Origin of the sequence: Staphylococcus equorum (assembly GCF_029531845.1) — a bacterium.
Taxonomy (GTDB): domain Bacteria; phylum Bacillota; class Bacilli; order Staphylococcales; family Staphylococcaceae; genus Staphylococcus; species Staphylococcus equorum_C.
Window position 1 is genome coordinate 1 of record NZ_JAMBPV010000006.1, and the last position, 57671, is coordinate 57671.

General features: G+C 32.8%; 52 protein-coding genes and 1 riboswitch (1 of these 53 running past the window's edge). Of the genes, 33 read left to right on the top strand and 19 right to left on the bottom strand.

The window, feature by feature from the left end:
- Window positions 1-41: 41 nt before the first annotated feature.
- The gene (locus M4L39_RS08655; protein WP_277581649.1) at window positions 42-1199 is read right to left on the bottom strand and encodes a glycosyltransferase family 4 protein; all 1158 of its coding nucleotides are present in this window, start codon (window positions 1197-1199) and stop codon (window positions 42-44) included.
- Between the two features lie 388 nt (window positions 1200-1587).
- On the opposite strand from M4L39_RS08655, the gene mqo reads away from it, so the two are divergent.
- The gene (mqo, locus tag M4L39_RS08660; protein ID WP_277581650.1) at window positions 1588-3066 is read left to right on the top strand and encodes a malate dehydrogenase (quinone); all 1479 of its coding nucleotides are present in this window, start codon (window positions 1588-1590) and stop codon (window positions 3064-3066) included.
- A gap of 89 nt (window positions 3067-3155) precedes the next feature.
- On the opposite strand, the gene M4L39_RS08665 is transcribed toward mqo, so the two are convergent.
- Window positions 3156-4523: a HAMP domain-containing sensor histidine kinase gene (locus M4L39_RS08665; protein ID WP_277581651.1), complete on the bottom strand. Its 1368-nt coding sequence runs from the start codon at window positions 4521-4523 to the stop codon at window positions 3156-3158.
- Window positions 4516-5190 (bottom strand): response regulator transcription factor, encoded by a 675-nt coding sequence (locus tag M4L39_RS08670; protein ID WP_277581652.1) that lies wholly within the window; start codon window positions 5188-5190, stop codon window positions 4516-4518. Before M4L39_RS08670 ends, M4L39_RS08665 begins: the two co-directional genes overlap by 8 nt.
- 154 nt (window positions 5191-5344) lie before the next feature.
- Between M4L39_RS08670 and M4L39_RS08675 the strand changes: the two genes are divergently transcribed.
- Entirely contained in the window at window positions 5345-6397 is a 1053-nt protein-coding gene (locus tag M4L39_RS08675; protein ID WP_277581653.1) for an ABC transporter permease, read from the top strand.
- On the top strand, window positions 6397-7065 hold the full coding sequence (locus M4L39_RS08680) for an ABC transporter ATP-binding protein (protein WP_277581654.1): 669 nt from the start codon (window positions 6397-6399) through the stop codon (window positions 7063-7065). Before M4L39_RS08675 ends, M4L39_RS08680 begins: the two co-directional genes overlap by 1 nt.
- Window positions 7066-7183: 118 nt before the next feature.
- Here M4L39_RS08680 and M4L39_RS08685 read toward each other — a convergent pair whose 3' ends face one another.
- On the bottom strand, window positions 7184-8155 hold the full coding sequence (locus M4L39_RS08685) for a YdcF family protein (RefSeq protein ID WP_277581655.1): 972 nt from the start codon (window positions 8153-8155) through the stop codon (window positions 7184-7186).
- A gap of 216 nt (window positions 8156-8371) precedes the next feature.
- Here M4L39_RS08685 and M4L39_RS08690 point away from each other — a divergent pair, with 216 nt between their 5' ends.
- From M4L39_RS08690 to M4L39_RS08700, 3 genes are all read left to right on the top strand, one after another.
- Window positions 8372-8836, top strand: coding sequence for a MarR family winged helix-turn-helix transcriptional regulator (locus M4L39_RS08690; protein ID WP_277581656.1), 465 nt, complete (start codon window positions 8372-8374; stop codon window positions 8834-8836).
- A gap of 371 nt (window positions 8837-9207) precedes the next feature.
- Window positions 9208-10599 carry a zinc ribbon domain-containing protein gene (locus M4L39_RS08695; protein ID WP_277581657.1) on the top strand — a complete coding sequence of 464 codons (1392 nt, stop codon included), beginning with the start codon at window positions 9208-9210 and terminating at the stop codon, window positions 10597-10599.
- A gap of 254 nt (window positions 10600-10853) precedes the next feature.
- A complete protein-coding gene (locus M4L39_RS08700; protein ID WP_277581658.1) occupies window positions 10854-12065 on the top strand; it encodes a multidrug effflux MFS transporter in 1212 nt (403 codons plus the stop codon).
- Window positions 12066-12181: 116 nt separating this feature from the next.
- On the opposite strand, the gene M4L39_RS08705 is transcribed toward M4L39_RS08700, so the two are convergent.
- Window positions 12182-12730: a TetR/AcrR family transcriptional regulator gene (locus M4L39_RS08705; RefSeq protein WP_277581659.1), complete on the bottom strand. Its 549-nt coding sequence runs from the start codon at window positions 12728-12730 to the stop codon at window positions 12182-12184.
- A 128-nt stretch (window positions 12731-12858) separates the two neighbouring features.
- Here M4L39_RS08705 and M4L39_RS08710 point away from each other — a divergent pair, with 128 nt between their 5' ends.
- Together M4L39_RS08710 and M4L39_RS08715 are read left to right on the top strand one after the other, a co-directional pair.
- On the top strand, window positions 12859-13506 hold the full coding sequence (locus tag M4L39_RS08710) for an HlyD family secretion protein (protein ID WP_277581660.1): 648 nt from the start codon (window positions 12859-12861) through the stop codon (window positions 13504-13506).
- 12 nt (window positions 13507-13518) lie between these two features.
- Window positions 13519-15420, top strand: coding sequence for a DHA2 family efflux MFS transporter permease subunit (locus M4L39_RS08715; RefSeq protein WP_277581661.1), 1902 nt, complete (start codon window positions 13519-13521; stop codon window positions 15418-15420).
- A 144-nt stretch (window positions 15421-15564) separates the two neighbouring features.
- On the opposite strand, the gene M4L39_RS08720 is transcribed toward M4L39_RS08715, so the two are convergent.
- Window positions 15565-16206 (bottom strand): hypothetical protein, encoded by a 642-nt coding sequence (locus M4L39_RS08720; RefSeq protein ID WP_277581662.1) that lies wholly within the window; start codon window positions 16204-16206, stop codon window positions 15565-15567.
- Between the two features lie 279 nt (window positions 16207-16485).
- Here M4L39_RS08720 and M4L39_RS08725 point away from each other — a divergent pair, with 279 nt between their 5' ends.
- Complete coding sequence (locus M4L39_RS08725) at window positions 16486-17385, top strand: alpha/beta hydrolase fold domain-containing protein (protein WP_277581663.1); 900 nt, start codon at window positions 16486-16488, stop codon at window positions 17383-17385.
- A gap of 114 nt (window positions 17386-17499) precedes the next feature.
- On the opposite strand, the gene M4L39_RS08730 is transcribed toward M4L39_RS08725, so the two are convergent.
- Both M4L39_RS08730 and M4L39_RS08735 read right to left on the bottom strand, forming a co-directional pair.
- Window positions 17500-17901, bottom strand: a complete 402-nt coding sequence (locus tag M4L39_RS08730) for a hypothetical protein (RefSeq protein ID WP_277581664.1) — start codon at window positions 17899-17901, stop codon at window positions 17500-17502.
- Between the two features lie 15 nt (window positions 17902-17916).
- Window positions 17917-18384, bottom strand: coding sequence for a thioesterase family protein (locus M4L39_RS08735; RefSeq protein ID WP_277581665.1), 468 nt, complete (start codon window positions 18382-18384; stop codon window positions 17917-17919).
- 151 nt (window positions 18385-18535) lie between these two features.
- Between M4L39_RS08735 and corA the strand changes: the two genes are divergently transcribed.
- Both corA and fni read left to right on the top strand, forming a co-directional pair.
- Window positions 18536-19483 (top strand): magnesium/cobalt transporter CorA, encoded by a 948-nt coding sequence (gene corA / locus M4L39_RS08740; RefSeq protein WP_277581666.1) that lies wholly within the window; start codon window positions 18536-18538, stop codon window positions 19481-19483.
- A gap of 74 nt (window positions 19484-19557) precedes the next feature.
- Entirely contained in the window at window positions 19558-20601 is a 1044-nt protein-coding gene (gene fni, locus M4L39_RS08745; RefSeq protein WP_277581667.1) for a type 2 isopentenyl-diphosphate Delta-isomerase, read from the top strand.
- 361 nt (window positions 20602-20962) lie between these two features.
- On the opposite strand, the gene gltS is transcribed toward fni, so the two are convergent.
- Entirely contained in the window at window positions 20963-22171 is a 1209-nt protein-coding gene (gltS, locus tag M4L39_RS08750; protein WP_277581668.1) for a sodium/glutamate symporter, read from the bottom strand.
- 383 nt (window positions 22172-22554) lie between these two features.
- Here gltS and M4L39_RS08755 point away from each other — a divergent pair, with 383 nt between their 5' ends.
- On the top strand, window positions 22555-23883 hold the full coding sequence (locus tag M4L39_RS08755) for a Na+/H+ antiporter NhaC family protein (RefSeq protein ID WP_277581669.1): 1329 nt from the start codon (window positions 22555-22557) through the stop codon (window positions 23881-23883).
- Between the two features lie 87 nt (window positions 23884-23970).
- On the opposite strand, the gene M4L39_RS08760 is transcribed toward M4L39_RS08755, so the two are convergent.
- Window positions 23971-24582: a DNA-3-methyladenine glycosylase gene (locus M4L39_RS08760; RefSeq protein WP_277581670.1), complete on the bottom strand. Its 612-nt coding sequence runs from the start codon at window positions 24580-24582 to the stop codon at window positions 23971-23973.
- A gap of 204 nt (window positions 24583-24786) precedes the next feature.
- Between M4L39_RS08760 and M4L39_RS08765 the strand changes: the two genes are divergently transcribed.
- From M4L39_RS08765 to M4L39_RS08780, 4 genes are all read left to right on the top strand, one after another.
- Window positions 24787-25425, top strand: a complete 639-nt coding sequence (locus M4L39_RS08765) for a DUF805 domain-containing protein (RefSeq protein ID WP_277581671.1) — start codon at window positions 24787-24789, stop codon at window positions 25423-25425.
- Between the two features lie 227 nt (window positions 25426-25652).
- Window positions 25653-26552: an ABC transporter ATP-binding protein gene (locus tag M4L39_RS08770; RefSeq protein ID WP_277581672.1), complete on the top strand. Its 900-nt coding sequence runs from the start codon at window positions 25653-25655 to the stop codon at window positions 26550-26552.
- The gene (locus M4L39_RS08775; RefSeq protein ID WP_277581673.1) at window positions 26545-27783 is read left to right on the top strand and encodes an ABC transporter permease; all 1239 of its coding nucleotides are present in this window, start codon (window positions 26545-26547) and stop codon (window positions 27781-27783) included. Before M4L39_RS08770 ends, M4L39_RS08775 begins: the two co-directional genes overlap by 8 nt.
- Window positions 27784-28456: 673 nt before the next feature.
- The gene (locus M4L39_RS08780) at window positions 28457-29473 is read left to right on the top strand and encodes an aldose epimerase family protein (protein WP_277581674.1); all 1017 of its coding nucleotides are present in this window, start codon (window positions 28457-28459) and stop codon (window positions 29471-29473) included.
- Between the two features lie 232 nt (window positions 29474-29705).
- On the opposite strand, the gene M4L39_RS08785 is transcribed toward M4L39_RS08780, so the two are convergent.
- Entirely contained in the window at window positions 29706-30374 is a 669-nt protein-coding gene (locus M4L39_RS08785; protein WP_277581675.1) for an MOSC domain-containing protein, read from the bottom strand.
- A gap of 160 nt (window positions 30375-30534) precedes the next feature.
- On the opposite strand from M4L39_RS08785, the gene M4L39_RS08790 reads away from it, so the two are divergent.
- Entirely contained in the window at window positions 30535-31227 is a 693-nt protein-coding gene (locus M4L39_RS08790; protein ID WP_277581778.1) for a ribose 5-phosphate isomerase A, read from the top strand.
- Window positions 31228-31680: 453 nt separating this feature from the next.
- On the opposite strand, the gene M4L39_RS08795 is transcribed toward M4L39_RS08790, so the two are convergent.
- Window positions 31681-33201 (bottom strand): CPBP family intramembrane glutamic endopeptidase, encoded by a 1521-nt coding sequence (locus M4L39_RS08795; protein WP_277581676.1) that lies wholly within the window; start codon window positions 33199-33201, stop codon window positions 31681-31683.
- 261 nt (window positions 33202-33462) lie between these two features.
- Between M4L39_RS08795 and hutG the strand changes: the two genes are divergently transcribed.
- Complete coding sequence (gene hutG, locus M4L39_RS08800; RefSeq protein WP_277581677.1) at window positions 33463-34392, top strand: formimidoylglutamase; 930 nt, start codon at window positions 33463-33465, stop codon at window positions 34390-34392.
- On the opposite strand, the gene M4L39_RS08805 is transcribed toward hutG, so the two are convergent.
- Entirely contained in the window at window positions 34382-35257 is an 876-nt protein-coding gene (locus M4L39_RS08805; protein WP_277581678.1) for a LysR family transcriptional regulator, read from the bottom strand. The genes hutG and M4L39_RS08805 overlap by 11 nt on opposite strands.
- Before the next feature lie 143 nt (window positions 35258-35400).
- On the opposite strand from M4L39_RS08805, the gene M4L39_RS08810 reads away from it, so the two are divergent.
- The 9 genes from M4L39_RS08810 to M4L39_RS08850 all read left to right on the top strand — a co-directional run bounded on the left by M4L39_RS08810 (window position 35401) and on the right by M4L39_RS08850 (window position 46208).
- Window positions 35401-36675: a YjiH family protein gene (locus M4L39_RS08810; protein WP_277581679.1), complete on the top strand. Its 1275-nt coding sequence runs from the start codon at window positions 35401-35403 to the stop codon at window positions 36673-36675.
- A gap of 48 nt (window positions 36676-36723) precedes the next feature.
- Window positions 36724-38388: a urocanate hydratase gene (gene hutU, locus M4L39_RS08815; RefSeq protein WP_277581680.1), complete on the top strand. Its 1665-nt coding sequence runs from the start codon at window positions 36724-36726 to the stop codon at window positions 38386-38388.
- Window positions 38385-39623 carry an imidazolonepropionase gene (gene hutI, locus M4L39_RS08820; protein ID WP_277581681.1) on the top strand — a complete coding sequence of 413 codons (1239 nt, stop codon included), beginning with the start codon at window positions 38385-38387 and terminating at the stop codon, window positions 39621-39623. Before hutU ends, hutI begins: the two co-directional genes overlap by 4 nt.
- 208 nt (window positions 39624-39831) lie before the next feature.
- Complete coding sequence (locus tag M4L39_RS08825) at window positions 39832-41004, top strand: SulP family inorganic anion transporter (RefSeq protein ID WP_277581682.1); 1173 nt, start codon at window positions 39832-39834, stop codon at window positions 41002-41004.
- Entirely contained in the window at window positions 41004-42128 is a 1125-nt protein-coding gene (locus M4L39_RS08830) for an amidohydrolase (protein ID WP_277581683.1), read from the top strand. Before M4L39_RS08825 ends, M4L39_RS08830 begins: the two co-directional genes overlap by 1 nt.
- An 85-nt stretch (window positions 42129-42213) precedes the next feature.
- Window positions 42214-43095 (top strand): SDR family oxidoreductase, encoded by an 882-nt coding sequence (locus M4L39_RS08835; protein ID WP_277581684.1) that lies wholly within the window; start codon window positions 42214-42216, stop codon window positions 43093-43095.
- A 71-nt stretch (window positions 43096-43166) separates the two neighbouring features.
- Window positions 43167-43778, top strand: coding sequence for a flavin reductase family protein (locus M4L39_RS08840; RefSeq protein WP_277581685.1), 612 nt, complete (start codon window positions 43167-43169; stop codon window positions 43776-43778).
- A gap of 128 nt (window positions 43779-43906) precedes the next feature.
- A riboswitch (SAM riboswitch) is annotated at window positions 43907-44008 on the top strand.
- A gap of 122 nt (window positions 44009-44130) precedes the next feature.
- Complete coding sequence (locus M4L39_RS08845; protein ID WP_277581686.1) at window positions 44131-45423, top strand: Na+/H+ antiporter NhaC family protein; 1293 nt, start codon at window positions 44131-44133, stop codon at window positions 45421-45423.
- A 278-nt stretch (window positions 45424-45701) separates the two neighbouring features.
- Complete coding sequence (locus M4L39_RS08850) at window positions 45702-46208, top strand: SRPBCC family protein (RefSeq protein ID WP_277581779.1); 507 nt, start codon at window positions 45702-45704, stop codon at window positions 46206-46208.
- 315 nt (window positions 46209-46523) lie between these two features.
- Here M4L39_RS08850 and M4L39_RS08855 read toward each other — a convergent pair whose 3' ends face one another.
- Window positions 46524-47291 carry a MurR/RpiR family transcriptional regulator gene (locus M4L39_RS08855; RefSeq protein ID WP_277581780.1) on the bottom strand — a complete coding sequence of 256 codons (768 nt, stop codon included), beginning with the start codon at window positions 47289-47291 and terminating at the stop codon, window positions 46524-46526.
- Window positions 47292-47511: 220 nt separating this feature from the next.
- On the opposite strand from M4L39_RS08855, the gene M4L39_RS08860 reads away from it, so the two are divergent.
- Entirely contained in the window at window positions 47512-49110 is a 1599-nt protein-coding gene (locus M4L39_RS08860; RefSeq protein WP_277581687.1) for an alpha-glucoside-specific PTS transporter subunit IIBC, read from the top strand.
- Window positions 49111-49180: 70 nt separating this feature from the next.
- Here the strand turns inward: M4L39_RS08860 and M4L39_RS08865 are convergent, their stop codons facing one another.
- Window positions 49181-49711 (bottom strand): hypothetical protein, encoded by a 531-nt coding sequence (locus M4L39_RS08865; RefSeq protein WP_277581688.1) that lies wholly within the window; start codon window positions 49709-49711, stop codon window positions 49181-49183.
- A gap of 267 nt (window positions 49712-49978) precedes the next feature.
- Here M4L39_RS08865 and M4L39_RS08870 point away from each other — a divergent pair, with 267 nt between their 5' ends.
- The 3 genes from M4L39_RS08870 (at window position 49979) to M4L39_RS08880 (ending at window position 51898) form a co-directional block, all read left to right on the top strand.
- Window positions 49979-50893, top strand: a complete 915-nt coding sequence (locus M4L39_RS08870) for a bile acid:sodium symporter family protein (RefSeq protein WP_277581689.1) — start codon at window positions 49979-49981, stop codon at window positions 50891-50893.
- 169 nt (window positions 50894-51062) lie between these two features.
- On the top strand, window positions 51063-51710 hold the full coding sequence (locus tag M4L39_RS08875; RefSeq protein WP_277581690.1) for an HAD family hydrolase: 648 nt from the start codon (window positions 51063-51065) through the stop codon (window positions 51708-51710).
- A complete protein-coding gene (locus tag M4L39_RS08880) occupies window positions 51707-51898 on the top strand; it encodes a hypothetical protein (protein ID WP_277581691.1) in 192 nt (63 codons plus the stop codon). The genes M4L39_RS08875 and M4L39_RS08880 overlap by 4 nt, the downstream gene beginning before the upstream one ends.
- A 128-nt stretch (window positions 51899-52026) precedes the next feature.
- Here the strand turns inward: M4L39_RS08880 and M4L39_RS08885 are convergent, their stop codons facing one another.
- The 3 genes from M4L39_RS08885 to M4L39_RS08895 all read right to left on the bottom strand — a co-directional run bounded on the left by M4L39_RS08885 (window position 52027) and on the right by M4L39_RS08895 (window position 53468).
- Complete coding sequence (locus M4L39_RS08885; protein ID WP_277581692.1) at window positions 52027-52209, bottom strand: LPXTG cell wall anchor domain-containing protein; 183 nt, start codon at window positions 52207-52209, stop codon at window positions 52027-52029.
- The gene (locus tag M4L39_RS08890) at window positions 52206-52565 is read right to left on the bottom strand and encodes a hypothetical protein (RefSeq protein ID WP_277581693.1); all 360 of its coding nucleotides are present in this window, start codon (window positions 52563-52565) and stop codon (window positions 52206-52208) included. The genes M4L39_RS08885 and M4L39_RS08890 overlap by 4 nt, the downstream gene beginning before the upstream one ends.
- A gap of 72 nt (window positions 52566-52637) precedes the next feature.
- The gene (locus M4L39_RS08895) at window positions 52638-53468 is read right to left on the bottom strand and encodes a formate/nitrite transporter family protein (protein ID WP_277581694.1); all 831 of its coding nucleotides are present in this window, start codon (window positions 53466-53468) and stop codon (window positions 52638-52640) included.
- A gap of 352 nt (window positions 53469-53820) precedes the next feature.
- On the opposite strand from M4L39_RS08895, the gene M4L39_RS08900 reads away from it, so the two are divergent.
- Both M4L39_RS08900 and M4L39_RS08905 read left to right on the top strand, forming a co-directional pair.
- Window positions 53821-55203, top strand: a complete 1383-nt coding sequence (locus M4L39_RS08900; RefSeq protein ID WP_277581695.1) for an amino acid permease — start codon at window positions 53821-53823, stop codon at window positions 55201-55203.
- A 217-nt stretch (window positions 55204-55420) separates the two neighbouring features.
- Window positions 55421-56851 carry an alkaline phosphatase gene (locus M4L39_RS08905; protein ID WP_277581696.1) on the top strand — a complete coding sequence of 477 codons (1431 nt, stop codon included), beginning with the start codon at window positions 55421-55423 and terminating at the stop codon, window positions 56849-56851.
- A gap of 161 nt (window positions 56852-57012) precedes the next feature.
- Here the strand turns inward: M4L39_RS08905 and M4L39_RS08910 are convergent, their stop codons facing one another.
- Window positions 57013-57671, bottom strand: the 3' portion of a protein-coding gene (locus tag M4L39_RS08910) for a MurR/RpiR family transcriptional regulator (protein ID WP_277581697.1). It continues 217 nt past the right edge of the window; only the last 659 of its 876 coding nucleotides appear in the window; the start codon falls outside the window, past its right edge; its stop codon occupies window positions 57013-57015.

The following is a 57671-nucleotide window of genomic DNA, read 5'->3' on the forward strand; positions in this document are numbered from 1 at the left end:
TCATAATTAACATTTGGTTTGTCTATGTTTGGAATTAAGCGTTATGATGTTTGTGAATTAAGCATATTTGAAAACTGTTGATAAACAGCTTCAGGAGCGTAAGCAGCTACAGTTTTGAAACCATTTTCTACAAGGACTTCTTCTTTGAATTCTTGATTAATCAGCCTACGCAGTTTATTCGACAATTCAGTCACATTCGTGTAATCAATTAAATAGCCATTTACGTTATTTTTAATAATAGAATCAGGACCAGCGTTTCCACTAAAGCTGACTACAATATTACTTTGATTCATCGCTTCTAAGATGACCATGCCGAAGCCTTCGTTACGAGAAGGAACGACTGTAATTTCACTAATTGCTAATTTTTCGTTTAATTGTTGCGTTGAGCCTTGTAGTAAAACAATATCTGATAAGTCATATCGATCAATAAGTTGTTGTAATGCATCTCTTTCTTGTCCTTCCCCAAAGATGTGTACTTTATAGCCAAATTTTCTGACGATATGCTGAATGGGATTAATACTATCAATCAGTAAGTCAAACCCTTTTTCATATTCTAAACGACCAGCAGCGGTAATCAGTTTTTCCTTTGCTGTATTAAGTCTAGGTTCATTTAAAATATTTGGCACTACATAAACAGGTGTTTGAATATAAGATTGATATTTAATTTTATCAACAGTAGTAAGTGTAGTAACTTTATCTAAATAGGTATATGCATCAATAATCTCTTGTTGAAATGCTTCAGGATGGGCTTCAAAGTTCATGTGCTCCATACCAATAGTTTCAATGTTGTTTCGTGCATATTTTGCAATCAGTATATTAAAACTAGCTCTAGTCCCGATTAGAACGTCTGTATCAATTTTACGGATGGATTTAATCATCTTTTTCTCTATATAACGTGAAAACTGGTTTAAACCTGGTTCATTTTTTGAAAGTACTTTAGGTTTAGAAACTGAAGTGTATTTATTAATACGGTTAAAAAGTAAATCTTTGAAATTTTTAGGGTGCAACTGATAATTGGTTAAAGGTTTTATAACGATAGAATCATGAAGTTCGAAATAAGGTTTTATATCACCTTTAAATATAGAAATGATTTCGACTTTATGACCTTTTTTAGCTAGTGTATTCGCTAATTGTGAAATAGATTTTACAGTACCTCCCATGGCATAGATATTATGCATGAAAAAAGTGATTGATTTCATCGGAAAACCTCCAAATGTTTCTTAACTTAAATTAGAATTCATTATATCATGAAATGTATGATGTGTTTTTATTGGTAGTATCAAACTTATTTCAGTATTTAAAAAGCACATTAACGTCTTTTTAGAAGATATAATAGATCTTTTAACTAACAGTTTGGTTAACACATATTAACAAAATTTGTGTAGAATTACTGAAAGCCCTTTTTTCATAGGGCAATTACGTATATAATTAGAGAAGTATAAAGATATATTTCGTTATTTTTACATTTTAATCAATTATAACGGCAAGGTTTTTTATTTTTTAGTTATAGAAAACGCTTCATCTCATTTTAAAAAGGATAAAGATAACGTTTCTATAAACATATATAAAAGGGGGACTGTGTTTGTTATGAGCACAAAACATAGCAAAACAGATGTCATCTTAATTGGTGGCGGTATCATGAGCGCAACATTAGGAACTATATTAAAAGAACTCGCACCAGAGAAAGAGATTAAGATGTATGAAAGGTTATCTACGCCAGCAGAAGAAAGTTCTAATGGGTGGAACAATGCAGGAACAGGTCATTCTGCATTATGTGAGTTGAATTATACAAAAGAAAATAAAGATGGTTCAATAGATATAAATAAGGCCGTAAAAATTAATGAACAATACCAAGTTACAAAACAATTTTGGAATTACTTAGTTAAACAAGGTCAACTTACGCAACCTGAGGCGTTTATTAAGCCTGTACCTCATATGAGTTTTGTACAAGGTGTCCGTAACGTAGATTACTTAAAAAGACGTGTAGACAGATTAAACAAAAACATTCTATTCAGTAACATGGAAATTACTGATAATAAAGATAAAATAGCTGATTGGGTACCATTGATGATGGAAGGTCGTAAATCTCATATACCAATGGCAATGAGTTATGATAAAACTGGCACAGATGTTAACTTCGGTGCGCTAACTAAAAAGTTATTTGAAAACTTAGAAGAAAAGCAAGTTGAATTAAATTATGAACATGAAGTACAAGATCTTAAACAGCGTGAAGACGGTGTTTGGGAGATGAAAGTTAAAGATTTACAAACAGACATCGTGACATTTGTTGAAAGTGATTTCGTATTCATCGGCGCCGGTGGGGCAAGTTTACAATTGCTACAAAAAACAGGTATTAAAGAATCTAAACATGTTGGTGGATTCCCTGTAAGTGGTTTGTTCTTAGTATGTAAAGATGAAGCTATTACAACACAACATCTTGCTAAAGTATATGGAAAAGCTTCAGTAGGAGCGCCACCAATGTCAGTACCGCATTTAGACACACGTTACATAGATGGCAAACGTACAATATTATTTGGTCCATTTGCTGGATTTTCACCTAAATTCATGAAAACTGGTTCAAATATGGATTTAATTAAGTCTGTGAAACCAAACAATTTAATTACAATGCTGTCTGCAGGAATTAAAGAAATGAGCTTAACAAAATATTTAATTTCACAACTTACGCTTTCTAATGAAGAACGTATGGAAGACTTACGTCAATTTGTTCCTAATGCTAAGAGTGAAGATTGGGAAATTGTTGTAGCTGGCCAACGTGTGCAAGTTATAAAAGATACAGAAAATGGTAAAGGGACATTGCAATTTGGCACAGAAGTTATAACTTCTGAAGACGGTTCATTGTCTGCATTGTTAGGGGCGTCGCCAGGGGCTTCTACAGCAGTAGATATTATGCTTGATATACTTAAACGCTGCTATGGTGAGGAATTTAAACAATGGGAAGATAAAGTGAAAACAATGGTTCCTTCATATGGCATGAAACTATCAGAAAATGAAGCACTTTATACGAAATTGAATAAAGAAATCACGAAAAATTTAAAAATAAATTAGTATCGTCTTAGTATTGATTTGAATACAAGCAATGAAAATAAGCGCACGGTTAACCTAGTATCATACTAGGTTAACCGTGCGCTTTTGTTTTAACTTTTACGTATTTCGATAGAGAATGTAGTACCCTTGTTTTTTTCACTTTCAATGGATATCGCGCCACCGTGAAGTTCAAAAATGGCTTTAGCGATAGCAAGTCCTAAACCATTACTATTGTCATGATTACTTGCTTTATAAAAACGCTCGAACAATCGAGATTGAGTTTCTTCAGTCATACCCTGACCATCGTCTGTAATCGTACATTTAATAGAATCAAAACCTTGTTTAAGTATAATATCTATCGTGCCACCTTGAATTGAATATTTAATGGCATTTGTAATGAGGTTTTGGAATGCTTGATGTAATAAGCGTTCGTTCCCAGTCATTTCAATATTTGCTAAATCTGACATGATGATTAAATCTTTTTTATTAGCTGAAAATTGTTCATGACGGATTATTTGTTTTAAAAGTTGATTAAGTTCAATGTGGTCTTTAAATTCAAGATGTGCGCCGTTATCAATTTCTGATAACAGTAAAAGTTCTTTTGTTAATTCGCTAAGTTGTGTAGTGATCTGGTAAATATCATCAATATAGCGCTCACGTTCTTGATTGCTTTTAGCGAATTTGAGTTGATCAAGTAGGTGATGAACATGTGTTAACGGTGTTTTGATCTCATGAGAAACGTTCTGAACGAAATGTTGTCTCATATCATCTAATTGTTTTAATGAAAGTCGCATCTTATCAAATCGATATTGTAATGTGCCTAATTCATCTTTACGGGTAATTTTAATTGCTGAGTCAAAGTTACCTTGCATAAGCCGTTCTGTCGCATTTTTCAATTGTTGAATTGGTTTAATTAATGTATAAGTTGAAGAAATAACTAGGATGATAGAAATAATAAGTAATAACGATATTAATATCGCTAAGAATATTCTGAATTCGCTAAATGTTTTACCAATATCAGGTCTCATGAAGACGGCATAGTTTTGACCCTTAGACTCAAAAGTAATACCTACTGTGTTTTGAGTAGTGTTTTCAAAAAAACCAGTAATAATAGGAGCGTATGGCAAATTTTTAATACCATGATAATCATTACCATTTAATACACTTTGAACATCTTGATGAGTTATATTATCTTTTCTGAATGCTTCACCATAGTATGTTCTTTTTCCATTTTCTGAAATAGTCATAATTTGATAGTTCATTTCACCTAAATGTTTGAAAAATGGTGAAGGACTATCAATTTTTGATTCCTTTTGATATTCCATCGAATCTTTTAAAGTGCGCATAATCTTAGCATCATTATTTTCTTTCAAAAAATTATGATAAATAATATTTGTACATAAAAAACTGACTATTGCACTGAAGAGCATAACAACAATAGTATATACTGCAATACGTGTATAGAGTGATTTAAACATGATCATCCACCTTATAACCCAATCCACGCACTGTATGAATCGTTACTGAAGCTTCCAGTTTTTCAAGCCTTTTTCTAAGGCGTTTAATATGAACATCGACAGTGCGTTCATCACCTTCATAATCAAATCCCCATATTTTTTCTATTAAATCATCACGATTAAAAACTTGTCTTGGATGAGAAGCAAGAATAAATAATAATTGGAATTCTTTATTAGGCAAATTCATTGTTTTAGAAGCTGTTTGTAGTTCTAAATACGCTTGATTAAGCGTAAGGTTGCCAATAGTAATTTCACTATTAGCATTAATGTTATAGCGCTTAAGCACAGCTTTAATTCTGAAAATGAGTTCTTTTACTTCGAAAGGTTTCGTGACATAGTCATCCGTGCCTGTTAAGTAAGCTTGTTCTTTATCACTTAAAGCATCACGCGCAGTTAACATGATAACTGGCATATCGTAATCTTCTTTTAAAATCTTACATAGCTCAAAACCGCTCATGCCACCCATCATAATATCTACAATAGCAATGTCTACTTGATTTGATTCTAGGTAGGACAATGCATCTTCAGCGCTTGATTGCGTAATTGTTTCTAATCCTTCACGACTAATATAATTAGAAACATACTCTAATATTTTTTTGTCATCATCGACTATTAGACAAGTTGTCATGGGCAATGTCTCCTTCTTCATTTTAATGTCATTATAAACGTTACTAAAAGACTTCACAAATCACAAAAGTTTTAAAAAAAGAACATGAGTTCATATTGAGTTCACATAAGAAGGATAAACTCTAGATATAAGTTTTAGAGAAGGAGTGGAAATGATGAAATTAGCATGGCAGGAGATAAAATATTATAAATTCCGTTATATTTTAATTATGTTAATCATTTTATTACTAGGTGTTATGGTTCTATTTATTAGTGGACTAGCGCAGGGATTAGCGAGAGAAAATATATCGATGTTAGACAACATGAAAACTGAAAAATATGTTTTACAGGACAATAAGCAACCACAAATTGAGAAATCAATTATCAAACCAGAACAACAAAAGAAAATTGAAGATATTACAAATCAAGAACCATTAAAATTAGCGTCACAAACATTAAAAATTAATAAAACCGAAGAAGATGTGGTGATGACTAATACGGTAGACAATGACAAGCCTGAATTAGCAGAAGGTAGTTATCCAACAAAAGATAATGAATTTGCAATCAACAGCAAGCTGACTGCCGAAGGTATAAACGTTGGTGATATGGTTGAAGTAAAAGATGGTAAAGAATTAAGAGTGTCAGGTGTTATCAACGATACGATGCATTCACATAGTTCAGTTGTGATGATGAATGATAGTGGATTCGACAACTTGAACCAACAAGTGAGCACAGTTTATCCTGTTAAAGACTTAACAGCTAAACAACAAGATGAAGTAAATAAAATTTCAGATGTCAAAGTATTTACAGAAGATGATATTACAAGTGAAATACCAAGTTATCAAGCAGAACAAGCGCCATTAAATATGATGATTGTAAGTTTGTTCGTGATTTCAGCGATAGTACTTAGCGCATTCTTCTACGTTATGACGATTCAAAAAATACCGGAAATTGGTATCTTGAAAGCAATTGGAATCAAAACAAAACATTTATTAAGTGCGTTATTAATTCAAATATTAATTACTACTATGATCGGCGTTTTGATTTCTGTAGGATTCGTGAGTGGTTTATCATTAATTATGCCAGTATCAATGCCATTCCACGTAACACTATCTAATCTATTATTAGTCGTAGGCGTATTTATTGTAGTAGCGATTATAGGTGCAGTATTATCATTCATTAAACTGTTTAAAGTAGACCCTATTGAAGCAATCGGAGGTGGAGAATAATGAGTTTACAAGTAAAAGATATTAAAAAAACATTTGGTAAAGGTCCATCAGAAACACCTGTATTAAAAGGAATAAATTTTGAAGTGAATGATGGGGAATTCGTAATATTAAATGGTGCGTCAGGTTCAGGTAAGACAACATTGCTTACTATTTTAGGTGGTTTACTCTCACAAAATAGTGGTGACATTTTATATAATGAATCTCCATTATATGCAGGAGATAAAAAAGCATCAGAATTAAGATTGAATGAAATTGGATTTATATTTCAATCTTCACATTTAGTACCTTATTTAAAAGTGAAAGCACAATTAACGACAATAGGCAGAGAAGCTGGAATGTCTAAAAATGATGCTAATCAAAGAGCGGAAATGTTATTAAAACAAATAGGGTTAGAACACCGTTTAAATGTATTCCCACATATGTTATCTGGCGGGGAGAAACAGCGTGTAGCAATTATGAGAGCATTGATGAACAGTCCCAAAATTATACTTGCAGATGAACCTACAGCGAGTTTAGATGCAGAACGTGCAACAGAAGTTATTCATATGATTAAAAATCAAATACAAAGTAAAAAAATGATAGGTATAATGATTACCCACGATAAGCGATTATTTGAGTATGCAGACAGAGTAATTGAATTAGATAACGGAGTAATAGTGAATTCATAATCTATAAAAGTTTAATTCCATATGAAGCGCTTGGAAGATAAGAATCCCAAATCATCTTTTAAGAACGTTGACAAACCAAATGCTATAATAGCATTTGGTTTGTTTTTTATAGATATATCTACGAAGTAGGGATGTACCATAATGCAAAAATACAAGCGAAGAACAATGTAGCAAAGTAGACTGTTAGCAATAATTTGTATTGATACATTAAGGCTAAAAAGTCTCTAATTAAGGCAACTTCAAAAAAGTGATAAGGCGTATGACTTCCAACGCCTTTTAGTTTAAGGTCTAATTTTTGGCCGAAGCGGACTGCACGCATAATATGAAATTGACTTGTAACACAGACAACCTTAGGTTTTGCGTCAAATGACTGTTGTATCAGTGCTTTTGTGAATTTAATGTTTTCGTATGTACTTGTAGACGCATCTTCCATTAAAATTTGAGCAGGATTCACACCACGATCAACTAAGTAACGAAACATGGCCAAAGCTTCAGATATAGGTTCATCCGGACCTTGTCCACCACTTACGATTAATTGCGCGTTAGGTTGTTGATTATATAATACTAATGCTCGATCTAATCTACTAGCTAGCATAGGCGGGACATGTTCATTAAAAATACCTGCGCCTAAGACGAGTATCGTATCAAATTTTGCAATATGTTTCTGATTTAAATAACAAGAAGCGCAAGATACATAACAAATAAAAGTGAAAATCGCACTAAAGGTAATCGCTGCTAGCCATAGAAATACAACATTAAATGCGAACGGTAGCAAGCTAATGTAGGCACAAGCAAGTGTGAAAACGATGACTTTAAAAGATAAGCGATAGAGTCGTTTTAAAAAAAGTGCGCTCATACGATATTGCAATATATGTTTGTGTTTTAAATGTACTAATAAGAAACCAATAATCATCACAGCAATTATATCTATAGGGATATGATGAGACCCAATACGTAATATAATTACAATATAACCTAATATTACCTGGGAAATAAAAATATTGATATTTGCAAAATATTTTAAATTTAAATACATACTTACGAAAATAAGTACTATCAATAAACTACAGAGTAGTGCTAGAATATTCATGTTTCACCCCAGAATTTTATAGTATATTAAATGTAGTTGAATCCATTAAAATAAGCAAATGTATATGACATTACTATCAATATTAAGCAACATGCAATATCAATAAATGGTTGCATTATATTTTTAAACTTTTATAGGCGTTAAAATATTGATACTATTAATATAACAAATTATAAAATGATATTACATATAGTGGAGATTGAAGAGGTGCAACCAATGGTGAAAAATTTAAATAGTCATATAGAGTTCATGGGTGAATTTATAGATGATGTAAATACATTATTAGCTAAATTATTAAAGGCATTAAGAGAAGAGTACAACGTATCAAAAGAACAGGCAAATGTTATATTAATGCTTGAAAATGGAAAAACGATGACTTTAACAGAAATCACAGAACGTCAAGGCGTAAATAAAGCTGCCGTTAGCCGAAGAATAAAAAAACTAATTCATGCTGAGGTTGTACAATGGGATAAATCTGAAGATACAGGAGATCAACGGTTAAAATATATTAAATTAACGGAGAAGGGCAAACAATTTAATAGAAAAAGTAAGTCTATAATTAATGACATAGTGAGCGATATACTTCATGATTTATCAGATGATGAAATTGAACAAGCGCGTTATGTGTTGGAAATTATTGATCAAAGACTGAAGAACTTTAATATTAAACATCATTCGTAACATGAATTAATATAAGTATGTAGCGCGTATTTTAAAAACACATTGAGTTAAAGGTTAGTCTTGTTAAGTGACTGTCAGCATCCAAACTAGGATGACAAGTAGCCGCTTTTGTTTTATAAGTCATTGAGTTATAGATTTTTTAGACATATTGTTTTGAACATTAGGTCATTCAATAGAAAAAACCAAGCATTAGACTAAATGCGTATATCAATTTTTAAGTAGCACACATATAATAAATGTTATAGCTTATAAATATACTGTTATGATAGTCCAATTATGCGTAGATACAGTAATAATCTGACATATAGTTTCATTCTATAATGTGTTAAAATAACGGGATAGTGTAAAATCGAGGATAAAGAGGTGATAAAATGCAAAAATGTCCAAAGTGTGGAGAAAACTTAAGAAACGGGCAGAGAAGATGTAGTCATTGCGGGTATCGAGCAAAACAAAGCGATTCAGAAAAAATGACACGCTCAACAAAAATAAATAAAAAAACAGCGAACATTAACGCACGTAAAATTATTCCTTTTGGGATTGCATTCTTTATCCTTATCTTACTTATCATTGTTTTTTTCTTAGTAAGAAACTTTAATTCACCTGAAGCACAATCAGAGATTATAATAAATGCAGTAGATAATAATGATACGCAAAAACTTTCAACGCTTTTGAGCACCCAAAATAACAGTGTTGATGAAAATGAAGCTGAAGCTTATATTAAATACATAAAAAACGAAGTTGGAATGGATAACTTCGTGAAAGATGTAAATAGTAAAATTGCGAAATTGAACAAAAATGATACAAAGAATTCAGATTTTGTCACAGCTAAAAATGGTGAAAAAGTTCTGAGGATCAGTAAAAATGGCACACGCTATTTAATATTTGATAATATGAGCTTCACAGCACCAACTAAAGAAGCGATTGTAAAACCTAAACAAGAAACAACTTATAAATTTAAGGCAGATGATAAACAAAAAACTGTAGTAGCTGAAAAAAACAAGCCAACTTCTTTAGGTAAATTCATTCCAGGTGAATATACACTTGAAGCTAAGAAAGAAATGGCGAACGGCCAATTTAATGGTCATCTTAATTTCAACTTTAATGATAGTAACAATGAGTCAGTTGATGTTATTGAAGACTTTAACGAGGCGTATGTGCAAGTTGAATTAAATGGTGCTTCTGAAATAGATACTGATTCAGTTAAAGTGAAAATCAATGACAAAACTTATGATTACGCAAAAGCCAAAGAATTTGGTCCATATCCTAAAACAAAAGATATAATAATATCTGCTGAAGGACAAGCGAAGAAGAAAACATTTAAATCAGCAGAAACAACAGTGAAAACAGATAACCTCAAAGATAAAACAAAGGTCACTTTAAACTTTGATGATGACGAAATCGAGAAGTATGTAGAGAAAAAAGAAAAAGAAGAAAATAGTTTTAGAAATAAGATATCTAGTTTTTTCGGTGATTACACTGCGGCAATGATTAGTGCACGCAGTCAAAGTAACTTTAATTTAGTATCATCTTATTTAAAGAAAGATACTGAAAAATATAAAGCTACTAAAAAAGATGTTAAATCGAATGAGCTATTCTATCTTCAACAACCACAGATTACCGATATTGTAAAAGAAGATAAGACATTCTATGTTACGGGTCAAACATTAAAAGAAGATGGCCAATACGGTGAGGTAGAGTATCAACTTGAGGGTAGTGACAAGGCTAATGATCTAAAAGTAGTGAAGTACTCAGAGGCGAGTTAAATTTTTGAAAATTTAACTCAAAGCGTACTTTTTCTAGTCAGCTAAGTAGGAGCGGAAATACGAAATCAATTTTCGAATTTTGATTTCGTATTTCCGCTCTCTTTGTCTTTTACATATCAATTTAACTTCACCTATTTAAAATTGCGTTAGCAAAGGCTATAATAATGGCAATAAACTTTATATCGTAGTGATATGATATAAAGTGTTAATGAGTAGCTAAATTTGCTAGCGCTTCAACATTGAGGAGAATAGAAATGTCCAATTATCAAGAGCAAAACAAGAATTCCTTACTGTTTGTTATTATCTTAGGCGCGTTAACTGCGATAGGCGCATTATCTATTGATATGTTCTTGCCAGGTCTGCCACAGATACAATCAGATTTCAATACAACAACATCTAATTCACAGCTAACATTATCTTTATTTATGATTGGTTTAGCATTAGGTAATTTATTTGTTGGTCCGATATCAGATTCTATAGGACGAAAGACACCACTTATCGTAGCTATGGCATTATTTACCTTAGCAAGTATAGGTATTATTTTTGTGGATAATATTTGGTGGATGATTGCCTTACGGTTTGTACAAGGATTTTGTGGTGGTGCAGGCGCAGTGATTTCTAGAGCGATATCAAGTGATCTGTACACTGGAAAACAATTAACAAAATTTTTAGCTTTACTCATGTTAGTAAACGGTGTTGCACCAGTATTAGCACCAGCATTAGGTGGCGTGATTTTATCATTTTCTACGTGGCGTATGGTTTTTGTCATATTAACTATATTTGGTCTACTTATGTTATTTGGAACGATATTTAATATCAAAGAGTCGTTGTCAACTGAGCAACGAGATAGTCCACATCTTGTTAGTATCTTCAAAAATTTCAAACAGTTATTAGCTACACCTCGATTTGTATTACCTATGCTTATACAAGGTGTGACATTCGTTATTTTGTTTAGTTATATTTCTGCTTCTCCTTTTATTGCACAACGTATTTATGACATGTCTGCTCAGCAATTTAGTCTTATGTTTGCATCCGTGGGTGTGAGTCTAATTATTTCTAGTCAATTGACAGGTAAATTAGTGGATTATATTGATAGACAAGTTCTTTTACGTGTATTAACAATTATTCAATTAGTGGGTATTTCGTGGATAAGCATTATTTTATACATGCATCTATCTATCTGGCTATTGTTTATAGGTTTTATTATTCTTGTGGCTCCTGTTACAGGTGTAGCGACACTAGGCTTCTCAATTGCAATGGATGAGAACACAGGTGGCAATGGAAGTGCATCTAGCTTATTAGGATTAGTTCAATTCTTAATAGGTGGGCTGGTGTCGCCACTGGTAGGTGTGATGGGGGAAGATAGTTATATCCCCTATGTTACAATCATATTGATAGTAGGGATATTGTTGATTACACTTCAATTAATAAATTATTATGTATTTAAGCGTGTAGCTCCTAAATAGTAAAATTAAATAAATAGAAAATAAAAAACGGCTGTTAGATTCTTTAGTGGATACCTAGCAGTCGTTTTTATTTTCTATATCTTAGAAATATTGTAATACGAAAGTGATGATAAGTATTAACGCCCTAATTTAATTACATTTGCAAGTAAAATTTGTGCCATTTCATTTGGTGATTCCATACAACCTTCACGTATCCAGTAGTAAATAATACCAAGCTGCCCACCGATAGCATACGTAACAAATTGTTTTTTATTAGACACGGTCGTATAATCATCTAACATTTTTGTATAAGTAATTTTGGTTTCTTTAACATAATCGCTAAATAAGTCGCGATTTGGGTGTGTGACAAATATTGCGTGAAAGAAGCCATAATGACGATGGATATAGTTCAGAATAACTTTGAAAAATTTATATAATTTAGCGTAGTTGATTTCTTTGTGTTCAAAACTATTGTATAAAACATCTGATAATTTTATATACTTTTTTAGGTGATAAGTTTGAATTGTAGATAAAAGCTCGTATTTATCTACAAAATAATCATAGAATGTCGTTCTGTTGACACCGCTATAAGCGCAAATCATTTTAATAGTAATATGTTCAAATGGATGTTCTTCTAATAGGATAATCATATTTCGAATGATTTTATTTTTAGCTTTCTGTTTCATTTTATCTCCTTCAAAATAGCATATGATTACTTACCCGACACATTTAGTAGAAGTGTCGGTGTTTTTTTATTTAACATGACTCTATAATATATAAGGTGAATTTTAAAAGCAAATAGGAGGAAAGTGTAATGAAGAAAATGGTGTTAATTAATGTCATTACCATTGTAGTTCTTGTAATAATAGGAGTAGTTGGTTTCCACTTTTATAATCAAGCTACAGGATTTGTTAGTACAGATAATGCCAAAGTTGACGGAGAACAAATTAAAGTTTCAGCTCCAGCAGCAGGCGAAATCAAATCTTTTGACGTTAAGAATAATGAGAAGTTAAGTAAAGGCGACAAAGTTGCAGAAATTGCAACAAAAGGTGAAGATGGCCAATCACAAGAAATGGATATTAAAATGCCTCAAGACGGCACAATTGTAAAAACGGATGGTATGGAAGGTTCAATGGCGCAAGCTGGAACGCCAATTGCCTATGCTTATAATTTAGATGATTCATACATTACTGCAAATGTTGATGAAAAAAATATTGCAGATGTTGAAGAAGGTAAAGATGTAAATATAACACTAGACGGTGAAGACGCTGAACTTAAAGGTAAAGTAGAAGAAGTTGGTAAAGCAACAGCGTCAAGTTTTTCTATGATGCCTTCAACTAATAGTGATGGTAACTATACTAAAGTTTCTCAAGTAGTACCTGTTAAAATCTCACTAGATTCAAAACCATCTAATAATGTTGTTCCAGGAATGAACGCTGAAGTTAAAATTCATAAAAACTAAGGAGGGCTTGAAATGACAATGGCCTTCATTATTATTTACGTAGTCATAGCGCTCATTCTTGTCGGATTATTGAATCTATTTATAACTAAAAGTAATAAGAAGAAATCAATGCGACAAATGGAACATGTTAAGCATGAAAATAATACATCAAATGAAAATTATCAATCTAAATTTAATATAAGAGACAATGAAAAATCTAGCGAAACAATGAAACAATCTGAAACAATACATCATACAAGTGAAAATGTTTTATCAGATTCTGATGTGCTTGATGATGAAAATGAAATAATCAATGCAGAAACAGAAGAAACACAACAACAAACTGATTCTGATCATGAAACGATAAATCCAAATTCAGAAGAAGCACAAGTTAATGAACAACTAAAAGCAAAACATAATTCATTTATGTTTGGTAAAGGGGCTACACAAGCCAAAGTTTTAGTAGCAATGATTTTTGGTATGTTTATTGCGATTTTAAACCAAACGTTATTGAACGTTGCTTTACCAGAAATTAATATTGATTTTAATATTTCTGCGAATACGGGTCAGTGGCTAATGACAGGGTTTATGTTGGTCAACGGCATTTTGATTCCTATTAGTGCGTTTTTATTTAATAAATATTCTTATCGTAAACTCTTTTTAGTTGCTATGGCATTATTTACATTAGGCTCTTTAGTCTGTGGTATATCAGGCTCATTTGGAATGATGATGGTAGGACGTGTATTGCAAGCCATTGGAGCTGGTGTATTAATGCCGTTGGGTACAAATGTATTTATGACGATATTCCCACCAGAAAAACGTGGAGCGGCAATGGGAACGTTAGGTATAGCAATGATTTTAGCACCAGCGATTGGTCCAACATTATCTGGATATATCGTTGAAAATTATCAATGGAATGTTATGTTCTATGGTATGTTTATCATCGGACTCGTAGCCTTAGTTATTGGTTATATATGGTTTAGAGTATATCAAGTTACGACAAACCCTAAAGCAGATGTTCCAGGTATTATCTTTAGTACCATTGGTTTTGGTGCGCTATTATATGGTTTCAGTGAAGCAGGGAATAATACATGGACTTCACCTATCGTGTTAATTTCATTAGTAATAGGTGTTATCTTTATTATTGCCTTTGTTATTAGAGAACTTACAATGCGTGTGCCGATGTTGAATATGGAAGTATTAAAATATTCTGGTTTCACATTAACAACTGTAATCAATATGATTGTTACAATGAGTTTATATGGTGGTATGATTCTATTGCCACTGTATTTACAAAACTTAAAAGGATTTAGTCCAATGGATTCAGGGTTACTATTATTACCTGGCGCATTAATTATGGGTCTAATGGGTCCTATTGCAGGTAAGTTATTAGATACAATTGGTATTAAACCGTTAGCCCTTATAGGTACAGGGATTATGACTTACGCAACTTGGGAATTGTCGAAACTGAGTACGAATACAACGTATACACACTTAATGATAGTTTATATGATTCGTTCATTTGGTATGAGTTTTATCATGATGCCGATAATGACTGCAGGCATGAACTCCTTGCCACAACGTTTGATTTCGCATGGTAATGCTTTATCAAATACATTAAGACAACTTGCAGGTTCTATAGGTACAGCGTTATTAGTGACTGTAATGTCAACACAAACAACTGAACATATCGCTGCCTATTCACAAGATTTGGATAAAACGAATCCATTTATTAAAGATCGTTTACAAGAAATGGCACAAACAATGGGTGGCGAACAATTAGCGACATCACAATTGTTAGAATTTGTTCAGAAAATTGCTTCCATTAATGGTGTGAATAGTGCGTTCTTAGTTGCGACAGGTTTAAGTGCGCTTGCATTTATATTGAGTCTTTTCTTAAAAGGGAAAGAACATTATTTATCAAAAGAAAATTAAAGTAACTATAAAATATAAAAAACAAGATATAAATAGCCATTCTCAAAATAAAAGAACCAATCCGTTAGAAGCCTAATGGATTGGTTCTTTCTATTTAAAATTTAATTATATTAACTTAATGAACCAACACTTATGATTTTGTTATTAAGCACGTATACGAGGTTTACGATTTCTGAAAAGCATACTAATAATAATCAATGCAATACTACAACCTAAAAGAATGAGCGCATTATGAATTGCATCGGCCTCAGTCAAAATATCAATAGGCTTAACGGAAACGTAATATTGATTCATTGAATCGGCAATACGTCTAGCAATATTTTTAATTAAGTAAGAAAAACCAAATGTAATAACTAACATAATAGCGATAACAAACATATTGACAATTTTTAATGCAGTTCTATTAAATATAATCGTAAAAATAGTTAGAATTAAACTTAAGATACAAGCAATAAAAAATACATAAAACACCAAAATCAAACGATCGACACTTGTTTGTAGGTTGTCAATGCTATCAATATTGATATTTAAGTTAGAGAAACTATTGATCGTTTCTTGGAAATTTGTAAGTTGGTGGAAGTTAATTGTTTCTTTTACAAAAACTAAATTGAAAATAGGTTCTTTAAACATACTATAGCCCGTAATAGCTACTAATATTAATACGATAAGTTGGATAAGTATGTTTACCCAAGAAAGTTTCTTTTTACCATATTGAGATCCTCTTTGCATAGGCTCGCTGGTTAGTGTGTGCTCAAAATCGGCAAACTGTTTGTTTTTTTCGGCCATAAGGTGCTCCTTTCGCTAAACTAATATTAGCATCTGCTTATTTTATGACTTTTGTTTTGTTATAATGCTTAATAACTGATACATTTTAATTATCGATAGAATGTATTTTATATTCAATAGCATTTAAAATAGGGATTTTTTATGTTACTTACATTATATTATATCTCCGTTTTTATGTCATTGTATTAATTTTACCATAACATTAATTTTTAAATACTAAATTATATTAAACAATTCTGATGAAATGTACATTAAATATAGAGATTGGGTTGATTATGAATGAAATCAAGACTGACAACAAAATTTATCAACAAGTATTTATTACCACATAGATCAATTTTATTTGAAAAAGACCAAGATTTCGAACGATTTTTAGACACAAGATTGAAAATGAATGAAAAAAAGCATAAACAACCAGAAACATTAAATGTAAAATCTGATTTGGATAAGCAAACTATAGGTGATATGCAACTTTTCAGATTTTGTTTTCGACATAGTCGCAAGAAAAAAATATTATATATACACGGTGGCTATAATGTATTGCAACCGTCAGCATTTCATTGGAGATTAATGGATAAGCTTGCATTGAGTACATTACATGAAATTGTTATGCCAATTTATCCTAAGGCGCCTGAGTTCTATATTGATGACACATACAGTGCTATTTTTGAAGTGTATAATCAATTATTGTCCGAGGTGAGTAGTGATGAAATTGTCATTATGGGTGATGGAACAGGTGGTACATTGGCATTAGGCTTTGTACAGCAATTGCAAGAGAAACAACACCCTTTACCAAACAAACTTTATTTACTTTCTCCGCTACTAGATGCACATCTACAAAACGAAGCAATTACAGAAGAATTAGAAAAGAAAGATGTTATTCTAAATAAGTATGGTATTCAAAAAATTATGGGTCATTGGTCAAAAGATGTATCACTAGATGAACCTAAAGTTTCACCTATTAATGGGAATTTAACTAATTTACCACCTATATTTATGTTTGGTGGTACTCGTGAAATTTATCAACCAGATATGAAAAGGTTGGTTTATCTTTTAGAAGAGCATCAACAACCAATTCATTTTTATGAATATAAAAATATGGTTCATGCGTTTGAACTATTGCCTATCAGAGAGTCCCATAAAGTTGTTAAGCAAATCGTTAATACAATTGATGTGTAATGTACGAAAAAGTCATTTGATTTAAGTGAAATGCCAACTTATAAAGGCAAGCATAAATATAATAAAATAAAACAGTTCCAATTTTTCACATAAATTGGAACTGTTTTATTGCGTTTAAGTATTTATAAGTGTGCTAATTGTATCAATCACAAGTTTTTGTCCCATTAAGTTATAATGGGTTGCTAAAAATAACTCGAATTCATCTTGAGGTTCACCCATTGAACTAAAGTTAGCAGCAGAGGTTTCAAATTCTTCTGAAGTAATAAGCGCGTAATTACTATAATGATCAATGAATGTACGCTCATCTGTATATGTGTTTAAAAGTGTATGAATGGCGTCGATTGCTTTCTTTTGACCTTGCAGATAGCTTATATCTAAACCACGCTTAATGAGTTTGCTGTCAGGACCATTAATAACGAGACTTTTATTTTGATTGAGTTCACTAAGTTCAAATTTAGTATTATCGAATAAATCATAAAGCTGTAATTGTACGATTTCTCTTATACTTTGTGACATGAAATATACATCTCCTTATTGTGGAATATTGATACGATGACCTAATTGTTTCGGCCAGTTGATGCGTTCTTGATTATCATAATAGCTTACAATTTGATTCAAATAGTGTTGAGGAAATGGGGCGGATTTTTTAGTCGCTCTGCTAATCCCTAACATCATAGCTTCGTTTGTAGCAACAGTAGTCCCATCTTGTTGTTTCATTATCGAGAAGAAATGTACTCTTTTAACATCATAATTATATATATATACGCTAATGACGAATTGGTCATCTTCAATTAATTCTGATAAATAAGCAGTATGTTCTTCAACGGTGAACATTGTATAATTTAACACTTTTCGTTCTTGAAGTGACAAACCATGCTGATAGTTAAATTGGTTAATTGCATCGCTAAAAACCATATTGTAGTTCGCATCATGCACGTGTCCGTTATGGTCAATCATTTCTTTAGCAACAGTTTGTACTACTGTAAAAGGCTTTTTCATGTGAACAGCTCCTTGGTTGTTAAAAACAAAAGTAATAGTTGAATTTTAACATGTAAATATATTTTCTAAAGAAAAATAACTAAAACTATGCAAACCATACATACAATGTATTTCATGGTAAAATAGAAGAAATGGTTTGAGGAGGGAAATTATGAGTGTAACAATAAAATATCAGACTTCCGAAAAATCTTTAACCCAAGTTAATCACTTTAAAGAAATTCCTGAATCAGCTACTTTTATCTGGTGTGATTTTAATGATCCATCTGACGAAGAAAACGAGATGCTACAATCATATTTTAATTTTAACCAGCTTGAAATCGATGATACAGTAAATGGGACGCCGAGGGCTAAATATAAAATTTATGACACTTATCAGTACATAGTGTTTCATAGTGTTGATTCGCATTATACTGGAGATAAAGTCCTGAATTTGTTCATTAAAGACAACATGTTAATTACATATCATCATAAACCTTTTGATGTATTACAAGAAGTAGAACATTATATCTCAAGTCATTATGAAGTGGATTTAGATGCTTCAGATGTGATTCTTTATATTTTGGATGAACTTGTAGATACTTATTTTGAATTGATTTATGATATAGAAAATAAAGTATATGGTTTAGAAGATCGAGAAACACATGGCAGCTCAACTAAAGCAATAATGGATGATGTATTTAAAATACGTTCAAAAATCATAAAATTAAAGCGTATTATATATCCAATGAGAGAATTAGTAGAGAATATGAAAGAAAGCAGTCAATTACTTGTAGATGATAAAAATCATATGTATATTCAACATATAGACGATCATATGATTAAACAAGAAAATATAATGAACTTATCACAAGAAATGACAGAAGAAATAAGAGATAATTATTCATCATATTCATATTATAAGATGAATAGCATTATGCAAATCCTTACTTTAGTATCTGTTGTATTCCTCCCTCTAACATTAATTACAGGTATATATGGAATGAATTTTTCAAATATGCCAGAACTTAAGTGGCATTATGGTTATTACATTATACTTGCGATTATGTTAGCGATTAGTATAGGTAGTATATTTTATTTTAAAAAAGAAAAATGGTTTTAATGTTATATTTGAAAATATAGGTAATGTTTTAAATAATAGAACGAACATAATAAGGATTGAAAGTAGGGCAAAATATGAGTGATAATAAAAGAGAACAAAGAAAGAATGAGCACGTAGAAATTGCAATGGCACAACAAGATGCTACGATTTCAGATTTTGACGAAATAAGGTTTGTCCATCATTCAATTCCGAATATCGATGTAGATGATGTTAATATACAAAGCGAATTGAAGGACTTTACACTTAAGAAACCATTATATATTAATGCAATGACAGGCGGCAGTGAATGGACGAAACAGATCAATGAGAAGTTGGCAATCATTGCACGTGAAACAGGAATGGCAATGGCTGTAGGGTCAACACATGCTGCTTTACGTAATAGTAAAATGATTTCATCATTTAGTGTAGTAAGAGAAACCAATCCTGATGGTATTATATTCAGTAATGTTGGCGCAGATGTGCCCGTAGATAAAGCAGTTGAATCAGTGAAATTACTTGATGCCCAAGCTCTACAAGTTCACGTAAACGCACCTCAAGAACTTGTCATGCCAGAAGGGAATAGAACTTTTTCTACGTGGATGGAAAACCTTGCACAAATTGTAGCACACGTGGATGTACCAGTGATTGTTAAAGAAGTTGGTTTTGGTATGAGCAAAGAAACAATTAAACAATTGCATGAGATTGGAGTCCGTTACGTTGACGTCAGTGGACGCGGGGGTACAAATTTTGTAGATATTGAAAATGAAAGACGTACGTATAAAGATATGGATTATCTTGGTTTATGGGGTCAAACGACTGTTGAATCATTATTAGAAAGTACTGCTCACCAGCAAGATATGGATATATTAGCAAGCGGTGGTGTGAGAACACCATTAGATGCAGTGAAATGTCTAGCATTAGGCGCCAGTGCTGTTGGTATGTCACGACCGTTTTTAAACCAAGTCGAGAACCATGGCATCACAGAGACAATTGATTATACTGAACAATTTACAGATCATATGAAGAAAATTATGACAATGCTTGATACGCCAACTATTAAAGATTTAAAACAATCACAAATGATCTTTAGTCCTAAGCTAGAATCATGGATAGAGCAAAGAGGATTAGATATTAGATAAATAAAGGATAGGTGAGACATAAATATCTCATCCTAAAATTTAAAGCACTAATCTATTAGTTTATAATGGATTGGTGCTTTTCTATTTAAAATCTTCCGATTTTGAAAGCGCATGTTTGTCAGATTTTTTATAGTATGGATCGAGCCTGTAGTCTCTCACTCATACTATTCCCCTAGGCGTCAGCTCTTTACAAAATCGGTATAATTATATAAATTTATACAAAAAAATAAGCCACTTTCGTATAATAAAGTTACTCTAACATAACTTCAAAACGAGGTGGCTTATGTATAAAAATTATAATAAGACTCAGTTAACACTGCCAGTGAGTTTCTATATTTTTATATAGAAATCAATTTTTATTTTAACCAAAAATGTTAATAAATGTTGTAACGATAGGTACACCAAGTAAATCTATTAAGAACGCGCCGACAATCGGAACGACAAGATAAGCTTTAGGTGAAGCACCGTATTTTTTAGTAATAACATCTAAGTTAGCCATTGCGTTAGGTGTAGCACCTAGACCATGGCCGATGAAACCACCAATCATAACTGCGGCGTCATAGTTTTTACCAAGTCCTCGGAATACTACGAAGACTGAGAATAATACGATAAATACAACTTGTGCTAATACAATAACAATTAACGGCACTGCTAACTGATAAATTTCAGTAAGTTGAATACTCATTAAGGCAATAGATAAGAATAAGCTAAGAGAAACATCACTGATACTATCGATAATCTTCATATCAATAAGATTCAAATTATTATATTCTGAAATATTACGTATAATAACTGCGACAAACATTGCACCTACATAAACAGGGATATTAATACCTGTTAAGTCTGAGAACGTATTTCCTAGATAAGAACCAATGGCCATACAGATGGCTACAATTGAAAATTGTAATAGGAAAATTGTTGTCGGTGTCATACGGTTTTTTAAATATGAGTTTGATTTTACATTACTATAATCTTTAGTTGTCTCTTCTGCATTTTCTGGTTTTAAATTATATTTATTTATTAAAAATTTAACGACAGGTCCACCAATTAAACCACCAGCAACAAGGCCTAATGTTGCGGCTGCTAGAGCGGCTGTTAATGCTGAATCAATACCCATGTTTTGCACGGTTTGACCATATGCTGCCGCATTACCATGTCCGCCTTCCATTGACATTGAACCAGCTGTTAGTCCAAGTAGTGGTGGGATATTTAAAACTTTTGCGATAGATACGCCGATGATATTTTGGAATACGGCAAGAACGCCACAAAAGATAAAATATAATATTAATACCTTTCCGCCTAAGCGTAGTAGTTTTAATGATGCTCCTAGTCCAATTGTTGTAAAGAAAGCAAGCATAAAGAAATTCTGAATAAAATCAGAATCTAATTTTATTGTTATAATGTTCGTTGATTGTAAGACAGCAACAAGTATCGAGAATAACAAACCACCAATTACTGGTGCTGGAATACATAATCGCCTTAAAATTGATACGTGATTCACAATAAATATACCTAAAAGGTATAAAACACTCGCGAGTGCTAAAGTAGTTATAGCATCTAGCTCTAGCATTTTCATTCCCCCTCATTTTACAAATAAATCTCTCCTATAATGTGATATGTAAACAAATTTCGCACTAAAACAAGAAAGTGCTTACAAAAGCCCATTATATTTATTATACATTCTCGAATATAATAATGCTACAAAAAAATTATATACAAAGAAATATATAGTTTTTTTGTGTAATTTAACACCGAATTTTATAATGGAGCTTAATTTACATAGGATAAAAGTTAATAATAAGAAAGTAAATTAGAATCATTAATAACGATTAAACAGCTATATAAAGACTAAACAATTTTTATATGAAAGAAATGAACTTTATGCGATGACATTCAATCAGTTTTGATATACTATATATCATATGAAAATACTAGGTTATAAGGAGAAAGTATATGGATGAGTCTTTAAGAAGTGAAAAACAATATGGTGCGTTAGCGTTATTGCCATTAGTTATCTTTTTAGTTTTATATATCGGCGTAGGGATTACATTTACGATTATGGGCAAAGAGGATGCATTTGATCAATTGCCACGACATGTCGCTATTTTTATAGGTATTGTCATAGCATGGACTTGTTATGATAGAAAAACGAAATTTACGAAAAAAGTTCAGATTTTTACTGAACATGCAGGGAACTCAGGCATTGTAAATCTCGGATTAATCTTGTTACTTGCAGGTGCTTTTTCAACGGTTACTTCTGAGATGGGTGGTAAAGACGCTATGGTCAACATGGGCCTATCCGTTATCCCACCAAGTTTACTTATACCAGGAATATTTATAATGAGTGGATTTGCTGCGTTAACGTTAGGGACTTCAACAGGAGCGCAAGCAGCATTTATTCCTGTAGGTGTAGCGGTAGCACAAGCAGCAGACTTAAGTGTAGCTGCAGCTGGTGCAGCAGTTATTGCAGGTGCTTACTTTGGTGATAATTTATCTATCATTTCTGATACAACGATTGCCGCAACGAATGGTGTAGGCGCCAAGATGAAAGATAAATTTAAAATGAATGTGTTGATTGCTTTACCTGCCGCGCTCATCACGGCTATTATATATGCCATTGTTGGCGGTACTGGTAATGTAGAAGGCGATCTAAGTTTCAATTTCATTAATATTTTGCCTTATATATTTGTATTAATAGCTGCTATTGCAGGTTTAGACGTGATTCTTGTTCTTATTCTTGGTATTGGGATGGCTGGACTACTAGGTTTGGTTCAAGGTCAAATGGGTATCTTCCAATTTACGAAATCGATTGGTGATGGTATGGAAAGTATGTTCAACATTTTCCTTGTAGCATTCTTGGTATCTGGACTTGTAGCATTAATTCGATACTATGGCGGTGTAGATTGGATTATTCGCGCTATGAAACGAAAAGCAACTGGACGCAAAAGTGCTGAATATGTAATTAGTATGATGTCAGGTGTGCTTTCTGCGGCACTTTCACATAATACGTTAGCGATTATTATTTCTGCACCGATTGCAAAAGAAATTGGCGATGAATATAAAGTACCACCTAAACGGATGGCCAGCTTACTAGATATTTTCGCTTGTTGTGCCTTAATGGTTCTCCCTCACGACAGTGGGATGTTAATGGTTGAACAATATGGCGATGTTTCTTATTTAGAAGTATTAAAATATTCATTCTACCCAGTTGTATTTGTTATTTGTACAGTTATTACCATCCAATTTGGTTTGTTAGATGGCAGTAAAAAAGTTAAAAAATAAATGAGTTAATGAAAAAGCTATACTTTATATAGAGCAAAAGGAGCTTCCAAGATGGAAGCTCCTTTTGCTTTATATTGTTGTAATATTTTATTTGCGCCATGTATGTTCTGAATCTGTCATATCTGATTTGCGCATCTTAGAGACATATGGATTGCCTTTGACAGTATAACGTAATGGTTTAAAAGTCCAATCGCCTTTATTTGGAATACCGATACGTCCGCTTTCTTCAATAGCACATGGATATTTACGATTTTTAGTGTCTATTAATAGACGACCTTCATTTAAACGTGAACCATCTAAATGGCGAGGGATATTAAAAGCTTTCGTCCACTTTCCAGGGCCATTTGTTAATTCGAATCCGTTTTTTCCCCTATTCAGTTTCATGGTTTCGATGCCTTCTTCAGGCTCTACAGCTCTGATTAACACACCTTCGGGGATGCCTTCATCTTTTGTGACAAAATTGATTAAAAGGTGATTGTGCATAACGTGCGCATATATCGTCCCACCGCGTTTATACAAGGATTCTACTTTGGGCGTCCTTTTTCCATTAAAACCATGAGCAGCACGATCCTCTTTGCCAATATAGGCTTCAGTTTCTACAATATATCCAGTAAATGTTTCGAGTTCATCTTGGAAAATCACTTTGACACCTAATAAATCTTTAGCAATAGATACTGTATCTCGACGTAAAAAATCCATTAGTTGTTCCTCCGGTTTCTAGTTTTTTTAAAAATAAATATTTTTAAATGTTTTTTTTAGAATAAGTAAAATTGTATTACTACTTACAAAATAGTTTGTTACACTTAACTAAATAAGATATTTAAAGAATTTACATATAATGTACCAAAATTTAATGTAAATTAAAAATTATCTTTAACAAATGTATATGGAAGGAGGAATAATATGGAGCGGAAAATCGGTTTTCTTCAAGCTCTCAAATTGTTCTGGACAAACTATGTTAATTTTAAAGGGCGCTCACGTCGTAGCGAATATTGGTACATGACGTTATGGCATATGATTTTTATGATACCAGCGCTAATATTACTTATTTTAGGTTTAATCATGCTTGTTTCAGGTATTTCATCTTATTCCGGTGAAGTTACTGCAATGGGTACTCTTTTACTAATTATGTTTTTTATATATATTGGTATATATAGTTTTGCTACATTTATTCCTAGTTGGGCATTATTGGTGAGAAGATTTCATGATACTGGTAGAAAAATGTTGATACCAGTGATTTATTTTACCGTATTAATTGTTACTAATATTATTGTTACATTGATAAATGCGATGGATCCTGAATATGCTAATGTTTCTAGTATCATTACGCTGATATTGATATATATCATTTATATTGCATTAGGCATATATTGTTTAGTTATTTGTTGCTTAGATAGTGAGAGAAAAACGAATAAATATGGGACGAGCCATAAATACGGTAATCACATTCGTCCAAATATTAATGCATATGAGAATACTTTTAACCCTAAAGAAAATGAGCAGCTTGGACAAACTCCAAAGCAAGATGAATTAAAATACTGAAATTAAAACGTTGTTCCCAACTTTGTTTAAGTGGAAACAGCGTTAATTTTTTATTGTGTGATACCACTTGTACAAGAAGTAAAAAAGTTATGCTATTTATCAGGCATGGCCATGACAACAAATAAAATAGAATTAAATCTAGCAAAGTTCAATTTAAAATGTAACTTTGCTAGATCTAATGGTATTATCAAAGTATATTATTTTTAAAAGAGAGGGGTTGGTGCACAGTGTCATTAAACATTGAACATGTAACCAAGAGATATAAAGATTTTACGGCTGTTAATGATATTTCGTTATCTTTAGAGCAAGGTAAAATGTTAGGTTTTCTAGGCAGAAATGGTGCAGGAAAAACGACAACCTTCAGAATGATTTTAGGACTGACACCAATCACTGAAGGTAAAATTGCATATAATGATAAACCCATAGATAAGACTTCATACAATCACATTGGCTATTTACCAGAAGAGAGAGGATTACATCCTAAAATGAAAGTAGAAGATGAATTACGTTATTTAGCTACTTTAAAAGGTATGAAATCCAAGGCAATCACGGAAGCTATAGACTATTGGTTAGATAGATTTGGTATTAACGAAAATAGAGAAAAGAAAATTGAAGCACTATCTAAAGGGAATCAACAAAAAATTCAATTATTAGCAAGTATGTTACATAAACCAGAATTACTCATTTTGGATGAACCATTCAGTGGCCTAGATCCAGTAAATGTAGAGTTATTAAAATCTGCTGTTAAAGATTTAAATGACGCTGGCACAACTATTATATATAGCTCTCATAGAATGGAACATGTAGAAGAATTATGTGATAATGTCTGCATTCTAAATCGTGGAGAGCTTGTTGTTTCAGGACCAATTGATGAAGTGAAAGCTAATCATGGTAATAAAAGCGTCGTCGTAGAAACAGAACATGAAATGCCAGAAATAGATAACATTGATGGTGTCTTACATGTAGATAGAAGTAAAAGAGAAATTAAAGCAATGATTGAGGCAGAAGCCGTTGCTGAAAAAATTTATGAAGTAGTTACACAATACGGTTTCGTCAAAAGGTTTCAAGTTGTAGAACCGACATTAAATGAAATCTTTATAGCAAAAGTAGGTGACGTCAATGGATAAATTCTTTGCGACATTTTCTCTAACTTATAAAAGTAAAGTTAAAACGAAGTCATTTGTTATCTTCACATCTATTGTGATTCTTTTAATGGTGGGAGCGGCAAACATTAATAAAATCATTGATTTATTTGATGATGGCCCTGATAAAGTAGGCGTCGTATCTTCAGATAACCAAATTTACAAAGTTATTAAATCACAAGGTGATCAGCTTGATGAAGGGGCAGACTTTAAGCAAGTATCAGAAAAACAAGCAAAGTCACAAGTTAAAAACGAAAAATTAGATAAAGCTTACGTTATTAAACTGAGTGAAGATAAAAAGCTTTCAGGTAAAATATTGAGTAAAGATGCTGTTTCAGAACAAGATAAGCAAAAATTAAAAGCGACATTATCAACTTTACAAACACAATTCGTTGCAACGAATTTAAACTTGTCACAAGACGAATTAAAGCAGTTACAATCTCAAAGTGAAGTAACTTCAGAAGTGCTTGCAGATAATGCTAACAATTCAAATTTAAGTGAAGCTCAAAAAGGCTTTAATACAATGATTGTTTATGCAGGTGTGATGCTTATATTCTTTATCGTTTTCAATTATGCGAGTCAAGTTGCTATGGAAATCGCAACTGAGAAAACATCACGTGTTATTGAAATGATTATTACGAGTGTGTCACCAGTGACGCATATGCTTGCGAAGATGGCAGGCGTGGTTTCAGTAGCGTTAACCCAAATCAGTATATTTATTGTAGCTGGCATTATATGTTTCTTATTATTTGATATTGGAGATATGTTAAAAGGGTTCGATATTGAACCAAATGAATTAACGGTGCAACTAATCGTCGTAGGTATCATATCAATGATCATTGGTATACTTTCATATATCATTTTAGCAGCGATTTTAGGATCTATCACTGCCCGTATAGAAGATATTAATCAATCATTAATGCCAATGACTTTAATTAGTATGATTGCCTTCTATATTTCCTTATTTAGTATAATGAATACAGATACATTATTGGTGAAAATTACGAGCTTTATACCATTACTTTCACCATTTGTGATGTTTGTCCGTGCATCCACGCCTGATGTAGCAATTTGGGAAATTGTAGTAAGTATGGTGTTATCAATTATCACTATTTTTATACTATTATGGATTGCAGTGCGTAGTTATAAAGATACGATATTGAGTTTTGATAAAGGATTTATGAGTTCCGTAAAACGTATATTTAACAGAAAATAATATTTTAATATGCATTATTAAAATAAACTGCCATCAGCATGTAATATGTGGTGGTGGTTTATTTTTGGCTGTTGAGACGTTTATTATATAAATGTACCTTTTTAAAATATAGAGAAAGTTATTTATATAAAAAATACTATGTACTTATATAAATTAAGTAGTAGAATAAAGAGGAATTCAACAAGGTTATAATATTATACAATAAAAAATGGCTGGAATTTGTATAATAGTAGAAAAAGTATAACAATTTTTATGATTGTTTGTTAAAATTGACGATTAGTATAGATAAACATTTGACTAAATTGTTACAATATAAGAGAGCAAAAGAAGAAATAGGGAGTATTGAACAGTTACACAAGATTATGTTAGTGCATCACAGTGACTTTGCAAGTTAACTTATGCTAGAGGGAAGCATAGTTAATCACAGTGATGTTGTTTCATTTAATCGTATTAAGTGTGATAGGGATTGCTCACTACAATTGAAATATTATTACCATAATAAATATTCAAGTTATTTGGACTTGTAGTGAGATAGATTACATTGCCTAAACACAATGCAGACCCCCTCTGGGTTGTGATTTACAGGCCACGTTTGTAAGTGATGTTTTTATTCATGATAAAACTTAATATTAGTATTTGGAAAAATATTGGGTTTGAAAGGGAGTAATTGATGATGTTTGCAAAAGTAGAAAGCCAAAGTAATGGTATTGATTTAATTAAAATTGATAATGAAGAAACGAAAATTGTTTTTACAAATTATGGAGCACGTATCGTTTCATGGAAGTACGATGATAATAACATTGTACTTGGAAATGTTGTAGAAGCAGATGAATTCTATGAAGAAAATCCATTTCATTTCGGAGCAACAATTGGCCGTTATGGTGGTAGAATAGCAAATGCTACATTTGAATTAGATGGAAAGACTTATCAGCTTGACGCAAATAACGGGACACATAACATACATGGTGGACCTGAGGGTATTGGTACACGCTTCTTTGATTACGAAATTGAAGAACAAGTAGGCCAAGTAAAAGTAATTTTTACAACGACTATAAAAAGTTCGGACGATCATTTTCCTGGTGATATTGAGCTAGAAGTTATTCATACTTATGATGTAGATCATAAATGGACAATTGAATACAAAGCAACGGCTACTGAGAAAACGTTATTTAACCCGATGAATCATGTATACTTTAATTTGAATAGAGATAACAATGTAATTGATAATCATAGTATTGCAAGTTCAAAATTAGATATGTATTTATTAGGCGACGATAATATCGTTAAAAGTATGAAACCAATTGATTTAGTGGACACATTTAAGGAAGAAAACATTCAATTTAAAGACATCTTTACGAGTGATCATCCAGTTGTGAAAGCTCAAATGGAACATTTTGGCGGCATCGATCACCCATTTGATATAGGTGGTAATGAAATGACTGTTGAAAATAAACGCTTTTTATTAACAGTAAATACTGACATGCCAAATGTTGTTATTTTCACGTTTAATGACACTACAAGTTGGCAAAGTGATTTTAATATTTATAAAGCACATTCTGGTTTTACACTTGAGACGCAATGTATACCAAATGATATTAACTTAATGGGAGATAAAGCACCATCTATATTGGAAGCTAATCAACCATACTACTCAAAAACGTCATATAAAATTTTCGAAAAAGAGTTATAGAAACTAAATTAATATTATGAAAATAAATCTGAGACATCGATACATGTCTCAGATTTATTTTTTGTAATGCGCTTATATTAAGCTTTAAAAAAACGACTACTTCATTCATGAAAATAATTAGTTTTTATGCAAGGGTTACAGCCCTTGTATGATATTTTTTAGTCATCTTTGACGGGGGACAACGAAATCTTATTAGAAAAATTAGATTTTTGTCTATCTGGCATTTATATATTTATTTCTCTGCAATGTTTTGTGCTCGCTTTAAAAATTTTTGCAACTTTGAAAGTCTTTCATTGGTGAGATAGGGATTTTTTATAGCATCTTTTAAGCGGGCGATATTTTTATTATCGTTATAATAGATGTCATTAAGTTCGAACACTGATAGAGGCATATGCGTGTTTGAAGAATGTATTAATTCTAAATTTGCAGTACCATCTACAAACCCTTCTTTGATAACTCTAAGATAAAACCCAGTCTTACATGAACGCGACATACGCTTAACTAAATCTGGAATTTTATATTTTTCTTGAATCTTCCAACAAGGCTCTCTTATTTCAGATACTTCTACAATTGCTTCACCTAATTGAAATTGGTCACCCAAATAAACATCAATTTCATCTATATCGACAGCAGTTAAATTCTCACCAAACATAGCATAGTCAGGTAATGTAGAAACATCATTTTTCCATAAGTCATAGTTCTTCTTACTATAAAGACATAGAGCTTTGTCTGCTCCACCATGACCTTTATACTCTTGTTCGTCTTCAACGAATCCAGTCTTTGATAACCACATTTGTCCTGTGATTCTCTTTTTATTTAAGGCTGAGCGCATAGGTCTTTTTGTACTGTATGATAAATCTTGAATTTTACCTGTAGAAATTGCATTTAGAGCATAAATCATAATTCAGTACCTCCTGCAGTTTAGTAAATATCATTTTAAAACAATTTTTTGAATATGCAAGCAAACATATATTTGAGTCTTATATTTACTTTTTTTAGCTATGTATTTTTATAAATCTCATGTACAATAAAGATAAAAGTACAGTGTGTAAAGGGGAAGCATTATGAATAAAAAACAGTTGAAGTTAAGTACATTTGATGATGCATTAGACCAAATTAAAGATGGTATGATTGTGGGTGTTGGTTCAGGATCAACAATTGAATTACTCGTGCCAAAAATCGCAGAGAAATTAGAACAAGCACATATTGATATCACTGGAGTCTGTACTTCTAACAAAACGGCTTATATCGCAAAAGAACTAGGTATGCGTGTAGTTGACGTGAACGATGTGGACAAAATTGACATCGCAATTGATGGTGCTGATGAAGTAGACGGTCAATTAAACCTTATAAAAGGTGGCGGTGGGGCTCTGTTTAGAGAAAAAGTGATCGATGCTATGGCAGATAGATTTATTGTTTTAATCGATGATAGTAAATGTGTGGATTATTTAGGTCAAACGTTTAAGCTTCCAGTAGAAGTAGATAAATTTAATTGGCTACTCGTTTCTAAAAAGATTGAGTCATATGGTAGTGGTAATGTTAAAGCGATACGCCGTGTTGTTGATGATGTGCCTTTTATTACAGATAATGGAAACTATATATTGGACTTAGAATTAAACGGAAATATAGATGCTTACGAAATGCATGAGTATTTAATCCATCTTGTGGGTGTATTGGAAACCGGTTATTTCTTAGATGTTGCTGACCAAATTATTATTGGTTCGACAGACGGTGTGAAAGTTCTTGAAAAATAAATAATACAAAAAGTGATAGAGGTCCAAAGGATTATTTATCACTTTTTTTGCTTTTATTTAGAAATGACAGTGATTTGTGCTGACTCCTTTTTAGTTAATAAAACATTCGGCGAAGACTACAGGTTGATGCTGTGCCCGTGAAAAGCGTGTACAAATAATAGGCGTGGGACAGAAATCTAATTTTCCTAATGAGATTTCGTTGCATGAGCCTAGCCCGACAAAGATGACTAAAAAAGGAATACAAGAGCTGAAGCTCTTGCATAAGAACTACTTGTTTTCATAAATGAAGTAGTAATTCTTTAAAAGCGTAGTATAAGCGCATTTTCAATTCAGTCAGCTACTGCCAATTAAAATGAGGCTGAAACATGTATTTATGTCTCAGCCTCATTCTGAGAAGACGTATTATATATACAATACGCTCTCAAATTTTTATGGTGTTAGTGATTGATATAACTAACGACGGTGACCACGTTTACTTTTAAGATTAAAAGGAGAACGCGTGCGTTTATCATTTGAATCATTGTCTACTTCTGCATCGCTATGTGTTATTGCGTGTGTAGTGTTTGATTCAGTTGATGATGTGTCTTCAACATGATTATCGTCAGTAATGGATGCTTTGGCATTACTCACAGCTGAAGATTTACGATCAGTTGAATAATGTGCACTTGTTTTTAACGCCTCATTATTGTTATCAGTTGTATCGTGCTTTACTTTTTCAGTAGATGCTTCAACCGAACTATTAGTTAAATTATTTGAATCGTTATTGTCATCATCATTAATTTTGTCAGCTTGTTCATTAATAACAACACTATCATCATTTATTGTGTTGTTTTCAGTATTTGTCTTCTTTTGATTATCATCAGTAGTTAAATTTGAGTTGTTTTGTTCAGTTGCTTCATTATCAGAAGACGTTGTAGATGCTGCAGTATCTTTATCATCGACTGTTGAAGCTGTCGTCTTTGTTGTTTCAGTAGATTGTTGCTGTTGATTTGAGTCATGAGACGTATGATGAGCTGCAGCTACACCACTTGCAGTAGTCGTTGCCTTTAAGCTGTCTGAAGTTGATGTGTTTGTGTTGTTTTCATCTTTAACGCTATTTTCATCTTCATTATCGTCAGTTTGAGCATCGTTTTCAGACGTTTCATTAACGTGATCAAGATAATTGTTATCGTCCACTTCATCTAAACTACGTTTTGTGAAGAAATACAGAATTGCACGAACGATAATACTTAATAGAATATAAACAGCAGCAACAGCGGCTGTAGTTAAAGCGATTACTTTCATTGGGAACACATCGCCCAATTCTTCGTTAAATAAGAAGACGAAACCAAATGACATTGTCGCATGGAAGATTGTCGCAATGTATATTGTACGTCCTTTTGTTGCGCGAATAAGCTCTCCGATAATCATTGAAAAAGCAAAAGAATAAAGGAAACTATATATCGCATAATCAAAGCTAAATGAAATATTAACATTCCATATTGAATACATAACACCTACAATAACAGATGCGATAAATGTATTCATCTTAGTTTCAACAATATGTTGTAAATAAGAACGGAAACCAAATTCTACTAAGAAAGCCATGATAATTTGGCCAATAATAATTGATATAATTGAAACAGATAAATCTTCTGTTTGTAGAAGCACAAAACTATCTGCGTAAACGTTGAAGCATACCATAGCAATAATAAAAATAATTAGTGGTATGACGAGTGCTAAGATGATACGTTCTATAACTTTTAAACTGATTGAAAGCTTTAAGCTACCGAGTTGCGTGCCTCTGTGCTTAAAGACAAGCAAACATATAATAGCAGCAATAAATGGTGCTAAGCTACTTATGTCAAAGACAAAAGTTTTAAGCGAAATTGTACCTTGAAAATCTTTAAGTATAATAGGCGCTGCATAAGCAATAATGAAGAAAATAAATATCATCATTGCCCATTGAAAACCTGGTATACGTTTTGTATTCATTATGTAACCTCCAATAGGGTTCAGAAAAATCATTTATTCCTAATTATACATACATCTTAGTGATAAATAAATTAAATTCAAATAATTATCATTGAAATGTAATACTTTTACAAAAACAAACGCGTAATTGAAACAATTTTAATATGAATTTCTAAATTAACTTTTAGACAATTGGGTAAAGGTAATTATAAATATCATTGAATTGGCAAAAATGTAAGCGTATACTTTAAGTGTCGATATAGTTTCAAAAGGAGGAGAACTATGTATAAATTAGCACAACGTGATTTATGGACAGGAAGAGTAGATAGTGAAACAGAGAAAACAGAGTTTAGGCATTTTCAAACAATACAATTTCGTAATATTGAAGATGAGTACAATGAGCCACGTCACGGTGTAGGTTTGTTAGGCTATGCGGTTGATAAGGGTGTGGAACTTAATAAAGGAAGAATTGGAGCTAAGTTAGGCCCTGATGCAATCAAGAAGACTTTTGCTAATTTACCAGTCTTAAGAACATGTACAATTTATGATTATGGGAATGTTGAACATAATCACGAGACTTTAGAAGAAACGCAGCAAGAATTTGCACATTATGTTGCTACATCGATACAAAGACATAACCAAACCTTTTTGCTAGGTGGCGGACATGATATCGCTTATGCACAGTATCTGGGCACACGTGAGGCGTTTCCAGACGCATCTATTGGTGTCATTAATATTGACGCACACTTTGACACTAGAAAAGAATCAGGCTCTACTTCTGGCACGAGCTTCAGACAAATTTTAGAACAGGATGAAAATACTGATTATTTAGTATTAGGTATTCAACAAGGTGGTAACACGCAAGCACTATTTGATTACGCGAAAGAAAAAGACATCGGTTTTGTTTATTCTGATGAATTGTTACATCAAATATCTCCTCCAATTAAGGATAAAATAGAACGTTTTATACATGATCATGATGTGATTATGTTTACGATATGTATGGATGTTATTGATAGTGCATTCGCACCAGGTGTAAGTGCAAATGCTGTGTTAGGGCTCTCGCCACATGTGGTACTAGAATTAGCTAAACGCATTATTCCAAATGAAAAAGTTTCAACAGTTAGTATTGCTGAAACGAATCCAAAATATGATGTAGATAATCGAACTGCTAAATTATCTGCTAATTTTTTACATCATTTTATTCTTTAATATACCAATAATCAATGCACTGATCTATAAAAGAAAGTACTCTCTCAGAGTGCTTTCTTTTTTTTAGGTAGTTGATATAAATTGAACGACCTAATTTGGGATGCATTTCTAAAGCGTCTAAATCTCGCGCATTAAATGATTGATAATATACACGTGGAATAACAGCATATCCCAATCCTCTATGTACAAAATTCGTAGCCGCTTCAAAACGATCGACTTCCATAATGATATTCGGATGTATGTTCATACGTGTAAAGTAATCATCAAGATGTTTGCGCACTTGAGAACCTTTGGTTGGTAAAATTAATGGCAATGATTTAATAGACGTTATTTTAGTACCTGGAAAAGCATTCTTAGGCGTAATAACGACGTAAGATTCATCATATAAAGGGATAGATTTAATATCTTCGTGATCAATTTGTTCGTTGGTCAATGCAAGGTGATTTTCAAAATTGATGAGCTGTTCCAGTATTTTGTTTTGGTCATGCACCTCAGATACTAGATAAGTTTGATTAGGGTTATATTTTAAATGGATAGAAAGCACTTGGGAAATCCATTGATTTGCCGATTCTAAAATAGATAATTTGATTTTAGGCGCATGTCCCATATTGAGATCATACATTTTTTCGAGCGTTTGATGATAGTTCTGTATCAATTGCTGTGCGTAATTATAAAAATGTATTCCTTTTTCAGTGATTTTAATATCCTTAGTAGTTCTCATAAAAAGGTCATAACCTAAATTAGCTTCCATTTTTTTAATCGTAGTCGTTAAAGATGGTTGACTAATATGTAAAAAGTTAGCAGCCTTAGTAAAGCTATTATATTTCACAACGGCTACAAAATATTCTAATTGAATGATTTTCAATATAATACCTCCTTGAATATGTAATTAATTTATAGCTTAAAGTTATCAATAATTAGTTTATTTATATTGGTAGTATATATAATATCATATTATACTTAGTGATATAGCGGGAGGCGTACTTTCATGTTAGGGGCGTGAAGTACATGTGGAAATTTTTCATTTATAGCTTGATTGGCATTATATGTTTCTTTGTACCTATAACGATTAATGGTAAATCAACAATTCTGATTGATCATATTGTTCAGTGGATTACATTTTTGGTAAATCCAATTTTACCTTATTATGTATTACTTTTAATCATTATAGGTGCATTACATCCATTTATTAATAAAAAATGGAACAAATCAAAAACTGATATTATATTTAGCTTATTTAAAGTATTAGGCGTCTTCATTGCTTTCATGATTGTCTTTGATTTTGGGCCAGGATTTGTATTGAAAGAAAGTATTGGACCGTTTTTATACGACAAATTAGCGATACCACTAAGTGTGTTAATCCCAGTAGGGGCTATTTTATTAACATTTTTAGTAGGTTACGGATTATTAGAATTTATTGGCGTAATTATGAGACCAGTCATGAGACCTATTTTTAAAACGCCAGGTAAATCAGCAGTTGATGCGGTTGCCTCGTTTGTAGGGAGTTATTCAATTGGCTTGTTAATTACAAATAAAGTCTATAAGAGTGGTGGCTATACGCATAAAGAAGCAGTTATAGTTGCTACAGGTTTTTCAACGGTATCTGCTACTTTTATGATTATAGTGGCTAATACACTAGGTATTATTGAACATTGGAACCTTTATTTTTGGTTCACACTTGCAGTAACTTTTATAGTTACTGCCATCACCGTACAACTCCCACCTATAAGATTTGAGAAAAACACGACATATCAGAACCAACCATATAAAGAAGAAAAACGCAGAGATATGCCTTTATTAAAAGAGTCTTGGTTAGAAGCTAAGTTGGCTGTTAAAAATGCTGACTCACTAATAGGAAACGTACGTGAAAATTTACGTGATGGCGTCGTAATGACAATTGCGATTTTACCTTCTATTATGTCTATCGGTTTCTTAGGTTTAATTATTGCTGAATATACACCGATAGTAGAATATGTATCTTATATTTTTTATCCATTTATAAGTATATTCCCAGTTCAGGATGTAGCAGTATTAGCGCAAGCATCAACCATTTCAATTGTTGAGATGTTGTTACCTGCAGCGATTGCACAAACTGCTGATTTAGCTACGAGGTTTATAGTAGCGGTAATGAGTGTTTCAGCGATTATCTTTTTCTCGAGTGTGGTACCTGTGATTCTTTCAACTGAAATAAAAATATCAGTCGGTAAATTGGTCTTGATATGGTTTGAAAGAGTAGTGCTCACATTACTGATCACGATACCATTCGCATTATGGCTATTTTAAGATTTATTAAGCAAAGATTAATTTAATTAAAATAAGGAGTGATTTTTCATGAGAAAAATAGTAGCAAAAAAAGGTTTAGACATTGAATGTAAAGGATGGGAACAAGAAGCAGTGCTTAGAATGCTGTATAACAACTTAGATCCAGAAGTAGCTGAACGTCCTGAAGATTTAGTTGTATATGGCGGTATTGGTAAAGCTGCTAGAAACTGGGAAGCTTTCGAAGCGATAGAAGAGACATTACGTTCCTTAGAAGCGGATGAAACAATGTTAGTTCAATCCGGAAAACCTGTTGCTGTATTTAAAACACATGAAGAAGCACCACGTGTATTAATTTCAAATTCAGTACTTGTACCAGAGTGGGCAAATTGGGATCACTTTAACGAATTAGATAAAAAAGGTTTAATGATGTATGGACAAATGACAGCAGGAAGTTGGATATACATTGGTTCCCAAGGTATTGTTCAAGGCACTTATGAAACATTTGGCGAGCTTGCTAATCAACATTATGATGGCACGTTAAATGGGACAGTGACTTTAACAGCTGGTCTAGGTGGCATGGGTGGTGCGCAACCACTAGCTGTTACGATGAATGGTGGTGTTGTAATCGGTGTAGATGTTGATGAAACACGTATCGATAAGCGTATAGAAACACGATATTGCGATGTGAAGACACATGATTTAGATGAAGCTTTACGTCTAGCAGATGAAGCACGACAAGAAGGCAAACCATTATCTATCGGACTTGTAGGTAATGCTGTAGATACTCACAAAGCCATTTTAGATAAAAGCTTTAAAATTGATGTTGTTACCGATCAGACAAGTGCTCATGATCCATTAAATGGTTATATTCCACAAGGTTATTCTTTAGAAGAAGCAAAAGCGTTACGTGATAAAGATCCAAAACAATACGTCGCATTATCTCAAGATTCAATGAGAAAACACGTTGAGTTAATGATTGAATTTCAAAAAAATGGTGCAGTTGCTTTTGATTACGGAAATAACATTAGACAAGTTGCCTATAATAATGGCTTAGAAAATGCTTTTGATTTCCCAGGATTTGTACCAGCTTATATCCGACCTTTATTCTGTGAAGGTAAAGGGCCATTCCGTTTTGCAGCTTTAAGTGGAGACCCTAAAGATATCGAACGTGCAGATGAAGAAATGAGAAAACTATTCCCAGATAATGAAAAGCTTATTCGCTGGTTAGATTTAGCTCAAGAAAAAATTGCATTCCAAGGATTACCATCTCGTATTGCTTGGTTGGGCTTTGAAGAACGTGCCAAAATGGGCTTGGCTTTAAATCTTTTAGTTCGTGACGGAGAAATTTCTGCACCGGTTGTTATCGGGCGCGATCATCTTGATTCAGGATCTGTTGCAAGTCCAAACCGTGAAACAGAAGGAATGAAAGATGGCTCAGATGCTGTAGGAGATTGGGCAGTATTAAACGCTTTAATTAATACCGCAGCTGGTGGCTCATGGATTTCGTTCCATCACGGTGGTGGTGTAGGTATGGGTTACTCATTACATGCCGGTATGGTCATTGTCGCTGATGGTTCAGAACGCGCAGATCGTCGTTTAGGACGTGTATTAACGACAGATCCGGGTATGGGTGTTGTAAGACATGCCGATGCAGGTTACGAATCAGCAATTAATGTTGCTAAAGAAAAAGGTATCAAAATTCCAATGATTACAGGTAAAGGAGATATAAAATGAACGATTTAATTATTCAAAACATTAAACAATTAATTTTACCAAAATCTACAGATCGTCCTTTAAAAGGGAAAGATTTAGACGAATTAGAAATCGTTGAAAATGGAACCGTTGTTGTGAACGATGGCAAAGTGACTTATTCAGGTGCCCGTACAGATGAATATGGTGCGAAGGAAACAATCGATGCTACAGGGAAAGTTGTATCACCATCACTTGTTGAAGCACATACTCATTTAGTACATGGTGGTTCAAGAGAACATGAAATGTCGCTAAAAAGACAAGGCGTGTCATATCTAGAAATACTTGAACAAGGCGGAGGTATTTTATCCACAGTAGAAGCTACACGAAATGCAACTGAAGATGAGCTGTTTAAAAAAGCTGAAAAGAATTTGTTAACAATGATACAACATGGTGTCTTAGCTGTTGAAAGTAAGAGTGGTTACGGATTAGACAAAGAAAGTGAACTTAAACAACTACGTGTATCTAAACGTTTAGCAGCAAAATATAACTTAGATATGAAACATACTTTCTTAGGGCCTCATGCAGTACCAAAAGATGCAAAATCAAATCAAGCCTTTTTACAAGAAATGATTGATTTACTACCTGAAGTTAAACAATATGCAGATTTTGCAGATATCTTTTGCGAAACAGGCGTATTTACAGTAGAAGAATCTAGAAAATATATGAAAGCAGCAAAAGATTTAGGTTTTGATGTTAAAATTCATGCAGACGAAATTGATCCATTAGGTGGTCTCGAATTAGCGATTGATGAAGGCGCAATTTCCGCAGACCATTTAGTAGCTTCAAGTACAGAAGGTAAAGCAAAACTAAAAGATAGCGATACAGTTGCTGTGTTATTACCAGGTACCACGTTTTATTTAGGGAAAGAACAATACGCAGATGCTAGAGGTATGTTAGATAATGGTGGAGCTATCGCAATTGCTACAGATTTTAATCCAGGAAGTTGTGTGACAAACAATCTTCAACTTGTGATGTCGATTGCTGCATTGAAATTAAAATTATCACCGAATGAAATTTGGAATGCTGTTACGGTGAACGCAGCAAAAGCGATTGATGTTGATGCTGGTACAATTAATAAAGGTGACAAGGCCAATATTGTTATTTGGGATGCACCTAACCATGAGTATATTCCATATCACTATGGTATAAACCATGCTGAAAAAGTAATTAAAGATGGGCAACTACTTGTTGATAACCAAATTAAGTTAAATAATTAATAACATTGAGTCTGAGGCGTATACGTATGTCTCAGATTTCATTGTTATATTGTCGTGGATTGAGTGAACTTGAAAAGAGCTTATGCAAAGCTTTTTTCAAGTTCACTCTTCTTTTTTAAGTATAAACAAATCAAGTTTGAGTTGATTAAATATTTTGACAATTATGGTACTATGTTATTTAAAGCATACATGGGAGGTGACATCGAATGTGGGGCAAACTACTTATATTAAACAATGGAGCGGGGATTTAAGCCAAAATATGCTTACAGGTATATTGCTTGCCCTTGCATTACTTCCAGGCGCAATCGCATTCTCTTTCATCGCTGGTGTAAGCCCAACGATAGGCATGTTAAGTACTGGTTTGATGATGTTCGTGTTAAGCTTTACTGGTAATCGAACGTTGATGGTATCAGCTCCAAGTAGTGGCGTGTCGCTTGTAGTTGCACCGTTAATGGCAAGTCATGGATTAAATGCACTTATTTTAGCTACATTATTTATGGGTGTCATACAAATTATATTGGGATATTGTCACATAAATAAATTGTTAGAGTTCATACCTACGGGTGTAGTCATTGGTTTTATGAATGCATTAGGTATATTATTGTTTACATCTCAATTAAAGAATATATTTAACATTTCAACTTCGACATATGCGTTTGCAATAGCTTCATTTTTTATTATTTGGCTTGCAAGGCAATATATCAAACTTATACCAGCACCTTTAATAGCAATTATTATATTGACGCTATTTGCAGGAGTGGTAAAACCAAACATTCAATATGTCTCTGATATGGCTTCAATACATATAAAAATGCCAATGCCTTCCATACCAAATGAAATTAGTGATTTGAATATCGTTATGGTTGCATTACTTTATGGTTTAGCAATGGCTATCGTTGCCGTGATACAAACGACATTAACAGCACAAATGGTTGATGTTGTAACTTCGACACCTAGTGATAAGAATAAGGAATCTATCGGTCAGGGTATCGCGAACTTTATCGTTGGTTTGTTTGGAGGGTTTGGCGGTAGTGCACTAGTTGGACAATCACGGTTTAACGTAGCGATGGGGGCGAATTCGAGGGTGTCTACTTTCATCACAGGAAGCTTTTTATTGATATGCTTATTTGTTTTTGGAGAGGTTATCGGACGAATACCTATGGCAGTATTAGCTACTGTGTTGATCACGATTTCACTTGGTACGTTTGATAGACGAACGATGCCTTTCATCAGCAAAGCGCCTTTGTTAAATAGCAATCTCATTATATCTACCGTAGTGATTATTTTAATTACGAATAACCTTGCCTTAGGCGTTGTTGTTGTAACGATAAGTTATTACATGATTTTCCGTTTTATTAATAAGAAAGGACGTGACATATGATGCCACAATATGAAGACTACGTAAATTGGAGAAGAACATTACATCAATATCCTGAACTCTCAGACGCTGAATATGAGACAACAAAAAGATTAAAACGAATATTAGAAGCGTACGATATTAAAATACGTGATTTACCATTAGAAACAGGCTTAGTTGCTGAAGTAGGACAAGGTGAAACATTCGTAGCCGTAAGAACAGACATTGATGCTTTGCCTATCCATGAGCAGGTGGTACATGAATTCACTTCAACAAATGAAGGTATTATGCACGCTTGTGGTCATGATATACACATGGCTAGTATTTTAGCTGTAGCAACAAGACTTAAAGACATTGAAAGCCAATTAAAAGGGCGTGTACGTATTATTTTTCAGCCTGCTGAAGAATTAGGTTATGGTGCGCTACATATAACTGAATCAGGAGCGATTGATGGTGCAAAAGCTGTATTAGGTTATCACAACTATCCATCATTAGATGTGGGTGAATTTGCAGTGAAGTCGGGAGTAATAACGTCATCTGTAGATCGCTTTGAATTTAAAATAAAAGGCACAGGTGCGCATGCTGCTAAACCAGAACAAGGTAACGATCCGGTCATCGTTTTAGGACAATTAATTAATAGTATTCAGTCGATTGTGAGTAGGAATTTATCTGCTTTTGATAGTGCAGTTGTCACTATAGGTGAAGTGTCCAGTGGGAATACGTGGAATGTCATCGCTGATCAAGCTTATGTCCAAGGTACTGTGAGAAGCTTTGATGAAGATAAACGTGTTTATATTGAAGAACGACTTAGAGCAATTGGAAGCGGCCTTGCAGAAGCGTTTGATGTCGAAATAGAAACACTATATCACCGCTTACCAGGTGCTGTTAAAAACGATGAGAAATTAACGGATGATGCTATCGATGTAGCGAAACAAGTTGGATATAAGGTAGAAGTTATGGAAAAACCACTAACAATTGGTGAAGACTTTTCTGGTTTTGCAAATAAATATCCAAGTGTTTTTGCATTCATTGGGTCAAACAGTAAATATGATTTACATCACCCTAAGTATGACCCGGATGAACGGATTTTAGAAAAAGTACCCGAATATTTTGTTACATTTGTTCAAAAATTGTTGAATGAAGTATAAGTTGTCAAAGGCCGTGGATATGTATTAACTAATATAAAATTTGGGTAATGTATAAATATAATGATTATTTAAGGAGTGTTGTATTATGGCAGCCCAAGATCCAAGAACAAAATTTTCAAATGCAGATTTTCCAAAACAAGAACAAGCTGTTCCTGGTTTACAAAAAGAATTAGAACCTAAACCAGACTGCGGAGAAATTTCATATGTTGGTTATGGTAGATTAACAGATTATAAAATGTTGGTGACGGGTGGAGATTCTGCCATTGGAAGAGCAGCTGCTATAGCATATGCAAAAGAAGGTGCAGACGTAGCGATAAATTACCTTCCTGAAGAACAAGCGGACGCCGAAGAAGTAAAAGAAGTGATTGAAGCGGCAGGTAGAAAAGCTGTTTTAATATCAGGAGATCTCCGTAATGAACAATTTAACTATGATTTAGTTGAGCAAGCTTATAATAAATTAGGTGGTTTAGACAATGTAACGCTTGTAGCAGGACACCAACAATATAGAGATGATTTAAAAGGTTTCGATACAGCTTCATTTACTGAAACATTTGAAACTAACGTTTATCCTATATTTTGGACAGTTCAAAAAGCGCTAGATTATTTACAACCGGGCGCTACAATTACAACAACATCATCAGTACAAGGATATAACCCTAGCCCTATTTTACATGATTACGCAGCCTCGAAAGCAGCAATCATTTCATTAACTAAAAGTTTATCTGAAGAATTAGGTGCTAAAGGTGTTCGTGTGAATTGTGTAGCGCCAGGGCCGTTTTGGTCCCCTTTACAAATATCTGGTGGACAGCCACAATCTAAAATACCTACATTTGGTCAAAAAGAAGTATTAGGCAGAGCAGGACAACCTGTTGAACTTTCAGGAGTGTATGTACATTTAGCTGCTGAAGAATCGAGTTACACGACTGGGCAAATTTATGGTGTAACAGGCGGAACTCAGTTAGACTAATGATATCAAAAGTTAGAAATCTCTATGAGATTATCTAGCTTTTATTTTTTTGAAGGGTATGGTAATAAAATATGAAACAATTTAAAGCAGATAGACTCTCTAAAAAACAGAATTATAAATTATTAAGTGGAAGTATAATTCCAAGACCGATCGCGTTTGTTACTTCTCAAGATAAATCAGGTCATTTAAATGCCGCACCATTTAGTTTCTTTAATGTGGTGAATAGCGCACCGCCAATGATCATGATTTCTACTGTACGTTCTGAGGGTAAGCGAAAAGACACCTCAGTTAATATTGAAGAAACCGAAGAATTCGTCGTTCACATTACTGATGAAACTATAGTTGAAGAAGTTAATAAAACGGCAGCACCAATAGAGAGAACGAGTAACGAGTTAGAAAGAACAAATTTAACATACATTGATTCAGAACTTGTTTCTGTCCCAGGCATACAACAAGCAAAAATCCGCATGGAATGTAAATTAAACAAAATTATTCCATTAGGCGATGCACAAGAAGGTTCTGATTTAATTATTGGTGAAGTTGTTATGTTCCATATTGATGAGGATGTATACTTTGAAGATAGTAAAATTGATGCTCAGGCATTAGCAGCTGTTTCTCGCTTAGCCGGCAATGACTATGCATCCTTAGGCGAATCATTTACGATTGTGCGACCTACTGAATAACCATATCGCATTTACTGTATATCACGTATGATTGCAAGGCAATGTTGACAAACATGCTTTAACGTATTAAGCTAAATCAGTATTTGACGAATTACAGTTAATAATGTATTGTAATAAAATAATTTAATAACTTATCAAGAGAAGTGGAGGGACTGGCCCGTAGAGACTTCGGCAACATGATGATGCGTGTGCCAATTCCAGTAGCATAAATAATTGCTAGAAGATAAGAATGAAACCACAATGTTTACTCTTTTCTTCAATTAGAAAAGAGTTTTTTTATTTTCAAAAGAAACACAAAGAAATAGCGAGGATTTAATTTCACGCTTTTACCCTTATAGAAAGTTGGTTTTGTATGGAGAAGACAAAGAAAGGTAACGCTTGGGCATTGATTCCATTGCTCGTATTTGTAGGCTTATTTTTAGGTGTAGGTATTGCTACAGGAGATTTTTCAACAATGCCTTTAAATGTAGCTATTTTAGTAGCATCTATTGTAGCTTTGATTTTAAATAGAAAAGAAACATTTCATAAAAAAGTGGAAGTTTTCACAAAAGGCGCGGGTCATTCAAATATTATTTTAATGATGCTCATCTTTATACTGGCTGGAGCCTTCTCTCAAACTACTGAAGACATGGGTGGCGTGCAATCCACAGTTAATTTAGGACTGTCACTTATTCCAGAAAATTTAATTATCGTAGGCTTATTTATTATTTGTATGTTTGTTTCGCTTTCAATGGGTACCTCTGTAGGTACAGTAGCAGCAATAGCGCCTGTTGGATTTGGATTGAGTCAAGCAACTGATGTTTCAGCAGCTATTACAATGGCTACAGTTGTAGGTGGCGCAATGTTTGGTGATAATCTATCAATGATTTCAGATACAACAATAGCAGCCGTACGTACTCAAAAGACAAAAATGAGTGATAAATTCAAAGTGAATATTAAAATTGTTTTGCCGGGTGCTATATTTACTATTATAGCTTTGTGGTTTTTAACAAATGGAGCACAAATCGATGCAAGTAAAAGTTATGATTATAACATTATCAAAGTCTTACCTTATTTAATGGTACTGATATTAGCATTAATAGGCATTAATGTGATTATTGTACTTATAGGTGGTATTGCATTATCAGCAGTAATCGGCCTTATAGATGGGTCATTTGGTTGGACAGGTTTATTAGAATCCATTTCTAAAGGGATTATTGGTATGGAAGATATTGCAATGATTGCCTTACTTATCGGCGGCCTCGTAGCGCTTATTCAACATAACGGTGGGATTACATGGCTGCTTCACTTTGTCCGTAATAGAGTAAAATCAAAACGAGGCGCAGAATTAGGTATAGCTGGTTTAGTTAGTGCAGCGGATATATCAACAGCGAATAATACGATATCGATATTGATGGCTGGTCCATTAGCCAAAGAAATTTCAGAAGAATACGATGTAGACCCAAGAAAATCTGCAAGTATTTTGGATATGTTTGCGAGTTGTTTCCAAGGACTATTACCCTATAGTCCACAGTTAATTGCAGCAGCGGGTGTTGCGTCTATATCTCCATTTGAATTATTACCTTATTCAATTTATCCAATGATTTTAGGTGTTTGTGGCTTGATTGCAATATTCTTTAATTTACCAAGATTAAATAAAAAATAAGAGTTAAAAGGGAGGGAATCAGTACATGGTTTGTATCTGATAAACCTGCCTTTTTATTATGCTTAGATATACTGCAATTTTAAAAAAACTAATTAAATGCATGTTTTTGTGAAAGTGACGTTTAAAATTTTGACGTTTACTGACTATTGACGATAAAATATAGAAGTTGATTCTTTTAAAATAAAGACTAGAACATTTTATGATTCATAGGATTATTGTTTAGAAGTCTTGTGGAATAGGTTAGAATAGAATTAAGAGTGAAAGTAGGTGAACTAATCGTGGGTAAATATAATGTGGAAAATGAATACGTTGAGATACGTCTTGAACGATTATTTAAAGTTGAACCAGAATTATTATATCAAGCATGGACAGATCAACGTTTCCTTAAACAATGGTTTATGACAACAGATAGAACAAATAAATCAATTCATATTAATGCTGAACAAAACGGGAGTTATGAAATTGTTGATGTTCGTAAAGGAAAAGAAAATGTAGTGAAAGGTTCTTTTATTACGTTAACACCATATGAATATATCGTCATGACAATTGGTATGCCAGAGCTAAGTGATTCTGAAGATACAATTGAAATTGAAATATTTGAAAGAGAAGCAGGCATTGCTCAAATGATTTTTAATTATAAAGCTTTTGTGCCAAAAGAACGTAGATATACAATACTAGAATATAAGCAGAAGAAAAAAGAATATCATGATTCTACTGCGCATGGTTTCGAAATATTATTTGATAAATTACAAGTGGTATTAGACGAATTTGAATCAAACCTTTAATATTTAATGAGATATTTTAAATTTAAACTGGTAGCAAAGTATTAACTTTGTTAGCAGTTTTTTCGTGCGCTTTCCGCAAATATAGCTTCTATTAATATAAAGTTCATACTCGCGTGCATAGGCACGACCTCAGATTGTAATCTTCGGTTCGTTTTGTCTTATGAGGATTCTCGTATGATATCAGGTTGAAAATACCAAAGAGCAAGTTAAAATAATGCCTATCCATGAGTAGATGCTAATGGATAGGCATTATTATTTTTGAATATTGAGATGTTTTGTTGTATATCAATAGTAACTCAGCGTAGAGGTCTCGAATTATAACGAAATAATTTCGCCTTTTTCTATACGCTCATTAAATTTACGTAATAATGTTTCGAAAAATATGTGATAACTTATAAAACTAGAATAATCTATACCGTCAGCAAGATAAAAAGTATTACTAGAGACATAAATATTATAATCAGCTTTTTGAGCAAGTGTATTATCATTTAAAGTAGTTATGGAGAAAAAATACTTTTGACGTAAATGTAATAAGTTGGTGATATCCGACAATTGATGAGATTCACCAGAAAGAGAAATGATGAAGAAAATATCTGTAGGTGTTGTTCTGTTGAGGACCATTTTAAATTCGTGTACATCATGTAATACAATAATATTTTTGTGAATTGTTAACAAAATACGTTGCGCTTCCTGGGCGACATTCATTTGTGCCACGCCTGTCCCATACAAATAAACAGTTTCTGCTTCATTGATTTTATCAGTGACAAGATTATAATCAATACGTTCTAAATATGTGAATGTGTTTTCAACGTCTTGTTTGAAACCTTCGATAGAGTCGGATGGTAGATTACGAGACTTTTCAGTTTCAAACTTTAAATAAGATTTAAAATCACTATAACCATCAAAACCTAATTTACGAGTAAAACGATGAATCGTTGCATTTGAAGCATGTGTATATTCTGCTAAGTCTTGAATTTTCATTGTTTTACATTCTGTCGTATGTGTATTGATAAAATGAGCAATATGTAAGTCATTCTCATTTAATTTATTAAAGTTATGATTAACGCGTTCATCTAAAAACAATATTAAAACCTCGCACTTCATGAAAATATTTTCAAGTTTTGGAAATATAATCTGATTATACAAAACTATTCGTAATATAGTCAAACCATTGCTTATATGTAAGCGTTTCCTTTAGTATTAAGATAAGCTTTGAAATAAACGTATCTAAAAATGATAAGTTTACATATAAGTATTTGAATGTAAATTATCTGATTTTAATAGAATTTGGGGGTATATTTCTATGAATGCAATTAAACGATTTGGGAGTGCAATGATAGTTCCAGTACTGATGTTTGCCTTCTTCGGTATTGTTTTAGGGTTTGCTACATTATTTAAAAACCCGGCAATAATGGGTAGTATTGCAGAAGATGGGACGACTTGGTTTAGAATATGGTCTGTAATAGAATCTGGAGGTTGGGTAATATTCGATCATATGGAAATTGTGTTTGCTGTTGGGCTGCCACTTTCTTTAGCTAAAAAGGCGCCTGGTCATGCTGCACTAGCAGCATTAATGGGTTACCTAATGTTTAATACATTTATTAACGCTATTCTTACACAATGGCCCCATACCTTTGGGGCGAATTTTGAAAAAGGAGTCGAGAACGTTACTGGACTCAAAGCAATTGCTGGGATTGAAACGTTAGATACCAATATTTTAGGTGGTATCATAATTTCTAGTATTGTGACATGGATACATAACAGGTTCTACAGTAAGAAATTACCTGAAATGCTAGGCGTATTCCAAGGATTAACATTTGTAGTAACAATTTCATTTTTTGTAATGTTGCCAATTGCATTAATAACATGTATTGTTTGGCCAACGATTCAAGGTGGTATTTCTTCATTACAAGGATTTATCATAGGATCAGGTTACATTGGGGTATGGCTTTATCACTTCTTAGAAAGAGTACTTATTCCAACTGGTTTACATCACTTTATTTATGCACCAATTGAAGTAGGCCCGGTAGTCGTCAATCACGGATTAAAAGCAGAGTGGTTTGCGCATGTTAATGAATTTGCAACGAGTACGAAGCCATTGAAAGAACAATTCCCTTATGGATTTATGCTACAAGGTAATGGTAAAGTATTCGGCTCGATAGGTATTGCATTAGCAATGTATTCAACCACACCTAAAGAGAATAAGAAAAAAATTGCAGCATTACTTATCCCAGCTACATTAACTGCTGTAGTTGTTGGAATTACAGAACCATTAGAATTTACATTCTTATTTATTGCACCTTATTTATTCGTATTACACGCACTATTAGCTGCAACAATGGATACACTTATGTATGGATTTGGACTCGTAGGTAACTTTGGTGGCGGTCTATTAGATTTCTTTGCTACCAACTGGATACCATTAGCACAAAATCATTGGTTAACATATGTAATTCAAATTATTATTGGGCTTGTATTTACAGCTATTTATTATTTCTTATTCAGATTCTTAATTTTAAAATTCAATATTCCACTTCCTGGTCGTAAGAAAGACGAAGAAGACGTGAAGTTGTATAGTAAAAATGATTATAAAAGTAAAAAAGGCAGTGATGGTAAAGGAAACATAATATTTACTGGCAATGAATACGAAGACAAAGCAAATTATTATTTAGAAGGCCTTGGCGGTAAAGAAAACATCAAGGACGTAACAAATTGTACGACACGCTTAAGATTAACAGTGAATGATATAGCTAAAGTAGAAGATAGTGGTTATTTCACGCATAACCAAATGGCGCATGGATTAGTTAAAAGTGGTAAAAATGTCCAAGTCGTTGTTGGTATGTCAGTACCACAAGTAAGAGAAGCATTTGAAAACATCGTGAACGATGAAGCGCAAAATTAAATAGATATTAAAAAATAAGCACAACCTGTATGGAAACGTTCCACGGGCTGTGCTTTATTATATAAATAAATCACGAAATTCTAGCTTTATTCATTAATCGTGGCTGGTATATTGCACCAAGTACATCAATGTTATGAGTAGCAATCATTTGGATAAGTTTTGCAAAAACTTTAGGAGAACAAGAAACATTTATTTTATCTCTATTGAAGGTATACATAATATGCTCTGTTTGATTGATTAGGTTCAAAATATCAATGACTTTGTCTTTGACAAAAGCGTCGTAAAGTCCGTCGATAGTTAATTCAAAACGTTTAGATGATAGCAATAAATGATCAAAATCTAATAATTTTTCAGAATGATTAATTTCTAAAATTTGGTAAATTAAATAGTTATGAAAGCTAAGAAAACTAATAATATATGGTAATTGGTACTTTGGTAAGTTGACCTTTAATGCATACAAGTTATTTTCTTTAAAAATTGAAAACTTGAATGAGTTGCAAAAATAAATTTGCTTACATAGTTTAGTTAAATTTTTACGTGTGGCACGTTTGTTAAGTCCACCTATATTTAACACAAAAGTTTCCGTTCTATCTAAAAACATATTATACCTCCATATCTATATAAAGTGTCATATGGATATTAATCATAATATTCTTCACACTTAAAATTATACAATTTTTTATTTCTATTAAATTGTACCACTCTTTTAAAATGTTGGCACTAGGTCTTTAGAACGAAGTTAGAAATTATTTTTGAGTTTAATATCGTGACATTTCACAAAAATTGGAATATTTTGAAAATTCAGTTGTATAGCCATTTAAAGTATGATACATTTTTCTTTATTAATACATAGAGGAAGTGTTTAGAGATGTTATCAAAAGTGAGTAGGTTTGCAACAAACACATTCTTGATATGGATGTTAATCGCTGCAATAATTGGATTTGTTTTTCCAACTCAGTTAGCTACATTAAGTGGTTGGGTGCCATATTTACTTGGTATCGTAATGTTGGGGATGGGGTTAACCATTGATCCTAAAGATTTTAAAATTGTATTTCAATCACCTAAATGCGTAATTATAGGAGTGGTTTTACAATATACAATCATGCCTTTAGCAGCTTTTTTAATTGCAAAAATATTTCAGTTACCACCAGAAATTGCAATTGGTGTGATATTAGTAGGGTGTTGTCCAGGAGGGACATCAAGTAATGTTATGAGTTATTTAGCAAATGCGAATGTTGCGTTGTCTGTAGCTATTACGAGTGTCTCTACGTTACTTGCACCGTTCTTAACACCAGCATTAATTTATTTATTCGCACATGAATGGTTACAAGTCTCATTTATGAGCATGTTCTGGTCAGTAGTACAAGTGATACTTATACCTATTGCGATTGGTTTTATATTACAAAAAGTATTTAAAAAATTCGCTGATAAGTCTGCAACTGCATTGCCAATTGTTTCTGTAATTGCTATTTCACTCATACTCGCTTCTGTAGTAGGTGGGAGTAAGTCACAAATACTAGAAACAGGATTGTTAATTTTTGCAGTAGTCATACTACATAACGTTGTTGGTTACGTACTTGGATATACTTTAGCAAATATATTTAAACTGGAACGTGCTGATAAAAAAGCGGTTTCAATTGAAGTAGGTATGCAGAATTCCGGGTTAGCAGTAACATTAGCTACCGTACACTTTAGTCCTTTATCGGCAGTGCCCGGAGCAGTCTTTAGTTTAGTACACAATGTCACTGGACCGATCTTAGCAAAATATTGGAATAAACGATAATGACACTCAAAGCATATATAATAAAGCTCACTTCAAAGTAGGAGTGAGCTTTTAATCTGGATAGAACCATTTTAAGTCGAATCGAAACTACATATTTCGATTTTAAAATATGATAAGCTAGGATTAATATAATTTAACGAAACAACATGAGAACAGAGGAGGATTTATTATGTATAGAGCAGTCGTATTTGATTTCGATGGCACGATTATTGATACAGAAAAACATCTATTTGAAATTATTAATAAACACTTAAGAAAACATAATTTAACTGAAATAACATTGGATTTTTATCGCCAATCTATTGGCGGAGCCGCAACAGATTTACATCATTATTTAGAAGGACAGTTAGGTACAGAAAATAAACATGAAATTTATGTGGAACATAGTAGAACAAGCGTCGACTTACCAATTATTGATGCAATGAAACAGTTAATGGACTATTGCAAAAAATGCCATATCCCAATGGCGATAGCGACGAGTAGCTATAGAGCTGATATCAAACCAGCATTTGAAAGTTTAGGATTAAGTGATTATATTGATATCGTTGTAGGGAGAGAAGATGTCGAGGCGGTTAAACCAAGTCCAGAACCTTACCTCACGGCTGTTCAAAAACTTAATTACAACCCTGGAAATTGTTTAGCAATCGAAGACTCTGTTAATGGTGCAACTGCCGCAGTTTTAGCTGGTTTAGATGTTATCGTCAATACAAATACAATGACAGAACAGCAAGATTTTAGCGAAGTGGCATTTACTGGAAAAGATTTAACAGGTGATGAGATTATTACGACGTACTTTGAGAAAAATAAAATTAAATGAGCGGATATTTAATTTTATTTTTCTTGGGTGGGCCCATTGTATTGGCGATAAGTAATTTGATATTAGGCCCAATCTTTAATAAAAAAATCCCTTTTAAAATACAGTTCAGGTCGTTTATGGTAGGAACAATGATTTATTTGTTAGGCGCTAGTTTAATATATTATTTTGTACTTCAAGATAAATTATGAGTTTATAACCCATGTTAAATCTAAAGGGAGCTTCCGTATGGAGGCTCCCTTTAGAACGCAAACAAAGCACTGTTGCGAAGTCAACTGTATTATATATGTGAGCTTATATTTAGTATAAGCATTGTTAATTATAAAAGTTGGAAAATCAATGTTGCTACAACGAGGACGAGTAGTATTGAATCTATACCTACCATGATTGCAAAACGCGTATTTTTTTCACCAGTTTTTTTAGAAGCTTTTACTGCTTTTAAATTCGGAATCAAACTTACTATCAGTAAAATGATTACAATAACGCCTATAATCATACTCATGATTTGTCACCACCATCTTTATTTTTTTCTATATATTCCCAAACATAACCTGCGATGATACCAAGAATTAAGCCAATAATAATTCCAACCTTTATCGTAGATATTAAAGCACATATGATGATGGCTATTAACAAAGCTATTGGAATCGTGATACCAAATTTATATTTTCGTTCTGGTGAATCAACAATAGAAAATAAGACATAATATAATAAAGCAAATACTACAATGACTAGTAAACTTTTTAAAAGTAATTGTCCAATCGAACTATCTGAACCAGTAACATAATTTAATAAGAAGAATAACACACCAAAGATAAGAGAAACTGTAATTGTTTTTTTAAGTAAAATTTTATTCATGTTGAACTCCTTTGTAATAAAATCTAATGAAAATTATACCATAGAAAGTTTGAAATATAGAATATCACAAAATTAATATAACCTTTCTTGGTCATATTGATGATGATCATTTAAATATGCGTAAAATAATCCAATTATCAACCCCCCACCAATATAGTTTCCAATTGCAGCACCAAGTAAATTGATTAATATAGGGAGAACTGCCATTATATCACTTTGATAAACGAGACCACCTGCAAATAATACAGAACTATAAACCACATGTTCATAACCCATAAAGGCGAATATGGATACGCCAAACATCATGACAAACATTTTAGCTAGAATATCATCAATTTGCATGGCGATGACTAAAGAAATATTAATAAAAAAATTAGCGAATATGCCTTTGATTAAAATTGCTAAAAACCCTGAAGCAAATAGTTTATGTTCAATTGCTAATTCAAGTTGAAGGAACATTTCCGAAGACATAATATCTGAATTGCGTGTGATTATAAAAAATATTAAGCCTCCAGCGACATTTCCAATAAAGCATAAGGTGAAAATTTTTAAGACACGCATAGGGCTAATAACACGATAATACAATCCAACGGTGAAATACATAAAATTACTTGTTAATAATTCTGAATTGGTGAAAAGTATTAGCACTAATGCAAAACTAAAGGCAACGGAAGAAACTAAATTTGTAACACCAGAGGGCATATCGCCTCCGAGAGATGCTTTAATCAACAACACGAATACAGTAATTATACCTAATATAAAGCCAGCCATGGTTGCTCGTAATAGATAACGCTTAAAGTAAAAACTTTGAAGTATATCTTTGGTTCTAATCGTTTCAACTACATGATTAATCCATGCCTTACCATAGAAGACTTTATCCCATTTAATATTTTTCTCGTTCAATTACTTATCCTCACTTTTCTATAGGTTAGGACAAGTATACTATGACAATCAATTCATGTGAATAAATTCACAATAACTACATAATAAATTTTTCTAATTATATTTGAAGTAGATGTCTTACCGTGTAAATAGCTTAAAATAAGCGATTGTTGATATTTATAACTATAAAAAAATAGTGGGATTTGTAAAATTACTTTGCATTTTTTGATGAAATAAAATACAATTAATAACGGTAATGTAAGCCCTTACATAAATCAAAAATAATTGTTCCAATTTTTAGAATTTATAGTATAATGGCGACATGATAAGTGTTTCATCTTTATTTATAATCGAAAGAGATGGGGTTTGAATTATGAACGAGAACAAAGAATTACATAGGGGGCTAGGTGCACGTCAAATGCGTATGATTGCACTTGGTGGAACAATTGGAGTAGGACTATTTATGGGTGCAACCAGCACAATAAAGTGGACAGGTCCTTCTGTTATATTTGCATATTTAATTGCAGGTATCTTCTTATTTCTAGTAATGAGAGCTATGGGTGAGATGGTTTATTTATATCCTACGACAGGTTCTTATGCTAACTTTGCAAGTGATTACATACATCCAGTGGCAGGCTATTTGACTGCTTGGAGTAATATCTTCCAGTGGATTGTCGTCGGTATGAGTGAAGTTATAGCCGTCGGAGAATATATGAATTATTGGTTCCCGGATTTACCACAGTGGATTCCAGGTGTGCTGGTAGTAGTATTATTAGCCAGTGCAAACTTAGTGTCAGTTAAAGCTTTTGGTGAATTTGAATTCTGGTTTGCAATGATTAAAGTAGTAACAATTATCTTAATGATTATTGCAGGATTTGGATTAATCTTCTTCGGATTAGGTAATGGAGGAGAAGCGCTTGGTTTATCTAATTTATGGGCACATGGCGGGTTCATGCCTAACGGTTGGATTGGTTTCTTCTTTGCACTGTCTATTGTTATAGGCTCTTACCAAGGTGTAGAATTAATCGGTATTACGGCCGGAGAAACAAAAGACCCTCAAAAAAACATTAAAAGTGCCGTTAATGGCGTCATTTGGCGTATATTGATTTTCTATATTGGTGCGATCTTTGTAATTGTAACAGTTTATCCTTGGGATCAATTAGGTAACATTGGTAGCCCATTTGTTGGAACATTTGCAAAAGTTGGTATCACGTTTGCAGCTGGCTTTATTAACTTTGTAGTATTAACTGCTGCTATGTCTGGATGTAACTCTGGAATATTCAGTGCGAGTCGTATGACATTTACATTATCTCAAAGAGGACAAATGCCTAAGTTCTTTTCAAAAGTTATGAAAAATGGTGTTCCGGTGTGGACGGTTACAGCAATTTCTATTGGTATTTTAATCGGAGCATTATTAAACGTTATCTTACCTTTATTTATTGAAGGTGCTGAGAGTGTCTTTGTTTATGTATATAGTGCATCTATTTTACCAGGTATGGTACCGTGGTTTATGATTTTAATTAGTCATTTGAAATTTAGGAAACGTTCTCCTGAATTAGTAAAAGATCATCCATTTAAAATGCCTGGCGGAGCATTCACAAACTACATCACAATGGCATTCTTTATTACAGTATTAATTGGAATGTTATTTAATAAAGAGACTGTTGTTTCTGTTGTGATTGGTATTGTATTCTTATCGTTTATGGCGATTTTCTATTTCTTAAAAGGCTATCATAAAACAAGTAAAGATGAATAAAATTAAACATTAAAACATGCATAAATAATTTAAATTTACAAAATAAGTAAAAAAGCATTACGAGTTAGTTATACAAATACGGTCATGTAAGTCGTTATTGTGTAACTAACTTTTTTATTTTTACATAAAATTTACATGATTAAAATGTTGGCACAAAATTATAGGATTACACTTAATATGTAAGCACAATAATACATATCAAAGGAGTTATTAATTTATGAAAATACTTAATAAGTTAGCAACTGTAACTGTAGCTAGTGCAATTGTTGTTGGTTCAGCATTAGGAAATGTACAATCAACATATGCTTCTGGTAATGGAAAAGCGTCAAATGATGCACCTGATGTATCGTACATGGGAAATACTAAAAATCCTAAGAATGTAATATTCTTAGTAGGTGATGGCATGGGGCCATCTTATAATTCAGCGTATCGTTATTTCGCAGATAATCCTGAAACAAAAGAAATGGAAAAGACTGCGTTCGATAAGCATCTTGTCGGTAATCAACGTACAAATCCAAGTGATCCAAAAGAGAATGTAACGGATTCAGCAGCATCTGCTACTGCGTTTAGTTCTGGTCATAAAACATATAATGGCGCAATAGGTGTAGATGAAAATAAAGAAAATGTTAAAACGGTATTAGAACAAGCAAAAGAAAATGGCAAATCTACCGGTTTAGTTTCAACTGCTGAGATTACAGACGCGACACCTGCGGCTTATGCATCACACGTAGACTCACGTGATAAGAAAGATGAAATTGCAAAACAATTTTATAATGATAAAATTAACGGTGAACATAAAGTGGATGTCTTACTCGGCGGTGGCGCAAAATATTTTGGTGAAGAAAATGGTAATTTAGCAGATAAATTTAAAAAAGATGGCTATGATGTTGTAGATAATAAAGCAGATTTACAAAAATCAACAAGTAAACAAGTATTAGGTTTGTTCGCTGATGGAAATATGCCATTACAAATAGACGCACCTGATAAAAACCCTAAACTATTAGATATGACAGAAAGTGCAATTAATAAATTACAGCAAAATGATAAAGGATTTTTCTTAATGGTAGAAGGCGCTTCGATTGATAAAGCAGGACACCCGAATGATGTTACTGGCGTAATGTCAGAAATGGAAGGTTTTGAGAAATCGTTTGATTATGCCATGAACTATGCTAAAGAACATAAAGATACGCTTGTAGTAGCAACTGCAGATCACTCGACAGGTGGTTTATCAATTGCAAAAGGCGAAGATTACCTTTGGAATCCTCAAGTAATTCACGCTATGAAACATTCAGGAACATACATGACTGAGCAAATTGCAAAAGGTGAAGACGCTGAAAAAGTAATAAATGAAGGTTATGGGTTTGAGGTAGAAGCATCTCAAATTGATAAAATTAAAGATGAAGCTGAGAAGCTGAAAAAATTAAATGAAGAAGATGAGGCCTATGAAGGGCAATTACAAGAATTACAAAATGCAATTCAAAAACCAATCAATGATAAATCGAATACAGGTTGGACTACAACTGGTCACACAGGTGAAGATGTAAACACATATGCGTACGGCCCTGGTAGTGATAAATTCCAAGGAAATATAGATAACACAGATAACGCGAAAAACATTTTTGATTTCTTGAAAAATGAAGGGAAATAAACAAAATATCAATATTTAAGATAACATGTAATAAGGGGCTTAGAATCGTATTGCGATTTACTAGTCCCTTATTTTAATTCACAAAAAACACCTACCGAGACAGCGTATTATGCTGACGATAGGTGTTTCTTTTTTACATAGAATTCAACTAAACCTATGAATTAATGTTTAAAATGAATTTTAGATAAATGTTTGCGGTAATTATCTAAAGCCATTTTAGACTGTGTAATAGAGTCTAGGGCACTTTGATAATTCAATGCGATATAACGATAGTAAAGTATATCTACTGTAAAAAGTTGCGCAAATAAGGATGTTGTTGCAGCCATGCGCAGTTCGTTTTCATCCGTTTGACCATAAATTAAAGTATAGTCTGAAACTTTTGCGACAGGGTTATCATTAGTACTCGAAATTGTAATAATCGGAATGTTATAGTCTGTTGCGACTTTAGCCATAGATTGCATTTCACTGTGATTACCTTGATTTGTTACAAAGATAACACAATCGTTTTCATCGTGTGTTGCTAATGTTGACATAAATAAATGCGTTTCTTCTAATAAGCGTACATTGAGTCCAATACGGGATAATTTTTGAAATAAATCAGTGACGATTACGAGTGAAGCACCATAACCAAATAGGAATATCGTATTTGAACGTTTCATTGTTTCACAAATATTATCAATACTATATTCATCTATGTACGTTGATACATAGTTCATCGTATCCGTTGCGCGAGATAACATTTTTGTTTTTAGCGTATCGACTGACTCATTATCCGCCAACTCAAGATGGTTATTATTGATTGCATCATCAGGTAAATAAC

Bases quoted from the DNA above. Each gene is read 5' to 3' on its own strand.
- M4L39_RS08655 (WP_277581649.1), bottom strand. From the start codon at position 1,199: ATGAAATCAATCACTTTTTTCATGCATAATATCTATGCCATGGGAGGT.
- mqo (WP_277581650.1), top strand. From the start codon at position 1,588: ATGAGCACAAAACATAGCAAAACAGATGTCATCTTAATTGGTGGCGGT.
- M4L39_RS08665 (WP_277581651.1), bottom strand. From the start codon at position 4,523: ATGTTTAAATCACTCTATACACGTATTGCAGTATATACTATTGTTGTT.
- M4L39_RS08670 (WP_277581652.1), bottom strand. From the start codon at position 5,190: ATGACAACTTGTCTAATAGTCGATGATGACAAAAAAATATTAGAGTAT.
- M4L39_RS08675 (WP_277581653.1), top strand. From the start codon at position 5,345: ATGAAATTAGCATGGCAGGAGATAAAATATTATAAATTCCGTTATATT.
- M4L39_RS08680 (WP_277581654.1), top strand. From the start codon at position 6,397: ATGAGTTTACAAGTAAAAGATATTAAAAAAACATTTGGTAAAGGTCCA.
- M4L39_RS08685 (WP_277581655.1), bottom strand. From the start codon at position 8,155: ATGAATATTCTAGCACTACTCTGTAGTTTATTGATAGTACTTATTTTC.
- M4L39_RS08690 (WP_277581656.1), top strand. From the start codon at position 8,372: ATGGTGAAAAATTTAAATAGTCATATAGAGTTCATGGGTGAATTTATA.
- M4L39_RS08695 (WP_277581657.1), top strand. From the start codon at position 9,208: ATGCAAAAATGTCCAAAGTGTGGAGAAAACTTAAGAAACGGGCAGAGA.
- M4L39_RS08700 (WP_277581658.1), top strand. From the start codon at position 10,854: ATGTCCAATTATCAAGAGCAAAACAAGAATTCCTTACTGTTTGTTATT.
- M4L39_RS08705 (WP_277581659.1), bottom strand. From the start codon at position 12,730: ATGAAACAGAAAGCTAAAAATAAAATCATTCGAAATATGATTATCCTA.
- M4L39_RS08710 (WP_277581660.1), top strand. From the start codon at position 12,859: ATGAAGAAAATGGTGTTAATTAATGTCATTACCATTGTAGTTCTTGTA.
- M4L39_RS08715 (WP_277581661.1), top strand. From the start codon at position 13,519: ATGACAATGGCCTTCATTATTATTTACGTAGTCATAGCGCTCATTCTT.
- M4L39_RS08720 (WP_277581662.1), bottom strand. From the start codon at position 16,206: ATGGCCGAAAAAAACAAACAGTTTGCCGATTTTGAGCACACACTAACC.
- M4L39_RS08725 (WP_277581663.1), top strand. From the start codon at position 16,486: ATGAAATCAAGACTGACAACAAAATTTATCAACAAGTATTTATTACCA.
- M4L39_RS08730 (WP_277581664.1), bottom strand. From the start codon at position 17,901: ATGTCACAAAGTATAAGAGAAATCGTACAATTACAGCTTTATGATTTA.
- M4L39_RS08735 (WP_277581665.1), bottom strand. From the start codon at position 18,384: ATGAAAAAGCCTTTTACAGTAGTACAAACTGTTGCTAAAGAAATGATT.
- corA (WP_277581666.1), top strand. From the start codon at position 18,536: ATGAGTGTAACAATAAAATATCAGACTTCCGAAAAATCTTTAACCCAA.
- fni (WP_277581667.1), top strand. From the start codon at position 19,558: ATGAGTGATAATAAAAGAGAACAAAGAAAGAATGAGCACGTAGAAATT.
- gltS (WP_277581668.1), bottom strand. From the start codon at position 22,171: ATGCTAGAGCTAGATGCTATAACTACTTTAGCACTCGCGAGTGTTTTA.
- M4L39_RS08755 (WP_277581669.1), top strand. From the start codon at position 22,555: ATGGATGAGTCTTTAAGAAGTGAAAAACAATATGGTGCGTTAGCGTTA.
- M4L39_RS08760 (WP_277581670.1), bottom strand. From the start codon at position 24,582: ATGGATTTTTTACGTCGAGATACAGTATCTATTGCTAAAGATTTATTA.
- M4L39_RS08765 (WP_277581671.1), top strand. From the start codon at position 24,787: ATGGAGCGGAAAATCGGTTTTCTTCAAGCTCTCAAATTGTTCTGGACA.
- M4L39_RS08775 (WP_277581673.1), top strand. From the start codon at position 26,545: ATGGATAAATTCTTTGCGACATTTTCTCTAACTTATAAAAGTAAAGTT.
- M4L39_RS08780 (WP_277581674.1), top strand. From the start codon at position 28,457: ATGTTTGCAAAAGTAGAAAGCCAAAGTAATGGTATTGATTTAATTAAA.
- M4L39_RS08785 (WP_277581675.1), bottom strand. From the start codon at position 30,374: ATGATTTATGCTCTAAATGCAATTTCTACAGGTAAAATTCAAGATTTA.
- M4L39_RS08795 (WP_277581676.1), bottom strand. From the start codon at position 33,201: ATGAATACAAAACGTATACCAGGTTTTCAATGGGCAATGATGATATTT.
- hutG (WP_277581677.1), top strand. From the start codon at position 33,463: ATGTATAAATTAGCACAACGTGATTTATGGACAGGAAGAGTAGATAGT.
- M4L39_RS08810 (WP_277581679.1), top strand. From the start codon at position 35,401: ATGTGGAAATTTTTCATTTATAGCTTGATTGGCATTATATGTTTCTTT.
- hutU (WP_277581680.1), top strand. From the start codon at position 36,724: ATGAGAAAAATAGTAGCAAAAAAAGGTTTAGACATTGAATGTAAAGGA.
- hutI (WP_277581681.1), top strand. From the start codon at position 38,385: ATGAACGATTTAATTATTCAAAACATTAAACAATTAATTTTACCAAAA.
- M4L39_RS08830 (WP_277581683.1), top strand. From the start codon at position 41,004: ATGCCACAATATGAAGACTACGTAAATTGGAGAAGAACATTACATCAA.
- M4L39_RS08835 (WP_277581684.1), top strand. From the start codon at position 42,214: ATGGCAGCCCAAGATCCAAGAACAAAATTTTCAAATGCAGATTTTCCA.
- M4L39_RS08840 (WP_277581685.1), top strand. From the start codon at position 43,167: ATGAAACAATTTAAAGCAGATAGACTCTCTAAAAAACAGAATTATAAA.
- M4L39_RS08845 (WP_277581686.1), top strand. From the start codon at position 44,131: ATGGAGAAGACAAAGAAAGGTAACGCTTGGGCATTGATTCCATTGCTC.
- M4L39_RS08860 (WP_277581687.1), top strand. From the start codon at position 47,512: ATGAATGCAATTAAACGATTTGGGAGTGCAATGATAGTTCCAGTACTG.
- M4L39_RS08865 (WP_277581688.1), bottom strand. From the start codon at position 49,711: ATGTTTTTAGATAGAACGGAAACTTTTGTGTTAAATATAGGTGGACTT.
- M4L39_RS08870 (WP_277581689.1), top strand. From the start codon at position 49,979: ATGTTATCAAAAGTGAGTAGGTTTGCAACAAACACATTCTTGATATGG.
- M4L39_RS08875 (WP_277581690.1), top strand. From the start codon at position 51,063: ATGTATAGAGCAGTCGTATTTGATTTCGATGGCACGATTATTGATACA.
- M4L39_RS08880 (WP_277581691.1), top strand. From the start codon at position 51,707: ATGAGCGGATATTTAATTTTATTTTTCTTGGGTGGGCCCATTGTATTG.
- M4L39_RS08885 (WP_277581692.1), bottom strand. From the start codon at position 52,209: ATGAGTATGATTATAGGCGTTATTGTAATCATTTTACTGATAGTAAGT.
- M4L39_RS08890 (WP_277581693.1), bottom strand. From the start codon at position 52,565: ATGAATAAAATTTTACTTAAAAAAACAATTACAGTTTCTCTTATCTTT.
- M4L39_RS08900 (WP_277581695.1), top strand. From the start codon at position 53,821: ATGAACGAGAACAAAGAATTACATAGGGGGCTAGGTGCACGTCAAATG.
- M4L39_RS08905 (WP_277581696.1), top strand. From the start codon at position 55,421: ATGAAAATACTTAATAAGTTAGCAACTGTAACTGTAGCTAGTGCAATT.